The 41,942-nt window shown below is 60.1% G+C and carries 48 protein-coding genes and 1 tRNA gene (1 of these 49 cut by a window edge); 20 read left to right on the top strand and 29 right to left on the bottom strand.

The features are described from left to right. The first annotated feature begins 204 nt into the window (after positions 1-204). Positions 205-435: a hypothetical protein gene (locus ACGVKB_RS02975; RefSeq protein WP_392349786.1), complete on the top strand. Its 231-nt coding sequence runs from the start codon at positions 205-207 to the stop codon at positions 433-435. Positions 436-444: 9 nt separating this feature from the next. Here the strand turns inward: ACGVKB_RS02975 and clpS are convergent, their stop codons facing one another. Continuing rightward, positions 445-741, bottom strand: coding sequence for an ATP-dependent Clp protease adapter ClpS (clpS, locus tag ACGVKB_RS02970; RefSeq protein ID WP_392349785.1), 297 nt, complete (start codon positions 739-741; stop codon positions 445-447). A 71-nt stretch (positions 742-812) separates the two neighbouring features. Between clpS and petN the strand changes: the two genes are divergently transcribed. Further along, on the top strand, positions 813-914 hold the full coding sequence (gene petN / locus ACGVKB_RS02965; RefSeq protein WP_007097877.1) for a cytochrome b6-f complex subunit PetN: 102 nt from the start codon (positions 813-815) through the stop codon (positions 912-914). 276 nt (positions 915-1,190) lie between these two features. After that, positions 1,191-2,342 (top strand): hypothetical protein, encoded by a 1,152-nt coding sequence (locus tag ACGVKB_RS02960; protein ID WP_392349784.1) that lies wholly within the window; start codon positions 1,191-1,193, stop codon positions 2,340-2,342. Here the strand turns inward: ACGVKB_RS02960 and psb29 are convergent. Next, on the bottom strand, positions 2,324-2,977 hold the full coding sequence (gene psb29 / locus ACGVKB_RS02955; RefSeq protein WP_392349783.1) for a photosystem II biogenesis protein Psp29: 654 nt from the start codon (positions 2,975-2,977) through the stop codon (positions 2,324-2,326). The two genes, ACGVKB_RS02960 and psb29, sit on opposite strands and share 19 nt — an antisense overlap. A gap of 76 nt (positions 2,978-3,053) precedes the next feature. Between psb29 and clpP the strand changes: the two genes are divergently transcribed. Both clpP and ACGVKB_RS02945 read left to right on the top strand, forming a co-directional pair. Further along, on the top strand, positions 3,054-3,647 hold the full coding sequence (clpP, locus tag ACGVKB_RS02950) for an ATP-dependent Clp endopeptidase proteolytic subunit ClpP (protein WP_392349782.1): 594 nt from the start codon (positions 3,054-3,056) through the stop codon (positions 3,645-3,647). Continuing rightward, positions 3,644-3,796: a DUF2256 domain-containing protein gene (locus ACGVKB_RS02945; RefSeq protein ID WP_392349781.1), complete on the top strand. Its 153-nt coding sequence runs from the start codon at positions 3,644-3,646 to the stop codon at positions 3,794-3,796. The genes clpP and ACGVKB_RS02945 overlap by 4 nt, the downstream gene beginning before the upstream one ends. Before the next feature lie 610 nt (positions 3,797-4,406). Here ACGVKB_RS02945 and ftsH read toward each other — a convergent pair. Genes ftsH through pyk form a run of 3 tightly spaced genes read right to left on the bottom strand, consistent with a single transcriptional unit; the run spans position 4,407 to position 9,086 of the window. Next, entirely contained in the window at positions 4,407-6,320 is a 1,914-nt protein-coding gene (gene ftsH / locus ACGVKB_RS02940; RefSeq protein ID WP_392349780.1) for an ATP-dependent zinc metalloprotease FtsH, read from the bottom strand. 56 nt (positions 6,321-6,376) lie between these two features. Then, complete coding sequence (locus tag ACGVKB_RS02935; protein ID WP_392349779.1) at positions 6,377-7,606, bottom strand: ABC transporter permease; 1,230 nt, start codon at positions 7,604-7,606, stop codon at positions 6,377-6,379. A gap of 31 nt (positions 7,607-7,637) precedes the next feature. Further along, positions 7,638-9,086: a pyruvate kinase gene (gene pyk / locus ACGVKB_RS02930; RefSeq protein WP_392349778.1), complete on the bottom strand. Its 1,449-nt coding sequence runs from the start codon at positions 9,084-9,086 to the stop codon at positions 7,638-7,640. A 75-nt stretch (positions 9,087-9,161) separates the two neighbouring features. On the opposite strand from pyk, the gene ACGVKB_RS02925 reads away from it, so the two are divergent. Beyond that, positions 9,162-9,491 carry a nucleoside triphosphate pyrophosphohydrolase family protein gene (locus tag ACGVKB_RS02925; protein ID WP_392349792.1) on the top strand — a complete coding sequence of 110 codons (330 nt, stop codon included), beginning with the start codon at positions 9,162-9,164 and terminating at the stop codon, positions 9,489-9,491. 11 nt (positions 9,492-9,502) lie between these two features. Further along, on the top strand, positions 9,503-9,985 hold the full coding sequence (locus tag ACGVKB_RS02920) for a hypothetical protein (protein ID WP_392349777.1): 483 nt from the start codon (positions 9,503-9,505) through the stop codon (positions 9,983-9,985). A 2-nt stretch (positions 9,986-9,987) separates the two neighbouring features. Here ACGVKB_RS02920 and ACGVKB_RS02915 read toward each other — a convergent pair whose 3' ends face one another. Genes ACGVKB_RS02915 through ilvA form a run of 3 tightly spaced genes read right to left on the bottom strand, consistent with a single transcriptional unit; the run spans position 9,988 to position 12,395 of the window. Further along, positions 9,988-10,299 carry a YggT family protein gene (locus ACGVKB_RS02915; protein WP_392349776.1) on the bottom strand — a complete coding sequence of 104 codons (312 nt, stop codon included), beginning with the start codon at positions 10,297-10,299 and terminating at the stop codon, positions 9,988-9,990. 28 nt (positions 10,300-10,327) lie between these two features. Then, positions 10,328-10,825, bottom strand: coding sequence for an SMC-Scp complex subunit ScpB (gene scpB / locus ACGVKB_RS02910; RefSeq protein ID WP_392349775.1), 498 nt, complete (start codon positions 10,823-10,825; stop codon positions 10,328-10,330). Between the two features lie 40 nt (positions 10,826-10,865). Then, complete coding sequence (gene ilvA / locus ACGVKB_RS02905) at positions 10,866-12,395, bottom strand: threonine ammonia-lyase, biosynthetic (protein WP_392349774.1); 1,530 nt, start codon at positions 12,393-12,395, stop codon at positions 10,866-10,868. Positions 12,396-12,475: 80 nt separating this feature from the next. Between ilvA and dxs the strand changes: the two genes are divergently transcribed. From dxs to ACGVKB_RS02890, 3 genes are read left to right on the top strand one after another with little or no spacing between them, the layout of a single operon-like run. Further along, complete coding sequence (gene dxs, locus ACGVKB_RS02900; protein ID WP_392349773.1) at positions 12,476-14,410, top strand: 1-deoxy-D-xylulose-5-phosphate synthase; 1,935 nt, start codon at positions 12,476-12,478, stop codon at positions 14,408-14,410. Then, on the top strand, positions 14,394-15,608 hold the full coding sequence (locus ACGVKB_RS02895) for an FAD-dependent monooxygenase (protein WP_392349791.1): 1,215 nt from the start codon (positions 14,394-14,396) through the stop codon (positions 15,606-15,608). Before dxs ends, ACGVKB_RS02895 begins: the two co-directional genes overlap by 17 nt. A gap of 30 nt (positions 15,609-15,638) precedes the next feature. Then, positions 15,639-15,890 (top strand): hypothetical protein, encoded by a 252-nt coding sequence (locus ACGVKB_RS02890; protein WP_392349771.1) that lies wholly within the window; start codon positions 15,639-15,641, stop codon positions 15,888-15,890. A 120-nt stretch (positions 15,891-16,010) separates the two neighbouring features. Here ACGVKB_RS02890 and psaK read toward each other — a convergent pair whose 3' ends face one another. The 3 genes from psaK to ACGVKB_RS02875 form a co-directional block, all read right to left on the bottom strand. Then, positions 16,011-16,268: a photosystem I reaction center subunit PsaK gene (gene psaK, locus ACGVKB_RS02885; protein ID WP_392349770.1), complete on the bottom strand. Its 258-nt coding sequence runs from the start codon at positions 16,266-16,268 to the stop codon at positions 16,011-16,013. 64 nt (positions 16,269-16,332) lie between these two features. Next, positions 16,333-16,626 (bottom strand): DUF3593 domain-containing protein, encoded by a 294-nt coding sequence (locus tag ACGVKB_RS02880; RefSeq protein ID WP_392349769.1) that lies wholly within the window; start codon positions 16,624-16,626, stop codon positions 16,333-16,335. Between the two features lies 1 nt (position 16,627). Continuing rightward, positions 16,628-16,903, bottom strand: a complete 276-nt coding sequence (locus tag ACGVKB_RS02875) for a DUF2499 domain-containing protein (protein ID WP_392349768.1) — start codon at positions 16,901-16,903, stop codon at positions 16,628-16,630. 60 nt (positions 16,904-16,963) lie between these two features. On the opposite strand from ACGVKB_RS02875, the gene csaB reads away from it, so the two are divergent. Further along, the gene (csaB, locus tag ACGVKB_RS02870) at positions 16,964-18,031 is read left to right on the top strand and encodes a polysaccharide pyruvyl transferase CsaB (protein WP_392349767.1); all 1,068 of its coding nucleotides are present in this window, start codon (positions 16,964-16,966) and stop codon (positions 18,029-18,031) included. Here the strand turns inward: csaB and ACGVKB_RS02865 are convergent. From ACGVKB_RS02865 to ACGVKB_RS02810, 12 genes are all read right to left on the bottom strand, one after another. Then, positions 18,003-18,995: an ABC transporter ATP-binding protein gene (locus ACGVKB_RS02865; protein WP_392349766.1), complete on the bottom strand. Its 993-nt coding sequence runs from the start codon at positions 18,993-18,995 to the stop codon at positions 18,003-18,005. The genes csaB and ACGVKB_RS02865 overlap by 29 nt on opposite strands. After that, positions 18,992-19,813, bottom strand: coding sequence for a carbohydrate ABC transporter permease (locus tag ACGVKB_RS02860; RefSeq protein WP_392349764.1), 822 nt, complete (start codon positions 19,811-19,813; stop codon positions 18,992-18,994). The genes ACGVKB_RS02865 and ACGVKB_RS02860 overlap by 4 nt, the downstream gene beginning before the upstream one ends. Further along, on the bottom strand, positions 19,810-20,676 hold the full coding sequence (locus ACGVKB_RS02855; protein ID WP_392349763.1) for a carbohydrate ABC transporter permease: 867 nt from the start codon (positions 20,674-20,676) through the stop codon (positions 19,810-19,812). The genes ACGVKB_RS02860 and ACGVKB_RS02855 overlap by 4 nt, the downstream gene beginning before the upstream one ends. Further along, positions 20,676-21,938 carry an ABC transporter substrate-binding protein gene (locus ACGVKB_RS02850; RefSeq protein WP_392349762.1) on the bottom strand — a complete coding sequence of 421 codons (1,263 nt, stop codon included), beginning with the start codon at positions 21,936-21,938 and terminating at the stop codon, positions 20,676-20,678. The genes ACGVKB_RS02855 and ACGVKB_RS02850 overlap by 1 nt, the downstream gene beginning before the upstream one ends. Then, positions 21,935-23,431: a glucosylglycerol-phosphate synthase gene (gene ggpS / locus ACGVKB_RS02845; protein WP_392349761.1), complete on the bottom strand. Its 1,497-nt coding sequence runs from the start codon at positions 23,429-23,431 to the stop codon at positions 21,935-21,937. The genes ACGVKB_RS02850 and ggpS overlap by 4 nt, the downstream gene beginning before the upstream one ends. 52 nt (positions 23,432-23,483) lie before the next feature. Further along, complete coding sequence (locus ACGVKB_RS02840; RefSeq protein ID WP_392349760.1) at positions 23,484-24,044, bottom strand: peroxiredoxin; 561 nt, start codon at positions 24,042-24,044, stop codon at positions 23,484-23,486. Positions 24,045-24,055: 11 nt separating this feature from the next. After that, a complete protein-coding gene (rpmB, locus tag ACGVKB_RS02835; RefSeq protein WP_392349759.1) occupies positions 24,056-24,292 on the bottom strand; it encodes a 50S ribosomal protein L28 in 237 nt (78 codons plus the stop codon). A gap of 81 nt (positions 24,293-24,373) precedes the next feature. After that, complete coding sequence (gene htpG / locus ACGVKB_RS02830) at positions 24,374-26,278, bottom strand: molecular chaperone HtpG (protein WP_392349758.1); 1,905 nt, start codon at positions 26,276-26,278, stop codon at positions 24,374-24,376. Positions 26,279-26,399: 121 nt separating this feature from the next. Beyond that, positions 26,400-26,624, bottom strand: coding sequence for an indolepyruvate ferredoxin oxidoreductase subunit alpha (locus ACGVKB_RS02825; protein ID WP_392349757.1), 225 nt, complete (start codon positions 26,622-26,624; stop codon positions 26,400-26,402). 27 nt (positions 26,625-26,651) lie between these two features. After that, positions 26,652-27,833, bottom strand: a complete 1,182-nt coding sequence (locus ACGVKB_RS02820) for an ATP phosphoribosyltransferase regulatory subunit (RefSeq protein ID WP_392349756.1) — start codon at positions 27,831-27,833, stop codon at positions 26,652-26,654. Positions 27,834-27,854: 21 nt separating this feature from the next. Then, positions 27,855-28,742 carry an inositol monophosphatase family protein gene (locus ACGVKB_RS02815; protein ID WP_392349755.1) on the bottom strand — a complete coding sequence of 296 codons (888 nt, stop codon included), beginning with the start codon at positions 28,740-28,742 and terminating at the stop codon, positions 27,855-27,857. Between the two features lie 2 nt (positions 28,743-28,744). Next, a complete protein-coding gene (locus ACGVKB_RS02810; RefSeq protein ID WP_392349754.1) occupies positions 28,745-29,113 on the bottom strand; it encodes a 2Fe-2S iron-sulfur cluster-binding protein in 369 nt (122 codons plus the stop codon). A 53-nt stretch (positions 29,114-29,166) separates the two neighbouring features. On the opposite strand from ACGVKB_RS02810, the gene ACGVKB_RS02805 reads away from it, so the two are divergent. Then, positions 29,167-29,253: transfer RNA gene (locus ACGVKB_RS02805), tRNA-Ser, on the top strand. 111 nt (positions 29,254-29,364) lie between these two features. On the opposite strand, the gene pstB is transcribed toward ACGVKB_RS02805, so the two are convergent. Genes pstB through ACGVKB_RS02790 form a run of 3 tightly spaced genes read right to left on the bottom strand, consistent with a single transcriptional unit; the run spans position 29,365 to position 32,225 of the window. Then, positions 29,365-30,189 carry a phosphate ABC transporter ATP-binding protein PstB gene (pstB, locus tag ACGVKB_RS02800; protein ID WP_392349753.1) on the bottom strand — a complete coding sequence of 275 codons (825 nt, stop codon included), beginning with the start codon at positions 30,187-30,189 and terminating at the stop codon, positions 29,365-29,367. A gap of 39 nt (positions 30,190-30,228) precedes the next feature. Then, a complete protein-coding gene (gene pstA / locus ACGVKB_RS02795; protein ID WP_392349752.1) occupies positions 30,229-31,128 on the bottom strand; it encodes a phosphate ABC transporter permease PstA in 900 nt (299 codons plus the stop codon). A gap of 11 nt (positions 31,129-31,139) precedes the next feature. Further along, a complete protein-coding gene (locus tag ACGVKB_RS02790; RefSeq protein ID WP_392349751.1) occupies positions 31,140-32,225 on the bottom strand; it encodes a PstC family ABC transporter permease in 1,086 nt (361 codons plus the stop codon). Between the two features lie 133 nt (positions 32,226-32,358). Between ACGVKB_RS02790 and dnaK the strand changes: the two genes are divergently transcribed. From dnaK to murQ, 4 genes are read left to right on the top strand one after another with little or no spacing between them, the layout of a single operon-like run. Continuing rightward, positions 32,359-34,353, top strand: a complete 1,995-nt coding sequence (gene dnaK / locus ACGVKB_RS02785; RefSeq protein WP_392349750.1) for a molecular chaperone DnaK — start codon at positions 32,359-32,361, stop codon at positions 34,351-34,353. Next, a complete protein-coding gene (locus tag ACGVKB_RS02780; protein WP_392349748.1) occupies positions 34,337-35,263 on the top strand; it encodes a DnaJ domain-containing protein in 927 nt (308 codons plus the stop codon). The genes dnaK and ACGVKB_RS02780 overlap by 17 nt, the downstream gene beginning before the upstream one ends. A 42-nt stretch (positions 35,264-35,305) precedes the next feature. Further along, complete coding sequence (locus ACGVKB_RS02775; RefSeq protein ID WP_392349747.1) at positions 35,306-35,719, top strand: DUF3110 domain-containing protein; 414 nt, start codon at positions 35,306-35,308, stop codon at positions 35,717-35,719. A 5-nt stretch (positions 35,720-35,724) separates the two neighbouring features. Further along, complete coding sequence (murQ, locus tag ACGVKB_RS02770; RefSeq protein WP_392349746.1) at positions 35,725-36,675, top strand: N-acetylmuramic acid 6-phosphate etherase; 951 nt, start codon at positions 35,725-35,727, stop codon at positions 36,673-36,675. Here the strand turns inward: murQ and mtnP are convergent. Further along, on the bottom strand, positions 36,657-37,565 hold the full coding sequence (gene mtnP / locus ACGVKB_RS02765; protein ID WP_392349745.1) for an S-methyl-5'-thioadenosine phosphorylase: 909 nt from the start codon (positions 37,563-37,565) through the stop codon (positions 36,657-36,659). The genes murQ and mtnP overlap by 19 nt on opposite strands. A 49-nt stretch (positions 37,566-37,614) precedes the next feature. Here mtnP and ACGVKB_RS02760 point away from each other — a divergent pair, with 49 nt between their 5' ends. After that, complete coding sequence (locus ACGVKB_RS02760) at positions 37,615-38,058, top strand: peptidylprolyl isomerase (RefSeq protein WP_392349744.1); 444 nt, start codon at positions 37,615-37,617, stop codon at positions 38,056-38,058. A 7-nt stretch (positions 38,059-38,065) separates the two neighbouring features. Here the strand turns inward: ACGVKB_RS02760 and ribBA are convergent, their stop codons facing one another. Then, complete coding sequence (gene ribBA, locus ACGVKB_RS02755; RefSeq protein ID WP_392349743.1) at positions 38,066-39,712, bottom strand: bifunctional 3,4-dihydroxy-2-butanone-4-phosphate synthase/GTP cyclohydrolase II; 1,647 nt, start codon at positions 39,710-39,712, stop codon at positions 38,066-38,068. Positions 39,713-39,777: 65 nt separating this feature from the next. Between ribBA and argC the strand changes: the two genes are divergently transcribed. Next, on the top strand, positions 39,778-40,860 hold the full coding sequence (argC, locus tag ACGVKB_RS02750) for an N-acetyl-gamma-glutamyl-phosphate reductase (protein ID WP_392349742.1): 1,083 nt from the start codon (positions 39,778-39,780) through the stop codon (positions 40,858-40,860). On the opposite strand, the gene purN is transcribed toward argC, so the two are convergent. Further along, the gene (gene purN / locus ACGVKB_RS02745) at positions 40,851-41,525 is read right to left on the bottom strand and encodes a phosphoribosylglycinamide formyltransferase (protein WP_392349741.1); all 675 of its coding nucleotides are present in this window, start codon (positions 41,523-41,525) and stop codon (positions 40,851-40,853) included. The two genes, argC and purN, sit on opposite strands and share 10 nt — an antisense overlap. A 7-nt stretch (positions 41,526-41,532) precedes the next feature. Between purN and ACGVKB_RS02740 the strand changes: the two genes are divergently transcribed. Together ACGVKB_RS02740 and ACGVKB_RS02735 are read left to right on the top strand one after the other, a co-directional pair. Next, positions 41,533-41,883 carry a DUF1257 domain-containing protein gene (locus tag ACGVKB_RS02740; RefSeq protein WP_392349740.1) on the top strand — a complete coding sequence of 117 codons (351 nt, stop codon included), beginning with the start codon at positions 41,533-41,535 and terminating at the stop codon, positions 41,881-41,883. Between the two features lies 1 nt (position 41,884). Beyond that, on the top strand, positions 41,885-41,942 hold the beginning of the coding sequence (locus ACGVKB_RS02735) for a M61 family metallopeptidase (RefSeq protein ID WP_392349739.1). It continues 1,640 nt past the right edge of the window; the window shows 58 of its 1,698 coding nt (coding positions 1-58); its start codon is at positions 41,885-41,887; its stop codon lies off the right edge, out of view.

The raw sequence follows: 41,942 nt of genomic DNA, 5'->3' as shown, positions 1-41,942 counted from the left end.
GGGCTTCGCCCTCGGACGCGGGAAATCACGGCGGGGGTGATCGTCTGAATGGCCGATTCTTTGGCCAATGATTTAAGCCAAGGAATCAGGCCATCCACGTACGTGCTGTGGGTGATCACGACGCGCCCCACGGGAGTTCCTTCATCAGCAATTGGCAGAACTTAACGGTTTTGGCTATGTGGAAGGCAGTGCTCCGTCGGAGAGATGCTGCGATCCGTCGATGCGTTGAGACAACAGCTCAGTGAACCGCTCACTGATCGCTGCGGACCCCAGGCCCGGATGTTGACCGCTGAAGTGCATGGCGGCTTGGTCTGTGGCCTGGCCATCTGCCCTGGTCGTGTGATGCGCTACGTCTTGGACGACAGGACGCGACGACTGAAGACCGTTGATTTGCTGCGGCTCACGCCGACTGCAGGCAAATCGGCGGCCTGCTGAGCTGCTGGGTCAGTTCACGTCCAGAGGAGCCATGGTCAATCCCTCTGCTGCCAGCTGTTGGTGATACAGCTCAGCCTGTTCGAGGGGACCGCACCAAACCTCCGCGGATCCCTGGCTGTCGATCTGGTTGGCAAGGGACCAGGCTTTGTCCTCGCTCATTCCCGGAATGATGCGGCGCAGACAATCCACCACATGTTGAAAGGTGTTCACGTCGTCATCGAGAACGATCACGCGAGCCTGTGGATAGCCCTGGGTGACGCGCTTGCGCTCCAGCACGGTTGAAGATCCTGGGCTGGAGCTGCTCATGACGGTTAAAGACGGAGGTGGGATCAGCGCGAAACACTAGGTAGGATCTCCGCAATCCCCCCGTCAAGATCATGCTGTTCACGTTTGCCTGGGCATCTCTGGCTGCAATGTTCAGCTTCTCAATCGCCATGGTTGTTTGGGGCCGCAACGGCGACGGCACACTGAACTTCTGATCAGAGCGCTTGGATACGCCTCTTGTCAGCCAAATTCTGGCTGGTTCCGCTGCAGCTCTCCTGGTATTTGTCAGCGTCGCTGTGATTTATCTCTCCACTGTCGAGTGGAGAGATCGGCGTCGCCGAAAGCGCTAAATGACTTGGTCAAGGGGCTGCTCATGGCTTCTGGCCTGGCCTATTTCAACGTCAGGCCTGATCCTGGCTCTTGTTGCCCCTTCGATCGGTCTTTTGATCCGAGCGAATCTTCGGCCTCAACCCTCGGGGCTGGCTGCCTTGGTGGCACGCACCGAGCGCGTGCTAAGTGCTCGCGTACAGGCTTCGGCAGAGGTGCCCGATCTCTGGATTCGCTACCTCGGTCCGTCTGAAGCGAACCGTCGTTGGTCGGTCTTGGATCGCCAGCTCTGGTGGATGGCATTTCCCCATGATGGAGAGCCGGTTCTGGCCTTGCCCACCTCCGGGGACATTGCCCTGTTCTATGCCGATGCCCTGCATGCCGAGGCCGATCGGACTGCTGCGCGACGGTTGGGATCAAGCGCGGACTCTGCAACAACACAGGATTGCCTTGTCGCCCTGACCCGGGGTCCTGCGCTGCTTTGGACGCCGTCCGCCGTTGAGCGCCTCACGGGTCCGTTGGCCCCCTTGTTCAGACAACTGGGCTACGGATGCCTGCACTGGAGGATGCATCGGCAGCAGCTCGAGATTTTGGGTGTGGTCTCTGAAGGGCGTCTTCGCTCGGAGGGCTTCCCATCACCTGGGATGGTGTCGCCACGCTCCTCCTGGATGACACAGCCGTCAGCAACGTCGGAGCCCCCGTTGCTTGAGCTCGAGTTGTTGGAAGCGAGCTGGCTCCTCCAGGGGCTGTTGGATCAGTCTGTGTTGCAACAAGCTCTGGCCCAGAATTACGGGCTCGACTCCGAACGGCTGGATCGACTGCTGAAGCTGCCGCTGCGACTCAGAATTCATCCAAGTGAGCAGCCAGGTGTCCAGGCGTCATTGGAGTTTGACTTTGTCCTGAGCCGTGCGGACGAACGTTTGTTCGAGCCCTCCCTCCAGGCGATTGCCTTGACCCTGAAGGGCTATGGCATGCAAGCGAATCGGGTGCAAGGCTCGACTCTTTGGTCCAAGGAGAGCACGACCGGGTCCCCAGTTTTGGGGGGTTGGCATCGATTCGTGAATGGAGTGTGGCGTTTCAGCCTCGGGGCGGCACCGCGTCGAGACGAGGCAAGGATCCCTGCGCCACCCACGATGTTGCAGCTTCGTCTGAAGCCCAGTCGGTTCAACCAACTGGGTTGGCTTGATTCAACGTGGCTCGAGGGCTTGAAATCTGGGCGAACTGCCGAGTTTCATCTCGCCCCCATCGATCCAGGTGCTGCGTCCACCCAACAGCAACGTCAGTTCAGCGTGCGCGGTCAGCTCGCACTGTTCTGAGCCGACTCGGCATCCCGCTTTTCTCGTTTGCGGCGTTCTGCGGCCAAGGTCTCTTCCATCAGCTCAACCGCTTGCTGCATGCGTTCGCTGTTGGAGCGATAGAGATTCAAGTCCTTCTCGACTTTGGCTTTGGGTAAGCCGAGCTCTTCGGCCACTTGCAGCGCCTGCTGCTGGAGAGCCTCGTTGTCGGGTGTTGTTGCTTCACCCCTAACCGCTTTCAGGATGGTGTCCACACCGATCGCCATCATCCGGGAATAGTGCTGGTCGGCTGGCAAGGCATGGCTTTTCAAAGCCTTGCCAACGCCATCGACGCTGCTGGTGGAGCTTTTGATCTGGTCGACGGTGGTGTTGGCCAGTGCGATCAGAGCCTCACCGTCGAAGCCATTGCTGGTGCAGAGAGCCGGCAGCAGCTTCTGACGTTGTTCTTCGGGTTTGTAACCAGCACTGAAGGTGGTGAACACCGCGTTCAAACCGACCGCAAACAGAGCGTTGGTTTGGAAGGATTTCTGATGGCTCAGCAGATGGAGTTCGACGAGAAGCTCATCCGCCAGGCGTCGGTAAAGGGGAGCGATTACATGCGGGAACGTTTGATGAAACGCCCGCTTGCTGTCCGCGATCGTCTGACGGTCGGCCAACTGCGTGCACGAGAGGGTGGCAGAGACCCTAGCGCTCAGATGGCGCCGTTAAGATTGAAGCAACTGCTGAGTTCAGATGATCCCGATCGTGATCGAGGAGTCCGGCCGGGGTGAAAGGGCCTTTGATATCTATTCGAGGCTGTTGCGCGAACGCATCATCTTCCTGGGTGAAGCTGTTACTAATGATTCTGCGAACAGAATCGTGGCTCAGATGCTTTTCCTGGAAGCGGAGGATCCCGACAAAGACATTTACCTGTACATCAATTCACCCGGTGGATCCGTCTATGACGGGCTCGGAATTTTTGACACCATGCAGCACATCAAGCCAGATGTGCATACGGTTTGTGTCGGGCTTGCCGCCAGCATGGGTGCCTTCCTGTTGTGTGCTGGAACCAAGGGCAAACGCAGCAGCCTTCAGCACTCGAGGATCATGATTCACCAGCCGTTGGGTGGTGCACAGGGCCAGGCCAGTGACATTCGAATTCAAGCCGATGAAATTCTGTTTCTCAAAGATCGGCTGAATCAGGAAATTTCTGATCGCACCGGCCAACCCCTGGATCGCATCAAGCAGGACACCGATCGTGACTTTTTTATGTCGCCATCCGAGGCGGTCAGTTATGGACTGATTGACTCTGTGATCGATAAACGTCCGGTTCATTCAGTCTCTTGACCTCGGATCGACCGTCAAAAATCTGTCCGGTTTGTGAGCGTCCTTTCCAGTGGCGAAAGGCCTGGAGAAACTGCTGGGAGGACGTCGTCTATTGCTCTGAACGGTGTCGGCGTCGCAAGTCGAGCCGTCAGGCCATTCATTCCGATTGAGCTTCTGGGTAATGGTTGGGCCATCACTCCGGTGGACCGTTGTGAATCAGCGCCAGCTGGATCGGAGCGTTGAGATCCTCAAAGTTTTGAGCGCTACCCCCGCTTGTTGCGTGAATGTACCCGTTGCCAATTCAAGGGCGAGGGCCATTGATCATGGACCAAGTCCTTGCACGACGAGCCAAGGTGGCGATGGATCGTCGTGATCGTGTGTCTGAGTGATGCTTGACAATCAATCGTGATCAGATGCCCATTGGTGGTGCATTGCGTGATCTGAACTGATTTTATTGGTATCCGCTGCGTGCTTGATCTGGCTTGTTCGCGTTTCATGGGAGTTCAGAGGCTCCTTCTCTGCGAGCTTGATGAGTTTGGGACTGGCCGATGAGGTGATCTCGATGATCACAATCAAAGATCATTCACGGACTGCTCCAACTCAATGCTTTGCGATGACAAGGCATTGAGTTGGACGTGGCGCGTCAGGACTGTTGTGGAGCCAGTGTGTTGTTTCTGCTCATCAATGACGGCTCCGATGGCGAGAGCTCCGATGGTTGAAGCCCATTAAAAAATCCCCCCGCAACGATTGGATGCGAGGGGAGATGTGAACGGAATGTGTTCAGTTCAGGATCGGTGTGGTGCGATCTTTTTCGGGAACTGCGGTGAATTCAGCGACGACGGCCTTGAACTCATCACCATCCATGGTTTCTTTCTCGATCAGTAATTCAACGAGACGATCCATGGCTTCGCGGTTGGCGGCAACGATGTCCACGGTTTCGCTGTAGCAGCGTTTGACCATGGCCCTCACCTGTTCATCAATCTGCTTGGAGATCGAATCAGAAACATCACTACGGGTCATGAGGTCTCGGCCGAGAAACACTTCCTGACCACCACCTTCAAGGGCGACAGGTCCAAGATCACTCATGCCTAGCCGGGTCACCATGTTCCTGGCCATCGAAGCCACCTGCTGGATGTCGCCACCCGCTCCGGTGGTGACTTCCTGGTGTCCGAATACCACATCCTCAGCGGCACGGCCACCGAGGGCTCCCATGATCCGAGCCTTCAACTGAGCGCGGGTCACCAAGGTCTGCTCTTCGTCAGGAGAGAACCAGGTCAGGCCTTGGGCCTGTCCACGTGGGACAAGGGTGACTTTCTGGACGGGATCGTGATCCTTCACCAGGGTCCCGATCAGGGCATGGCCCACTTCGTGGTACGCGATCAGGCGCTTGCTGCGACCATCGGTGAGGGGACGGCCTTCCATCCCTGCAATGATCCGATCCACCGCATCATCAATTTCAGAGAGCCCAATGGCTTCCTTGCGGCGACGGGCGGTCAGGATGGCTGCCTCATTCATCAGGTTGGCCAGATCAGCACCGGTGAAACCAGGGGTGCGTCGGGCAATGCTGTCGAGGGTGAGTTCACCCTCCAGCTTCTTGTTGCGGCAGTGAACTTCGAGAATTGACAGACGGCCCTTGATGTCAGGGGCGTCCACCGTGACCTGGCGGTCGAAACGGCCGGGACGCATCAGAGCTGAGTCAAGAACATCCGGGCGGTTGGTGGCCGCGATGATGATGATTCCGCTGTTCCCCTCGAAACCGTCCATCTCCGTGAGGAGCTGGTTCAAGGTCTGTTCACGTTCGTCGTTACCGCCGCCGATCCCGGCACCACGCTGACGACCGACGGCGTCAATCTCGTCGATGAAAATCAGGCAGGGGCTGTTTTCCTTCGCTTTTTTGAACAGGTCGCGAACGCGGCTGGCGCCGACACCCACGAACATTTCGACAAATTCAGAACCTGAAAGGGAGAAGAACGGAACACCGGCCTCACCGGCGATGGCCTTCGCCAGGAGGGTTTTACCGGTTCCAGGAGGACCCACCAACAGAAGACCGCGGGGGATCTGAGCACCAACGGAGGTGAAACGCTCGGGCTGCTTCAGGAAGGTGACGACTTCCTCAAGCTCCTGCTTCGCTTCGGCAACGCCAGCGACGTCGTCAAACATCACGCCGGTTTCCGCTTCCATCATGAAGCGAGCTTTGCTCTTGCCGAACTGCATGGCTTGCCCAGGACCACCGGGCATGCCGCTGTTGCGACGTGCCAAGAAAATCAAGGCACCGATCAGCAGGAGTGGGAAGAGCAGGTTGCCCAGCAAGCCGAGGGCAGGCGGTGCAGTCTTCGGGGGATGAATGTCGAAGCTGATCCCTTCGTTCTTGAGGGTGTTGATCAGCTCCGGTGCCAGACCAGGCAGGTCGACACGAATGCGTTGAACTTTGTTGTCGAGGTCAGGATCAGCAGCTTCGACGACTGCGTTCCGGCCGCCGTCGTAGATATCAACGGCTGTGACGCGTCCGGCTTCCACGTAGTCAAGGAAGCGGCCGTAGCTCATGCGGGAGACCGCAGCATTCCGAGGAGCAACGGTTGGACCGTTATTGGCGACTCCGTTGAGTCCGCCATTGCTCACCAACTGCCAACCGATCAGCAGAACCACCCCGATCGGCAGAAGCCACAGAGCAATGAGGCGCCAGCGCTGATTCATGACCTTTGGTGATGATGAACGATTGTAACGGGCTCAGACCGTTCTCCGGGGACGACTTAAAGGCTTCGCAGCGCAACGATCGGATCGAGATGGGCAGCCCGTCGCGCAGGGACCACGCCGAAGAACAGGCCAATGGATCCTGAGAGTCCAACGGTGATGAGCACCGTCGTGGCTCCAATGGTGGCTGGCAGTGGAGTGAGGGCAGCGATGACGGCCACGGTGCCAAGGCCGGTGGCTGTGCCAATGGCACCACCAAGACTGGAGAGCACCAGCGACTCCACCAGAAACTGTTGAAGGACATCGCCACTGCGTGCCCCTAGGGCTTTGCGCAAGCCGATTTCCTGGGTTCGTTCGCTCACGGACACCAACATGATGTTCATGATCCCGATCCCTCCCACCAGGAGAGAGATGCCGCCGATGGCCGCCAGCATCAAGGTGAGTCCCCCGGTGATGGTGCCCACGATGGTGAGCGCATCCTTTTGAGACCGAACGGCGAAATCGTCATCTCGAAGGATGTTGTGGCGTTGCCGCAGCAGGTTGTTGATCTGGAACTTGGCGGCTCCGGTGCTGTCTTTGTCGCGGGCTTCCACACTGATGAAGCTCAGGCTGATGCCATAGGTGGGATCGCGACCCGTGAGCCTGGTCACCATGGTGCTCAATGGGATGTAAGCGTTTTCGTCCTGGTTGCTGCCGAAGACGGCTCCCTTGGGGGCCATCACGCCAATGACGTCGAACGCTTGATCCCGAATCCGTAGCCGTTCTCCGATGGAGTTACCCGTTGGGAACAGTTTTGAGTTCAGATCGGGCCCAATCACAACCACGCTGCGACCGGCATCCAGATCGTTCTGGCTGATGAAGCGTCCTTGGGCAATTTCGAAGCTTCGGACCGGTAGGAAATCCGGCGTGACCCCAGAGATCGAGCTACTCGCCGATCGTGCTCCGGCTTGGACAACCTGGCTGCTCGTGATTTGAGGGGCAACCCGTTTGACACTGGGCACCTGACTGGCGATGGCGTCTGAATCCTCGAGAACCAAGGTTTTCGGAAAGGCCACTCCCCTTCGCCTGGTGTCGTTGTTTCCAGGGACAACGAACAGAACGTTGGCGCCGAGGTTGCTCAGTTGCTCTTCGGCGAGTCCCTGGGCGCCCCGTCCGACACCCACCAGCGTGATCACGGATGCATTGCCGATCACGATGCCGAGCATCGTGAGCAGGCTGCGCAGACGATTGCCCCGCAAGGTGGTCAGTGCCATTCGCACCGTTTCCATGGCGGGGAGACGTCCGCTCATCACAACTCCAAACCTGAGATGAGCAGTCTGGTCAGATCAGCGAGTCATTTTTGGCATCCACGATGCCGACCTTGACCAGGTCGGTGGATCCAGAGACGCCCGTGTGGGTGCCAGCGGTTTGAACCACCAAGTCGCCCTGCTTGAGCAGATCCAGAGCTTTTGCCGTGTCCATCGCGGCAGCGAAGGTTTGGGTGGTGGTGCTCTTCTGTTCCACAACCAGTGGCGTCACTCCCCAGACCAATTGCAGCTTGCAGGCCACGGATTCTTCCGGGGTGATTGCCAGGATCGGCGCTGCCGGGCGGAACTTGCTCACGTTGTGCGCTGTCGCTCCACTCTTGGTCAACGGCACAATCGCGGCGGCATTCAGTTGGCTGGCGATGGTGCTGACGGCACCGCTCAGAGCATTGGGGATCGTGCAGGGCAGATGGCTATCGATCTTGCGCTGGGGATAGTCCTTTTCAATCCGTCGGGCAATGGTGGCCATCGTCTCGACTGCTTCCACCGGGAAATCGCCCACAGCGGTTTCGTTGGACAGCATCACGGCGTCGGTGCCGTCGAGGATGGCGTTCGCGACATCACTCACCTCAGCGCGGGTGGGACGCGGGCTTGATGCCATCGAATCCAGCATCTGTGTTGCGGTGATGATCGGGATGCCGAGGCTGTTGGCCTTCTGAATCAGCTCCTTCTGCAGCAACGGCACTTCTTCAGCGGGCATCTCAACGCCCAGGTCGCCGCGAGCGACCATCACCCCGTCACAGAGGGGAAGAATCGCGTCGATTTGATCAATGGCTTCAAATTTTTCGATCTTCGCCACCACCGGAGTGGTGTGACCGTGGCCGCGAATGAGGTCGCGGATTTCTTCCATGTCCGAGGGGTTGCGCACGAAACTCAATGCCACCCAATCGACCCCCTGGCCGAGTCCGAAGGCGAGGTCGGTTTTGTCCTTGTCGGTCAGGGCCCGGACGGACAGCTGAACATCGGGAAAATTGACGCCCTTGTTGTTGGACAACACCCCCCCGACGGTGACGCTGCAGTGGAGGGTCTGCTGGGGCTTGTCGACCGATTCCACTTTCATTTCGACCCGACCGTCGTCGAGAAGAATTCGGCTTCCTGCGGTCACCTCGTCCGCCAGCTTGTCGTAGGTGACGGTAGCGATCGTCTGTGAGCAGCTCACATCCCTCGATGTGAGTGCGAAGGCATCGCCGTTGGCCAGGGTGATCGGACCATCCGCGAAGCGACCCAGGCGGATCTTCGGTCCCTGGAGGTCCTGGAGGATGCCGATGTGCCGGCCCATCTCCTCCGACACCTTGCGGATGGTGGCAATGCGTGTGGCGTGCTCGCTGTGATCGCCGTGCGAGAAGTTCAGTCGGAAGGTCGTCGCTCCAGCCTGAACAAGCTCTTTGATCCGCTCGGGACTCTCGGTGGCGGGGCCGATGGTGGCCACGATCTTGGTCCGTCGGTTCAGATCGAACAGGGCCATATCGGGGCCGAAAAAACCTTGCGGAAACTACCATCCAGACGTTTTCTAAGCATTCCCAGCGGGAGCTGAATGGCCATGGAGCTCAATGCCTATCAGGAAGCTGCCAGGAAAACGGCTGCTTATCCCGACATCGGTCGCAATCCGATTTATCCCACCCTTGGACTCACCGGAGAAGCCGGGGAAGTCGCCGATAAGGTCAAAAAGGTGTTGCGGGATGGCAATGGTGTGTTCGACCCCGCTAGCCGCGAAGCGATCAAGCTTGAACTGGGCGATGTGCTCTGGTATGTCGCCCAGCTGTCGAGCGAGCTTGGCTATGACCTCGAGCAGGTGGCTGCCGCCAACATCGCCAAACTCGCCAGCCGCGCGTCCCGTGGACAGATCGCGGGAAGTGGTGACCACCGTTGATGTCACCGTTGATGTTCTCCCTCTCGCTGATGCTGCGCCGATTCCTGCCCGTTTGCACGCTCCTGGTGCTGCTGCTCTTCGGTCAAGCCTCTGTTGACGCGCTGGATTTGGCTCTCTCGGAGGTGGTGCTCCAGCCCTGTGGCAATGACGATCCCGGTCGCCAACCGGACTTCAAGCGACCGATGGGGGCGAGTTGCTACGTGCTGATGGGTGAGGTCACGAATGCCGGTCGCCGAACGGTGGTCGACACCGACGTCTACGCGCGGATCCTTGATGCCAGCGGTGAGCCGGTTTTGCAGAACCGCACCCGTGTGGGATCGATTGGTGATATCGAACCGGGCTCACAACCCTTCTCGTTGCGCCTGGCGATCCCAGCGGGCACCCCGGGACCATTTGATGTCCGTAATGCAAAAGCGCGCGGATTCACAACTCCCGTGCGAACCCGCGCGCTTGACGACGACGATTTATTGCCTTTGGAACAGGGAATCAGCTGAACTCAAGCTCCGAGCGACAACACCATGAATTGTGAGCTGGACTGAAGCAAGAGGCCGCGCAGGATATTGAGGGCGAAAAACGCCAAAATGGCAGACAGGTCGAACCCTCCAATCGGAGGAATCACGCCTCGAAACATGTTCAGGTAGGGGTCTGTGATCGACACCACTCCGCTGAGAATGGGGTTGGACAGGTCCACGTTCGGGAACCAGCTCAACAGCACCCGTCCGAACAGCACGAACAGATAGATGTTCACGGCCCAGGCGAGCACACCGAGGATGTAGGCGACACCACTGGTGAGAACTGCTGTTTCCAAGGATGTATCGAGGATGCTTCCTGGAAGTTTATGCAGGTTGCTGGGATTCGGGAGGGGCGAGATCCGGCAGCACAGAAAAGGTGCGATGGAATTTTTCGGACAAGGTGATCCAGTAGGACCGTCCCTCGCTTTGGCGTCGGCGTTCGATGAACTCCTGGGCCAGCAGTTCTTTGATGTGGTCGTAGGCCCCTGATCCCCTGAGGTCGACCAGATCGGACTGGAGGATGCGCTTTTTGAGGGCAATGGTGGCCAAGGTCCGCAGGGTTGCTGTGGACAGATCGACCGGCAGCAGGTCCTGAACGAGGTCTGTCATGCCCTGCTTCAGCTGGAGGCAATAGCGACCACTGGTTTCGTTGATCTCCAGCGCCGAGTCCTGCTGGGCGTACCGGGTGGTGACGACCAGCAGCGCCTGTTCCACCTCTTGACGACTGGCCCTGGACAGCTCAGCGAGTTCACCGATGCTGACCGGCCGTCCCTTCAAGTACAGGATGGCTTCCAGCCGGGTCGCCAGAGATGGGCTGGACATCACACAACCCCCGGGAATGATTCAAGTTACCGCTGATGCCTCAAAGAAACAGCCTGTAGGCAGGGTTGTCGGTTTCTTCCCAGCACGGGTAGCCCAGCTCGTGAAGGAAACGCGTCCACCCAGACATTTCCCCATCAGGGACCAGCACGCCCACCACGATGCGTCCGACATCGGCCCCATGGTTGCGGTAGTGAAAGATGCTGATGCTCCATCCAGCGTGGAGTGCATTGACGAAATTCATCAAGGCACCCGGACGCTCAGGAAATTCAAAGCGGTACAGCAGCTCTCGGCATTCGCCAGCACAGGCTGTGCGTGCAGACGCCGGTAACCGCCCCCCGACCATGTGACGGAGATGCACCTTGGCGAATTCATCGTCGCTGAGGTCCAGGCAGGGAAATCCATCGCTTCTCAGCTGGTCGAGAAGGCTGGTGCGGTCTTGCTGATCCTTCACCTGAACCCCAATGAAGATGTGGGCTCGTTCCCCTTCGGTCATGCGATAGCTGAACTCCGTCAGGCTTCGTCTGGACAGTTGGCTGCAGAGCGTGCGCAGGCTTCCTGGTGATTCGGGGATCTCCACCGACAGCATCGCTTCACGTCCTTCGCCCAGTTCTGACCGTTCGGAGATGAAGCGCAGGCGGTCGAAATTCATGTTGGCGCCGCAGGCCACTGCCACCAGTGTTTGACCGCTCAGGGAGCGCTGGGCCACGTCGTCTTTCATCCCGGCGACGGCCAGGGCACCTGCCGGTTCAAGAATCGAGCGTGTGTCTTCGAAAACGTCCTTGATGGCGGCACAGATCGCATCGGTGTCCACGCGCACCATCCGGTCCACATACCGCTGTGCCAGGGCGAAGGTCTCCTGGCCCACCAGGCGAACCGCAACACCATCGGCGAACAGCCCCACCTGCGGTAGCTCAATCCGCTCCCCAGCCTCGAGGGATTGCGTCATCGCATCGGCATCGGTGGGTTCCACCCCCACGATCTCCACTTCAGGCCAGAGGCTTTTGACGTAGGCGGAGACCCCCCCAATCAATCCACCGCCGCCAACGGCCAGATAGATGACATCGGGAGGCTCTGGGCATTGACGCATCACCTCGAGGCCGATGGTCCCCTGACCGGCGATGACCTCGGGGTCGTCAAAGGGGTGAATGAAGGTGAAGCCTTCTGCATCGCAACGGCGTCGGGCCTCCGCTGAGCATTCGTCGTAGGTCTCGCCATGGAGCACCACCTCGGCACCCAAGGCGCGAACCGCTCTGACCTTGACGTCGGGTGTGGTCGCCGGCATCACGATCACGGCCCGACACCCCAGCCGTGCGGCACTCAAAGCCACACCCTGGGCGTGGTTGCCTGCACTCGAGGCGATCACGCCGCGTTGGAGTTCCTCTTGGTTCAGTTGAACCATGCGGTTGTAAGCACCGCGGAGCTTGAAGGAGAAGACCGGTTGCAGGTCTTCGCGTTTCAACAGAACGCGATTGCTCAGTCGCCGGCTCAGATTGGGGGCTGGATCGAGCGGTGTTTCCACCGCAACGTCGTAGACGCGGGCCCGGAGGATCCGTTGCAGGTAGTCGGTCATCGCGCCATTCTCCCCATCCCACATTGACCTCGGAAGGTGGGGCGGACCTCGTAGATTGCAGGAATCGGAGTGGGTTGTGCATGCATCTCGGAGATCTGACACATCCCAATCAGTTGCATGGTCTCAGCCATGCGGAGCTTGCCGACGTTGCGCGGCAGATCAGAGAACGCCATCTCCAGGTGGTGTCCACCAGTGGTGGGCATCTCGGTCCTGGCCTCGGGGTCGTGGAGCTGACGCTGGCGCTTTACCAAACCCTTGATCTCGATCACGACAGGGTGGTTTGGGACGTGGGCCACCAGGCTTACCCCCACAAACTGATCACCGGTCGCTTCAACACCTTCGACACCCTTCGCCAGAAGGATGGGGTGGCGGGGTACCTCAAGCGCTGCGAGAGCTCGTTCGATCACTTCGGTGCCGGTCACGCCAGTACCTCCATTTCCGCCGCTCTCGGGATGGCTTTGGCCCGCGATAACCGCGGAGAGGATTTCAAGTGCGTCGCGGTCATCGGTGACGGAGCCCTCACCGGCGGCATGGCTCTTGAGGCGATTAACCACGCCGGCCACCTTCCCCAGACCCCTTTGCTGGTTGTCCTGAACGACAACGACATGTCGATCTCACCTCCGGTGGGGGCGTTGTCGTCTCACCTGAACCGCATGCGGCTGAGCCCCCCCATGCAGTTCCTGTCGGGCAGCGTTGAGGAAAGTGTGAAGCACCTGCCCTTCATGGGCGGTGAGATTCCCGCTGAGTTAAACCGCCTCAAGGGCAGCATGCGCCGCTTGGCCGTCCCCAAGGTGGGGGCGGTGTTTGAAGAGCTCGGCCTGACCTACATGGGGCCGGTGGATGGCCACGACATCGGCGAAATGGTGCGGACTTTCCAGGACGCCCACCGTGCAGGCGGTCCTGTTCTGGTGCATGTGGTCACCACCAAAGGCAAGGGGTATCCCTATGCCGAAGCCGATCAGGTCGGTTATCACGCCCAGTCGGCCTTCGACCTCAGCACCGGCAAAGCGATTCCGTCCAAGACTCCGAAGCCACCGAGCTACAGCAAGGTGTTCGGCCAGACCCTGGTCAAGCTCTGCGAGCAGGACAGCCGCGTCGTCGGCATCACCGCCGCGATGGCCACCGGAACCGGTCTCGATCTTCTTCAGAAGGCCGTCCCCGATCAGTACATCGACGTCGGGATTGCCGAGCAGCATGCCGTCACCTTGGCGGCCGGTATGGCCTGTGAAGGTCTCAAGCCGGTCTGCGCGATCTACAGCACCTTCCTTCAACGGGCCTACGACCAGTTGATCCACGACGTCGGCATTCAAAATCTGCCGGTCACCTTCGTGTTGGATCGCGCCGGAATCGTGGGTGCCGATGGTCCGACTCATCAGGGCCAGTACGACATCAGTTACATGCGAGCCATCCCCAATTTCACGGTGATGGCTCCCAAGGACGAAGCCGAGCTGCAGCGGATGCTGGTGACCTGCCTCGATCACAACGGTCCAACAGCCCTGCGCATCCCCCGTGGCTCAGGAGCCGGTGTTCCCTTGATGGAAGAAGGGTGGGAGCCTCTGCAGATCGGCCGCGGCGAAGTGCTGCGGGAAGGGGACGACCTCCTGATCCTTGCCTATGGCTCCATGGTCAACCCCGCCCTGGCGACGGCTGACCTCCTGGCTCAGGCCGGTCAATCCGCCACCGTGGTCAACGCCCGTTTCCTGCGGCCGCTGGATCAAGCTCTGATCCACCCCCTCTGCCGTCGCGTGAAACGGGTCGTCACGATGGAAGAGGGTGCCTTGGCTGGCGGCTTCGGTGCTGCCATCCTCGAGTCCTTGTCCGACCAGGACATCGATGTCTCGATGCTGCGTCTCGGCATTCCAGATCAGCTGGTGGATCACGCCACACCACAGCAAAGCCTTGAATCCCTTGGGTTGACCCCAGCCCAGATGACCGTCCGCATCCGTGAACGTTTCGGCTTTGGTGTCGAGGCTGGCTTTAAGGACTCATCCCGTCTTGGTGTTGCCTCCACCTGAGGCCTCGCATCGCGCCTCAGTCCTGATAGCAGGGGCAGGTCCGGCCGGAGCCCGTCTTGCCCTTCAGTTGGCCCGTCGTGGTCTTGCGGTCACCTTGGTGGAGGCCCTTGCTTCGGCTGATCGACAGGCGTTCTCCAGTGCAGCGATGCCTTTGGCGTCTGCTTTGGAGTTACAGATTCCTCAAAGCTGTTGGGCGTCGCGTTGGACCGGTTGGCAGTTGTTGGACCCGGAGGGGCATCAGCACCAGTGGTGGGCCCATGAGCCCCTGGGCGTGGTGCTCGATTTTGCGGCGTTGCGCTCGCAGTTCTGGTCTCTGGCACGGGCCGCTGGGGTGGAGCTTCTCCTCAACACTCGGGTGGAGCTCAGTCGCCTCGACGCTGATGCTGCTGAGGTTCGACTGGTCGATGCTGATGGTTGTGTCCAACAGCGCCGGGTGCGCTGGCTGATTGATGCCACCGGAGCCCGTCGTGGTCTGTTGAAAGCTGCGGGTGTTGCAGTGGACAGTCCTGACGATCCCCTGCTCTCCGGGACCGGCGCTGAATGGCTGCTTCAATGCGATGACCGACGCGCCGCTCCATGGCTGGATCGGCTCAGCTTTTTTCTGGGTTCCCGCTGGGTTCATCACGGTTATGGCTGGATTTTTCCGATGGATCACTGGCGTCTCAAGGTTGGTGTCTGTCGTCTGCCACCGCGGGGCCAATCCCTGCGGTCAGGTCAGGCCCTTGGTGACGCCCTGAAGACGCTTCTGCGTGCGTGCGGCCTTGAGGATTGCCAAGTGCTGGATCGTCATGGTGGAACTGTGTCCAGCACCATTCGTCGCCAGCAGTCGTTGGGGCGCGATGCACTGATCGCGATTGGGGATGCCGCCAGCACCGCCAATCTGCTCGGAGGAGAAGGGATCCGTCATGCCCTGATCAGTGCCGATTGTTTGGCTGATGCACTGACGTCAAGGGTCGAGCGACCACGGCTCGCGTACGAAACCTCACTCCAAGGTCAGCTCGGTTGGCGCTGGCCCATCTCCGGACGATTGGCGCGACGCACCTGGGGCTTGGCTCCGGAACCGCGCGCTGATCAGCGCATGACCCGACTGATTGATGGCCTCTCCCGCCATGCCACGGCGGAGGACCTCTCGGCGCTGTTGTTCGACTATCGCTTCGAGCGCTATGGAATTCGTCTGCTTCCCTATCTCTTGCGTTAGAAATTGATTGAGGTCGAGTTCAAACCGCTGATGCCCGCTGGTCTTCGATCGGTCCATCCACTGGATCTTTTGGACACCGTTCGACGCTGGCTGCCCGGAGCGTCCCGTTGGCATCGTGATTCAAGGGCCTTGCGTCCTGAGGCCAGTGAAGACTGGCTGCTTGAACCCACCACACGGGACGACGCCGTTCTGTTGTTTCCCCATCTGGACGACGAGACCGCTGTGTTGCACTATCAGCGCCTCAAGTTGCAGCTGCGCGAGCGTGATGGCCGCGGGTTTTAGTCCGCCGTTGGCGGTGGAGAGCGGTTGCTTGCGTCCGTTCTGAGCTCCCACAAAAAAAGCCCGTGCTGATCAAGCAGGGGCTTGTGGTTTCAGCCTTTGTTGTTCGGCTGACTCAGGAGTTCAGAGAACGCCGCGGGCGGCCAGACCCTGAATGGCTCCGATGCCAATGATGTGGCCGAGGCTGGTGGTGGCCAGCAGAGAGGCATGGCTCAAGCCACCGAAGAAGGCAGGGTTGGGCAGCTGTGCACCTTCATTGGGGTGCTTGATGGTGGCTTTACCAATGCCGATGGCGATCACGTTGCACACGATCATCACCAGGGCAACCTTGGGAGACCAGGAGACGGTGGCGGGCGCGATGGCGAAAAGTGGGGTCAGCATTCACGGCATGGAGCGACGCTTCATCATCCGAGCAGAACGATCGTCTGGCTGACGCTCTTAAGAGTTATTCACCCTTTTGTTGCTTTGGTTGTTTCCATAGCCCGGCCACCAACACCGCATTGCCGAGGGTCAGAAAGGCTTCCGCGCCACCGTGCAGGGCATCGATGTCCACCAGTTCAGCATCGCAACAGCGCAGCGCGATGACCGCTGCGACGATTGTGATCGCGACAAACAGCAGGGTGAGGCGGAAGCCCCAAACGGCAAGTTCCGGCAAGGCTTTGCTTTTGTTCAGCCAGTGCAGAAAGAGCAGGTAGGGAAACAGCGAGAGGGCAAACAGGGGTGAGGGATCCAGATTCATTTCAGGCTTCCTGACGGCGAACCATCCGCAGGGCCGCCCAGGCCAGGGCCACATTGCCGAGCAAGGTGCAACTGGCCTGAAGAACCACGAGCCCTCGCAGGCTCTCGCTGTTGTCGAACAGATGCCAGGTGCAGGCCGCCATGGCACTCACCAGGGCCGGGAGCATGGCCCAGGCCAGACCCACTTCGCCTCGCCGCTGGATCAGCACAATCGCCAGGCTCCACTCAAGGACGGATGTGATGTGGATCCACCAGGTGCCGAGCGACAGGGCATGCATGGACTCACTGCAACGATCGAAACCCCTTGATAATGGCTGCACCGTTCAGCGGATGAAGGTGTGACAGCAACCGGTGGCGGCCGCGTTCTTCTCTGTGGGTATTACGGCGAACACAACCTCGGAGATGATGCGCTGCTTCAGGTTCTCCTGCAGCAGCTCGGCCCCAACGTTCGTCCACTGATTACAGCCCACGATCAGGCCGCGGTGCAGGCGCAGGCCCCCGGGGCCCGTTGTGTGGATCGTCGCTCGCTGTTTCAGGTGCTTTGGGCGATCAACCGTGTGGACACCGTGGTGTTCGGCGGCGGAAGCCTGTTGCAGGACAGCACCAGTTTCAACAGCCTCGTGTACTACCTGGCGCTTCTGGTGATCGCCCGTTGCCGTGGTCGTCAGGTGCTGCTTTGGGGGCAAGGTCTTGGCCCGCTGCGACGTCCGCTGAGTCGTTGGCTGGTGCATGCTTTTCTGCCCCTTTGCACGGCTGCCAGCTGGCGGGATCAAGCGTCGTTGGAGCTTGCTCAGCGTTGGGCGCCGGCTCTGCCGATGTCCATGGCCCCAGACCCTGTCTGGCAGATGCCCAGGCAACCATGGATCGGTGGTGAATCGATCGTTGTCAGCTGGCGACCGACCCCCCTGTTGAACCGTGCGCGCTGGATCAGTTTGGTGCGTGCTCTGGATCAACTCGCGTCCGAGTTAGAGGCTCCGGTGGTCTGGTTGGCCTTTCACCACCACCAGGATGCTGACCTGTTGCCATGGCTGGATCGCGATGGCATCACCCCATCCTCCTTGCGCCGCCGCAGTCGCGTGGTGGTGCCGGAGTCGCTGGAGGTTGTGACGACCACGGTTCAGACGGCTCGTCTGGTGTTGCCGATGCGCCTCCATGCTCTGATCCTGGCGCGTCTGGCCGGGTGTCCCATGGCCGCCCTCAGCTATGACCCCAAGGTGGAGGCAGCGGCTGCCATGTCCGGTGTGCCCTGCACCGATCTGAGGGCCTGGTTCAGTACGGAGGGCCTGCTGGCGCAATGGCGCGGCAGTGTGGATCAACCCGCGGATGAGGCCGAGTTGGCTCGGTTGCAGGTCCAGGCATCCGAGCACGGCCAGGTGTTCAGTCGGATGGGATCCGTTGCCCGCTGATGCCGTCAAAACGGTTTTCCAGCCTTGGATCCCAGCTGATGTTCGCGTTGTCTTCCAGTGCGGTCTCCCCGGAACACACCATCTGCAGCGTTCCGCGAGGGGTTTCCAGTAACAGATGCTGGCTGGCTCCATGCCACTCGCGGTGGATCAGCCGGCAGGGCAGTCCGGCGGGGTCAAACCGCAGATGTTCCGGGCGGATGCCCACGACGACGCGGCTGTCTACTTGATGGCTGTCTTCTTTCAGCAGATTCATCGGTGGCCGTCCGATGAATTGCGCGACGAAGCTGGTTTGTGGTGCGTTGTAGAGCTGCTCGGGTGTCCCGATCTGTTCAATTCGTCCAGCGCGAAGAATGGCGATGCGATCGGCGAGGGCCATGGCCTCCTGTTGGTCATGGGTGACGTAGACGACCGGCTGGGGTCCACCCAGGATCAGGCGGCGTAAATCCGGTCGCAGCTCATCGCGCAATTGAGCATCGAGGTTGCTCATGGGCTCATCGAGCAGATACACCAATGGATCGCGCAGGAGAGCCCGGGCCAACGCAACCCGTTGGCGCTGGCCTCCAGAGAGTTGCGCTGGCCGTTGGTCCGCTTGATCCGCCAGTCGCACCACCTCAAGCATTTGATTCACCCGTTGGCGTTGATCAGCGGCGGATGCACCACGGATCTGCAGCCCCAAGCTCAGGTTCCGCCGCACACTCAGATGCGGGAACAGGGCATAGCTCTGGAACACCATGCCGATGCGTCGGCGATGCGCAGGAATCTGGCTTTGCGGTTTGCCAGCGATCAAGACCTCGCCCTGATCCGGTTGATCGAGACCGGCGATCAGTCGGAGCGCTGTGCTTTTGCCGCAGCCGCTCGGCCCCAACAAGGCCACGCATTCCCCTTCGCCAACGTCAAGATTGAGGTCCTTGAGAATCCAGGTGTCGCCAAAACGACGGCCGATGTTGGAGAGGGTCAGCATCATCCTTTGACAGCTCCCTGGGTCAGGCCAGACACGATCTGCCGTTGGAACAACAGCACAAGCACAAGCAGCGGGATGGATCCAAGCACTGTGGCGGCGGCATAGGCGCCGTAGGGCACGGCATAGATCGATGATCCGGCGATCCGGGCCATGGCAACGGGCAGCGTGAGCAGATCCGAACGGCTGATCCAGGTCAGTGCGATTGGGTATTCATTCCAGGCGAATAAAAAAACCAGCACCGCCGTGCTGGCCGAGGCCGGGGTGATTAGTGGAATCAGGATCCAGCGCAGACGCTGAAGCACCGTCATCCCCTCCATGCGTGCTGCATCCTCGAGATCATGGGGCAGCCCTTCGAAGGCTGCGGTGAGCAGCAACAACGCCAATGGCATCGATAACGCGGCATAGGGGATGGTGATCAACAGCAGGTTGTTGCCCCAGCCGAGCTGTCGTGCCAGCTCGAGCAGTGCCAGGAACAGCAACACGTAGGGAAACAACGCGGCCGCTCCGATGAGCAGGCGTACGGATCGTCGCAACCGGTCCGGAAGTTTGGCGAGGCCATAGGCCCCAGGGATGGCCAGGCTCAGGGTCAGCAGTGTGGTTCCGCCAGCCACCAGCGTGCTGTTCAGGAGGTAACGCCAGAACGGTGGATCCCCTTGCAGGAGCTCTCGGTAGTGGCTCAGCGTCCAGCGATCGGACCAATGGAGTGTTGTGCTGACGAGCGCATCACTTCGGGTCAGGGAGGTGAGCAGTTGCCACAGCATCGGTGCAACCGACCAGAGGATCAAGGCGACGATCCAAGGCCACAACAGACGTTGTTTCATGACGCGCTCCCTCGCCAGTGCAGAACGCTGCGGAGGCCGAGTGCTGTCAATCCGACAGCAGTTGTCAGCAGGATGAACCCACCCAGCATCACCGTGGCGCTGTATCCAAAGTCGAGGAAGCGCATGGCGTTCAGATAGGCATACAGCGCAATGCTTTCGGTGCTGCCCGCCGGCCCTCCACCGGTGAGCACCTGGATCAGATCGAAGACACCGAAGGCTTGGGCCAGTCGAAACAACAGGCTCAGCAGGATGTAGGGCTGCAGTAACGGGAGGGTGACCCGGCGCAGCGCTTGGCTGGAGTTGCCCCCCTCTAGGCGGAAGGCCTCGTAGAGATCGCTTGGGATGGTCTGCAATCCGGCGAGCAGGATCAAGGCAATGAAGGGCGTTGTTTTCCAGACGTCGGCCAGAACCGTGGCCAACCAAGTCCATTGGGGCGAGGCCAAGAGGTTGAGGGGCTGACCGCCGAGGGCGGCGCTGATTTGATCCAGTGGGCCGTAGGGGGTGTTGAAAATCCAGCGCCAACCCAAGGCCATCACGGTGGTTGGCAGGGCCCAGGGCAGCAGGGTCAAGGCGCGTACACCACCTCTCCAACGCCAGCGTTGATCCAGCAGCAGAGCGATTGCCAGGGCGAGAATCAATTCCACACCCACCGAGACCAAGGCGAAACGGCTGGTTTGAATCACGTCCTGCCAGAAGCGCTCATCCAGGGCCAGGCGGAGCCAGTTCGCCCCCCCATTGGGGACGGGGATCAGTCCGGTGAGAACGGAATCAGCATGGAAACTGAGCCAGCCATATCGAATCAGAGGCCAGCCGTAAATCACCAGCAGCAGGACCAGGGCCGGAGTGGCAAGCAGCAGTGGCATCAGGCACCTCCCGCCGATTGGAGGATCGTGCTGGTTGAGGTCTGGGCCCGTTTCAATGCCTCTTCGCTCGATTGGTTGCCGGTCAGCACACCACTGAGTTGGCGTTGGAGCACATCGCTGATCTGGGCATAGAGGGGAGTCGGTGGTCGCGGGGTGGCCAGCTCCAGGGCTTGGGCCAGTTGCGGGAGCTGGGGAGCAACGGCGAGGAGCTCTGGGTCGCGGTAGAGCGCCTCAACGGTGGGGGTGTATCCCTGGGCGATGAACCGTTGTTTCTGGGCTTCTGCCTCGGTCAGATAACGGATGGCTTCCACCGTTGCATCCGGGTGTCGGGCTCCTTTCAACATCGACAGCCCCCAGCTGCCGAGGGTGGCCACGGGTGTCTGGCCCGGTTCAGCCACCATCGTCGTGATTCCGATCCGACCACGGACGGCACTGTCGGGTTTTTGAAGTTCGGCCCAGGCATAGGGCCAGTTCCTCATCAGAGCAGCATCCCCAGCCTTGAAGGCCTGCAGGCTTTCCGTTTCCGCATAATTGGTCACGGCCCTCGGGCTGGCGCCAGTGCGGATCAGCGTTTCCATCCAGTCGACGGCACGCTGCACGTTGGCGGATGTCAGTGCAGGTTGGCCGTCGCTCCCCAGCCAACGCCCGCCGAAACCACGAAAGATTTCGAGCGCATCACAGCTCAGACCCTCGTACTGGCGTCCTTGCCAGACAAAGCCTGTTTTCACGGCGTTGTCGGCGATTAATTGTCGACTGATCCCCAGAAGTTCATTCGGGGTTTGGGGAGGGGCCTCCATGAGGTCGGTCCGCCAATAGAGCAGGCCGACATCGGCATTGAAGGGCCAGCGGAAGAGATGGTCCTGATAGCGATTGCCCTGGCGTGCCCCTCGGATCAGGGTCTGTTCGTCCTCGGCGCTGAAAAAGCCGTCGAGGGGCTCAAGCCAGCCGGCGGCGGCATATTTGGGGAGCCAGGTGACGTCGATCAACAGGGCGTCATAGGGGGGGGCACCGAGGATCAGGCTGCTGATCGCTAGATCGGACATGGCCTCGGTGTCCCGCGGGCCACTGCTGACATTGAGCTCAATCCTGCCGCGGTGTTGCTCGTTGAACTGCCGAACGAGAGGCGCCGTCGACTCCGCAAAGGGAGCTGGCATCAGCAGGGTGACCTGCTCGACAGCGTGGGCGGCAGACCAGGCCAGAGTCGCCACGGTGAGCAGTGGCAGGCTCAGCAGGGACCACCACCACCTCAGGCGGCGTCTCATGCCGAGGCTGGTTCCGGAAACCCGGTCAGTTGCTCTTCAGCCCAGTCCTTCACCGTGTAGGCCTCGACAGCATTGGTCATCCGCAGCATCCGATCCCGTTGCTCTTCAGGATCCATGGCCAGCGCTTGTTCAATCGCCTCGTCCATGCGGCGATTGGAGTAGGGGTTGGTCAGCACGGCACCATCCAGAACCACGGATGCGCCCGTGAATTCCGACAGCACCAGAACCCCGCCACGGTTGCGTCGTGCGGCGGCATATTCCTTGGCCACTAGGTTGAGACCATCACGAAGGGGCGTGATCCAGCAGACGTCGGCCTGGCAGAACCAGGCGATCATTTCTTCGTAGGGAATCCGCCGTGTGGAGAAGCGAATCGGCACCCAGTCGATTTGGCTAAACCGTCCATTGATGCGGCCGGCCATTTCTTCGATGGAACGCTGGGTGTCCTCGTAGATCTTCATGCCGCTGGCCGCGGCCACGCACGCAAGCATCAGCACGACCTCACCGTGTAGATCCTGCCGACGTTCCAGCAGGCGTTCAAAGGCCAGAAGCAGCTCTTCATTGCCTTTGGTGTAATCAACACGACTGGCGGAAAGAATGAGTTTCCTCCCTTTTTTGGTGTCTTGAACAATCAATTCACCATGGCTTTCCACATCAGGACTCCAGGAGAGTTCCTGAATGACATCCGGTGAGGTTCCCACCGGTGAACTCAGTAGTTGCACCCGGCGCCCGTTGTGTTCCATCCATTCGGTGACGCTGGATTCCGACAGGGCCGTCCCCACGGTGATGAATTTGGGGTCGACCGGCTTTTTCGGGCCGCGGCGTGCTCCGATCAGGGTGTTGGCTGCCCGCGCGAAATTCTCGGTGTAGCGGGGAATGTGGAAGCCAACGACGTCGCAACAGAGCAGGCTTTCCAGGATCTGTTCCCGCCAGGGGAGGATGGCCAGAACATCGTTTCCGGGGAAGGGGGTGTGGTGAAAGAAAGCGATCTTCAGATCGGGTCGCTGCTCTCGGATGTATCCAGGAGTGAGCCAAAGGTTGTAGTCATGAACCCAAACCGTTGCCCCCTCTGCGGCTTCGCGGCAGGCCGCATCAGCAAAGCGACGGTTCACATCTTCAAAGATGGCCCAATCGGCATTGTTGACATTGAAATAGGTCGGGAATGTATGGAGAATCGGCCAGAAACATTCCTTTGAGGTGATGTGATAAAAACTTGATATCTGTTCGTCGTTGAGTGGAATTCTTCGCAGGGTGAACGGAGCCGGTTCATCCATTGCGATGGTTTCATCATCGGCGTGATCAAGCTGTTCAACTCGCCGCCATGCAATCCATGTTCCGTTCTCACTGGAGCGGAACAGATTTCTCAGGGTTGGAATAATTCCGTTCGGGCTTTTCTGATCAATCCAGATCCGTTTCCCTTGTTCGTCTTTGCCTTCGTCAAATGGTGTGCGGTGGTACAGGATGATGAATTTGCTTTGTCCTTCTCCCGCCACCATCAAGTCACCCTGCCTGCAATGTCACCCACCCTTCACGACTGAGCAGGATTTGTCAAACCGCTGTGTTGTTGCGCTGGTTGATCAGCTCATCCAGCACTTCCTGGGCATGACCACTGGGACGAACAGCCACCCAACGTTGCCGCAGTTTGCCCTGGGGATCGATCAGAAACGTGTGTCGGAGTGAATACGGTGCCATCCAGGAGCCATAGGCTTTGCTGACAACCCCGTCCGGATCGGAGAGCAAGGGGAAATCAAGGCCTTCACTCGAACAGAATGACGCGTGATCGTCAACGCTGTCGGCGCTGATCCCGACCACCGCTGCATCGAGCTCCTGGTAGCGATTCAGCAGTTTTGCGAATCCGCGAGCTTCAATCGTGCAGCCACCGGTGAAATCCCGTGGGTAGAAATAGAGAGCCAGCCATTGCCCGCGGAAATCGCTCAGGGTCCAACGCTCTTTGTTTGGAGTTTGCTGGCTTGAGCCTTCTAGGTCAAAGTCAGGAACATCGGTCCCAGTTTCCAAAACAACACCCCCGAGGGCCTTGGCCCGCGGGGGTGAGATGGAGAGCGCGGCAAGAAGCAGTCCGGATTGAAGGATCAGATCACGCCGGCGCAAGGGACCAATCGTCAGAGTTTGGCCAGGTTAACGCCGAGGGACTTGGCGTAGGCGCCGAGGCCTTTTTTCTGGATGGTCTTCAGGGCACGCGTTGTGACGCGGATGTTCACCCAGCGTTTGCCTTCGGCCCACCAGAGGCGTCGCTGCTGCAGGTTGGCCTGTTGCAGCTTCTTGGTTCGGATGTGGGAATGGCTCACGGCCATGCCGTTGTTGGCGCGAGTACCGGTGAGCTGACACACCCGAGACATGACGACGTCCTTCTGAGTTGAGGTTGTTTGGAGCTGAGCAAACAGTTCCAAACAACGATCTTATCAAAGCGAACGACAAGTTCAGATCGAACGTTGCATCAACTCCCCCATCAGTTGTGCACTGCGTGTTTGGAATCCAGCCAGTTCGTTGGGTTCCATACCTCCAACACCCAGGCGAGCCATGTCGTACAGGTGCCGAGCCAGCTCCTGGGAGAGGGTCTGGGTCGGAGAGGCTTCTCCGCTGCCCACAAGGACCCCGCCGGACTGCAGCTTGAGCAGACCTTCCACGAGGGGATGGCGGCGGTTGACCAGCAGAACGTGGTGATCGGGCAGGCCGGGCAACCGTTGTTCCATCAGCGCGCCCATGTCGTTAAGGCGACGCATCTGTTCTGGCAACAGAATCATCGCCGGGGGGGCTGAATCGGTCTTCAGTGCCTGCACCTGCACGGTCACTTTGTCATTGGCCAGGGCCTCCTTGATCAGGGAGCGCAGCGTTTCGGACTGGGTGTTTCCGTCCTGGTCTGCCAGCTCGCTCTGTTCGTCTTTGAGGCTGTCATCCAGTTCGGCATCGACCCGCTGGAAGGTGATGTCGTCGTGGCGATGCTCAAGCCAGGGGATGAACTGGGTGTCGATCACCGTTTCGAGTTTCAGCACCTCGGCCCCCTGGCTGGTCCAGAGGTTGAGGGCTCCAGCCTGGGCAACGTCATCGGTGCTGTAAAGCACCCGTTGTTTGCTGTCGTCCTTCAGTCGACTGCGATACCCCTCCAGGGTTGTGTAGGCCTTGCCTTGGGCTGCAACGGGGTCGGGGTTCTCTCCGTCGCCCGCCTCCGCCGTGGTGCCGAACAAGATCAGCTCTGAGATCTGATCGGCGAATTTCTCGTCTTCCATCGCGCCGATCTTCACGAACGGAGCCAGGGATTCCCAGGCCTCGGCGTAGGCCGTTGGGTCGTCTGTTTTCAAGGCCCGCAGTCGATCGGCCACTTTCTTGGCCACGAAGTTGCCAATGGAGCGCACCCTGCGGTCAGTCTGCAGCGCACTGCGGCTCACATTGAGGGGAATGTCAGGGGAGTCGATGACCCCCCGAAGCGGAAGCAGGTAACGGGGCACGACCTCCTTGATCGAATCGCTGACGAACACCTGGTTGCAGTACAGCTTGATTTCGCCCTTTTCCCAGTCAGCACGGCCGGTCTGCTTGGGGAAGAACAGGATGCCCTGGAGGTTGTAGGGGTAGTCAGTGTTGAGGTGGACCCAAAGCAGGGGGTCCCCCTGGAAGGGGTAGAGGTAGTTGTAGAGGTCGATGTAGTCCTGATCGCTCAGGTCTCTGGCGCTCTTCCGCCAGGGGGCCTCCATTTTGTTGATGGTTTCGCCTTCCAGCTGCACGGGCACAGCCATGAAGTCGCAGTAGGTGTTGATCAGGGTTCTGATCCGTGCTGGCTCGAGGTACTCGAGTTCCTCCTCCATCAGATGCAGGATCACATCGGTCCCGGCTTCGTCACGCTCGGCGGCGTTGAGCGTGAAGTTCGGCGAACCGTCGCAGTCCCAGCGGACGGCTTCACTGTCCGGTCGGGCGGATCGGGTCACCAGTTCCACCCGTTCAGCCACCATGAAACTGGAGTAGAAGCCCAGGCCAAAGTGGCCGATGATGGCGTCGTCTTCCTGTTTGTATTTCTCGAGAAAATCCTCTGCACTCGAGAACGCCACCTGATTGATGTAGCGCTTCACTTCATCGGCATTCATGCCAATGCCGTTGTCGCTGATGGTCAGGGTCTTGGCCTCGCGATCGACGCGAATGCTGATCAGGCCGTCGGCACCTTCACTGCAATCCCCTGCCATGGCTGCCATGCGCCGCTTGCTGATGGCATCGACACCGTTGCTGACCAGTTCTCTGAGGAAAACCTCATGGCCGGAGTAAACGGCCTTCTTGATGATCGGAAAAATATTTTCGGTGTGGATCTGAATCTGACCCTGTTCTTCCAACACCGACATGGCCCAGCGATAAAAAACGAACCCTAGGGATCAGATGCTCTGACCCTCAACCACTGGATGAGTCGGGGTCTCCGTACCCGTGGGCCTGGACCACTGTGTTCAAACCAAGGCGCCGCCGGACTCAGCCTGCTTTTTGGAGTTCAGGGCGTTCCTCGGCCAGGATCGCTCCCTCGACGGGACAGACCTGAAGGCAGATTCCGCAGTCGATGCAGGTGTCGAAATTGATCCAGTAGAAATCGGTACCCTTCTTGTTTTTGCCGTTGCCCTGATCGATGCAAGCCACGGGGCAGGCGTCGACGCAATCGGCAATGCCTTCGCACACATCAGTAACGATGGTGTGAGCCATGGCGATCAGTCCGCGAATGGCCGGATCTTAGAGATCAAGCCAATCGAGCTGCAGTGACGCGCCATCGGTGTCGGCATGACGTTCAGCATCGCTGCGTTGGTCAAAGCTGTCCAATCCGATCAATGCCCGGCGCCCTTGCTGGTGCCAGTGCTGCTGACGCAGCAGTGCCGCCTCGAGGGAGCTCTGTGGGCCGTAGGCAACAAAAATGGTCGGATCCTGGGTCTCCGGAGGCGCCTCTTCGCTGAGTAGCTCCCGAATCGGATCAATGGCCAGGCTGAAGCCGGCGCCGGCGGCCCTGGGTCCTGTGGCTCCACAGCGCCGCACCAGATCGTCGTAACGACCTCCCCGGGCGATCACGACCGGAGCGGAGTGACCGGCACAGACCAACTGAAAGACCAGGCCTGTGTACAGCTCGTAGTGCGGTTGAAAGGTTGGATCCAGCTGAAGCGTCACGTCGAGCTCCTGGGCCAGTGGTCCGAGCTGCTCGCTGAGTCGGGCCAAGGAATCGAAGACCGGTTGAGGTCCGTACAGGGCCTTGAGTTTGTCCAACATCTGGCTGGGGTTCCCGCGGCTGTCCAGCACATCCAGCAGCCTGGACTTGTCCTCTGCTGAGATCTCCAGGGTCTCCAGTGTCAGGCGATCAAACTGAATCAAGGCCGAGCGCACCTGCTGGCGTTGGCCAGGATCGATCGCCTCGAGCAGCAGATCCATGAGCTGGGTGTGCCCGAGCAGCAGTCGCGGCTGATGGCTGGCGCGCAAGTCGAGGGTTGCGATCGAGCGCAGCAGCAGAGAGAGCAGCTCCATCTCCGCTGCGATGTCGGGAACCCCGAACAGCTCGACACCACTCTGAAGATTTTCTTCTATGCAGAGCCCTCCCTCATCGGCCACTCGGCTCTGGAAGACGGTTCCTGAGGCCCAGAGGCGCAAGGGGCGAGGACGGGAGGCAAGCCTCGTACAGGCAGCCCTGGCAATGGATGCCGTCATTTCTGGCCGCAACCCAAGGGGTTCGTCGGCGACCAGTCGCACCACATCACCACTGGCGATGGCACCGCCCGCCTGCAGGGTGTCGAGGCGTTCCACCCGTGGTGGTGAAACCTCGTCATAACCCCACTGGCGGTAGACCGCGGCCAGTTTTTCGCTCAGCAGTCGATTGTTTTCGACCTGCCTGGGATTGAGATCCCTGGCACCAGCTGCTGGTTGCAGCGCCATCTGCGGGGTTTCAGACTCGACTCAGGATCCCATGGCCGTGATCTCGGGGGCACCGAAATCCTCACCGCGTAGCGGTTGGACCTGAGCCAGTTCCCGAATCATCAGAGCGTGAAGGGCGGGGTTGGCCGCAACCACTCGGCCGCTGGTGAGATCAAAAGGCTCGTCGCGATAGCCACTGATGCGTCCGCCAGCCAGGTCGACCAGGGCGACGCCCGCTGCCAGATCCCAGGGCGAGAGTCCTCGCTCCCAGTAGCCGTCCTGGCGGCCAGCGGCCACGAAGGCCAAATCAACCGCTGCGGCTCCCCCTCGTCGGACCCCATGGGTGCGGTGGGTGAACCAGCAGAACTCGGCGTAGTTGTTGTCGAGGCGGGTGTGGCGGTCATAGGCAAAGCCGGTGACCAGCAGGGCATCTCCGAGGCTGTTGCAGCTGGTTGTGCTGATGGGAGTGTCATTGCAAAACACCCCGATGCCGGGAGCACCCCAGAAGGTCTCCCCAAGAAAGGGAACGCAGATGGCCCCGAGGATCGGCTGCTGTTGGAAGGTCAGTCCAATCGAGGTGGCAAAAAACGGGTAGCCGTGGGCGAAATTCGTCGTTCCATCCAGTGGATCGATGCACCAGCGCAATCCGTTCTGCTCCCCAGCGCTGCCACTTTCCTCGGCCAGGATTGCGATCTCGGGAGTGTCCTGTTGGAGCGCGTCGAGAACGATGGCCTCGGCGGCGAGATCGGCATTGGTGACCAGGTCTCCTGCGCGACCCTTGCTTTCGATGCTGGCAATGCGGCCGTAATGCCGCATCAGTTCCTTTCCGCCGCGTTCCGCACACCTGCGTGCGAGATCAGCGAGCGTTTGGATGTGAGTGGCGCTGAGCTTGGCGTGCTCAGCAGCCTGCTGGGTCAGGGATGGCGACATCGTCACTCTTCGTCCAGGGGAAGTCCGGAGCGCACGGAGCCGCGACCGAAGTGGCGGCCGAATTGCAGCTCGTAGACCTCGTCCTCATCTTGGGTTTCGGCCTCAAGCGGGCCGATCGCCCGAGCCACACAAAGGAGGCCATAGCCCCGGTCACGCAGTTCGCGGGAGAGTCCCATGGCCTCCCGTTGATCGAGGCTGCCGTGTTGAACACGAACGGCACAGCTGGTGCAGCAGCCGTTCCTGCAAGAGAACGGAAGTGGATCACCCTGCTGTTCGAAGCTCTGCAGGATGTAGTCCCCCTCTGGCACGTCATGGCTGATCGTGCGGTTCGCCTGTCGCCAGTGAATGGTGACTCTGTGGCTCGTGCCCATGGGGTCAGGCGGAAACGCCCTGCTACATTGGCATCTGCCCCACGTCAGCCGCTGGAGAGGTGGCCGAGTGGTCGAAGGCGCAGCACTGGAAATGCTGTATAGGGGCAACTCTATCGAGGGTTCGAATCCCTCCCTCTCCGCTTCCCCGGTCCTCAGGACCGGTTTTTTTTTGCCTGTTCGCAGGCATCAAAAAAGGGCATCACTGCCCTTGTTGATCGGTGAATTGATTGGACGAATCAGGGCATTGGAACTCAGCCAAAGCGACCGGAAACGTAGTCCTGGGTCGCCTGTTGCTGGGGGTCGTTGAAGATTTTTTCCGTTTCGTTGAATTCAACGAGATACCCGACTTTTCCACTTCCATTCTCAACGGCTTCGGCATTGAAGAACGCCGTCATGTCGCTGACGCGCACAGCTTGTTGCATGTTGTGGGTCACGATCACGATCGTGTAGCTCTTCTTGAGTTCATGCATCGTCTCCTCAATTCTCAAGGTCGAAATTGGGTCCAGGGCAGAACAGGGTTCATCCATCAGGATGACGTCGGGTTGAATGGCAATGGTTCGTGCAATGCAAAGGCGTTGTTGCTGGCCGCCTGAGAGGGAGTAGCCGCTTTCGTTGAGTTTGTCTTTGCATTCATCCCAGACGGCAGCCTGTCGCAGGGAGCGTTCCACTAGCTCATCCATATTGCCGCTGTAGCCATTGATCCTGGCTCCAAAGGCAATATTTTCGTAGATGCTTTTTGGAAAGGGATTCGGTTGTTGAAACACCATTCCGATGCGGCGCCGCACTTCCACGGGGTCGACGGATGCTCCATAAAGATCAGCTCCATCAAAGAGAACACGCCCCTTCAGTGAACAACCTTCGATCAGGTCATTCATTCGATTGATCGACCGAAGCACGGTTGATTTACCGCAGCCGGATGGTCCGATGAATGCGGTGACCTTGCCTTTGGGGATATCGCAATAGACATTCCTGACGGCTTCAAAGGCCCCATAGCTGATCGTCACGTTCTGCAGAGACAGCGTGGTGTCGACCGGCTGCGTTGCCGTTGCGTTGGGTGCTGGGGAGGAGCTGGTCATGGCATCGGTTGAGGGCTAGCGGGATGGAGTCAGGTCAGGTCATCTTGCGGCGAGGCGCGCTAGCCAGCGCGATAGGAGGTTCAAGCCAAGAATCAACACAACCAGGACAAACGATGCGGCCCATGCAAGCTCGTTGTGTGGGTTGGATGGCATCAACGAGAAGTTGTAAATCAGGACCGACATACTTGCGATCGGGCTGAAAATGCCATCCCATTCGAAATAGGTGAATAACGCTGTAAATAACAGTGGTGCCGTTTCTCCAGCTGCTCTGGCTACAGCCAAAACAATCCCTGTTGCAATTGGCGTCAGCGCTGCCGGCAGGGTGACCCGCGTCACAGTGACAAACCGGGAGGCACCAACACCCATCGATGCTCGCCGGAGATCATCCGGAACGAGCTTCAATCCTTCGTCGGTTGTTTTGATCACCGTCGGCACCATCAGGATGGACAGTGCCATGCCTCCGGCCATGGCACTGAAATTGCTGCCAAACAGGACTTTGGTGTACACCACGGTGCTGTAGATGAAAACACCGGCAATAATTGAAGGGACACCGGACAGCACATTGGTTCCGAAGCGGATGAACTTTGAGAAGGCGCCGCTTCTCGAATATTCAGCCAGATAGATCCCACCCCCCACTCCAACGGGGACCGCGATGCCCATGGCGATCAGGGTTACGACGAAGGTTCCGAAGATCGCATTGCGGATGCCCCCTCCATCGGACGGAGGGGGCTCCGGGAGCAGTGAAAAGAGTGTGACGCTGAGGTTCTCAAACCCTTTGATCACCACATACCCCAGAACCAGAAGCAGGGGGGCAACGCAAATCAAAGCGAACAGACTTGCCAGGATGGTCAGCATCCTGTTGGCGATATTGCGTGGCGACTGAGGTCTGTAATTCAGTCCCCTTCTAGCTGTGATCAGTTTCGGAGTCGTTGTTGTCATGATGGCTCCGATCAGTATTTGAGGCTGAGCCGCTTGACCAACCACTGGGCAATGATGTTGACCATCAACGTCAGCAGTATCAGTACAAATGCTGCGTACATCAGTGATGACACCTGCGATCCATCGGCCTCTCCAAATTGATTGGCCAACATGGCGGCAATCGTGTTGCCGGGGGCGAGAAGAGACAGGCTGAAGTTGTTTGAGTTGCCAATGATCATCGTGACGGCCATGGTCTCGCCCATGGCACGACCGAGCGCCAACATCACGCCGCCCACAATTCCAGAGATGGCAGCTGGCAGGATCACATTGATAATGGCTCCCCAGCGGGTTGTTCCGATCCCATAGGCCGCTTGTCTGAGTTTTTCAGGCACTTGATTCAACGAATCACGTGCAATGGCTGTGATGATTGGCAAAATCATCACAATCAGAATGAGGACCGCCGGAATCATTCCGCGTCCTTTGGGGATGGTGCCAAAAATGGTTAACCAGTGCAGATTGATGCTCTGGCCAAACAGATTGAGGTCCAGGCAACCGAGGTTCGGAGCTACCACGTCAAAGCCCGGAAGCTGCAGCGTCCACGATCCGAGATGGATCAGCCCATCCCAGGCGATCGGAACCGGCGCACACTCCTTGCTGTACAGCAGTTCCAGCGCGGGGCGAATGAAGGGTTCCATCACGAGAATCGCCCACAGCCCAAGCACCACCGATGGGATGGCAGCGAGGAGCTCCACCATCAAGCCGATGGTGTTTCGAATCCGCAGTGGAATGATGTTTTCGGTGATGAAAATCGCTGTGCCGACGCCCAGGGGAACGGCGACGAGCAGGGCCAGGAATGACGTGAGCAACGTGCCGTAGATCGCGGCACCTGCGCCGTATTCATCGTCGACCGGGTTCCAGTTGGATGTGGTCAGAAACGACAGCCCGTAACGACCCATCGATTCCAACGCTCCCCAAAACACCACCAGGAGAATGGACAGCAACACAACAGCCACCACTGAGGCGAGGGTGATGGCCAGCTGTTGAAAGCCTTGATCCACCAGCCGTTCCGATGGCGGACGTCGTCGGAGAAGATATGGATCGTCCGATCGAGGGGACATTCTCCCTGTGGAGAGGCGTCTTAACCGTAGAGACCCGTCGATTCACATCCTTAAGAGGAGTTTATCCACGGGTGATGTGAGCTACCGAGGGGATGGATCTCCTCGGTAGCTTGGGTTTGCAAAGCATGCGGTTATGAGCCGGATCGTCGGGATCGACCTGGGGACCACCAATTCCGTTGTTGCTGTGCTCGAGGCCGGCCGGCCCCATGTCATCGCCAACACAGAAGGCGGACGGACGACCCCTTCGGTGGTGGGGTACACCAAGGATCAGGAGTTGGTGGTTGGCCAACTCGCCCGGCGCCAGCTGGTTCTGAGTCCACGGAATACGTTTTCCAACCTCAAACGCTTCGTGGGTCGCGATTGGGACGAACTCGAGGACAGCAGCCTCGCGGTTCCCTACACCGTGCGTGCCAATGACCAGGGCCAAATTCGCATCCCCTGCCCGATCACCGAGCGGGAATATGCCCCGGAAGAGTTGGTGGCCAGCATCATCCGCAAGTTGGTTGACGATGCATCCACGTACCTCGGAGAACCGGTTGAAGCAGCGGTGATCACCGTTCCGGCTTACTTCAATGATGCCCAGCGCCAGGCCACACGCGATGCCGGTCGTCTGGCCGGCATCTCCGTCGAACGCATTCTCAACGAACCCACCGCGGCGGCCCTGGCCTATGGCTTTGATCGCAGTGCCGTCCGCCGGGTGCTGGTGTTCGACCTCGGTGGTGGAACCTTTGATGTATCGCTGCTGCGCATCGCCAACGGTGTGTTTGATGTCAAAGCCACCAACGGCGACACGCAACTGGGAGGCAATGACTTTGACCAACGCATCGTTGATTGGCTGGCCACGGCATTCGAGCAGGAGCACAGCGTTGACCTGCGTCGCGATCGACAGGCACTGCAGCGGCTGACCGAAGCCGCTGAAAAGGCCAAACAAGAGCTTTCAGGGGTGTTGAGCACACCGATTTCCCTTCCTTTCATCGCAACGGGGGAGGACGGACCCCTGCACATCGAAACCACCCTCGATCGCGCCACGTTTGAAGGTCTCTGTCCAGATCTGCTTGATCGGTTGTTATCTCCGGTTCAGGCAGCACTGCGCGATTCCGGACTCGCACCGGATGACATTGACGATGTGGTGCTCGTGGGAGGGGCAACCCGGATGCCGATGGTCCAGCAACTCGTGCGAACGCTGGTTCCGATTGATCCTTGCCAGTCGGTCAACCCCGATGAAGTTGTGGCGGTGGGGGCTGCGGTGCAGGCCGGAATCCTGACGGGAGAGCTGCGCGATCTTCTGCTCAATGACGTCACGCCCCTGTCGCTCGGTCTGGAGACCGTCGGTGGACTGATGAAGGTGTTGATTCCCCGCAATACCCCGATTCCGGTGCGTCAGTCCGATGTCTTCAGCACGTCGGAAGCCAACCAGTCCTCGGTTGAGATTCACGTCTGGCAAGGGGAGCGCCAGATGGCGTCAGACAACAAGTCCCTCGGCCGCTTTCGGCTGTCCGGCATTCCTCCGGCACCCCGGGGTGTTCCTCAGGTCCAGGTTGCCTTCGATATCGATGCCAATGGCTTGCTTCAAGTCAGTGCCACGGATCGCACGACCGGTCGGAAACAGTCGGTGTCGATTCAGGGAGGCTCCAATCTCAATGAACAGGAGGTTCAGGCCCTGATCGCTGAAGCGGAAGCACGATCCGACGAGGATCGACGTCGCCGGGCCGTGATCGAACGTCGTAACCGAGCTCAGACCCTCGTGGCGCAGGCTGAACGGCGGTTGCGCGATGCCGCGCTGGAACTCGGCCCCTATGGCGCAGAACGTCAGCAACGGGCCGTCGAGATGGCCCTGCGTGATGTGCAGGATTGTTTGGCCCAGGATGATCTGCAGGAGCTCGACCTCATGGTCAGCGGCCTGGAGGAAGCCATGTTCGGTTTGAACCGGCGCCTGGCCGCAGAACGGCAGGGCGACGGCAGCCCGTTTCAGGGCATCCGCAGCACGATTGGCTCGCTCAAAGATGAACTCTTCGCCGATGACGATTGGGACGATGATCCCTGGGGAACGCCACCGCGGCCCCGTGCCGGCAGCCGTGGCATGAGCCGTCGCGATTCGGATCCCTGGGACGATGACTTCTATCGCTGATCCCGATTACTGGTCGTTGCTCGGCCTGGATCCGGACTGCGATTCGGATCAGCTGAAGCGTGCCTTCCGGAGGGAGGCGCGTCGTTGGCATCCCGACCTCAATGGCAATGACCCCGTTGCGGAGGAACGCTTCAAACTGGTCAATGAGGCCTATGCCGTCCTCAGTGACCCGCGTCGTCGGGCCGATTGGGAGAGGGGGCAACGGAGCACGACCAGCCTGGATCCCTTTGCAGAGGGATTTCCCGACTTCGAGCAGTACCTCGATGTTGTCCTGGGCGTCGTATCGCCGCGTCCACGCGAGCCCCAGGACATCCCCCGTGGTTCAGATCCGGTTGACCAGCCTGCTGCCGAGCGGTCCGCTGCTGATCGGCCGGTGGCCGCACCGCCGCCACCGCCGCCGGTGCGGGCCGTCGAGGACCTCGAGTCCGAAGTGGTGCTCACCCCTGATCAGGCCCTCGAGGGGACCACGGTGGAGGTTTCGCTCCCCGATGGTCTGGTGATTGAACTTGAGACCCCACCGCTGGCCGGTGATGGCTGGCGGTTGCGTCTCGAGGGTGTCGCTCCGGGTGGCCGTGACCACTTCCTGCATCTGCGGGTTGTCACCGATGACGGTCTGCGCATCGATGGCCTGCGGGTCCATTACCGGCTGGAATTGTTTCCACCCGATGCTGCCCTGGGCTGTGCGGTGGAGGTTCCGACACTGGATGGCCCCGTCACCCTGCAGGTGCCTCCGGGCTCCTCCACCGGACGCCTCCTGCGTCTGCGAGGTCGGGGGTTGGAGTTCGAGGGACGTCTGGGCGATCAGTTGGTGGAGATCGTCGTTGTGATTCCCGCCGATCTCGGTGATGCGGAACGTGCCCTTTACCGACGACTCCAGGAACTGGCTCTGGAGGACGGCGCGGTGATCTGAACCGCACAACAGTGAGAGACTCCACGTCTCTGTCGGTGGTGAATGCAGGTCCACGTTCTTCTCTTTGATGCCGGCAGCGATGCCGAGGGCATTCACTCGTTGGAGATGTCAGGCAAAACAGTGGTCCTGCTGTTTGAGAATCCCGACGATGCTGAGCGTTACGCGGGATTGCTGGAAGCCCAGGACTTTCCGGTGCCGACCGTTGAAGCGCTGGATCGTGAGGAGATCGAGGCGTTTTGCCAGCAATCCGGGTACGAAGCCCGGTTCATCCAGGCCGGTTTTGTCCCTGAAAGTGATGAGGAACGACTGTTTATGGCACCGCCGGAGTCCAACCGTGATGTGACCACGTGGAAGGAGGACGGTGACGTGGCCCCGGTTCAGGACGCGGTTCAGGACACCGCGTCTGATTCCGCTGAGCTGGATGCGTTGCGTCGACGCCTCGAGGGTCTGCTCTGAACGCCATGGCTGGATTTGATCCTGATCGACAACCCTCGGCTGATCGCGGCCATTTGCTGACGGAGCAGTCCAACCCCCGCAGTCGGGATTTAGATCAGCTGCCGACGGCGGATTTGGTGGCGTTGTTCGTCAGTGAGGATCTGCGTCCTCAACAGGCCGTTGCCGGTGCGTCAGCGCAACTCACGGAAGCCGTGACGGCGATTACGGCACGGCTGCGCGACGGGGGAAGGCTGTTTTACCTCGGAGCTGGAACGTCCGGTCGTTTGGGGGTCTTGGATGCTGCGGAATGTCCACCGACGTTCTGCAGTGATCCAGAGATGGTGCAGGGTCTGCTCGCGGGCGGGGCCCCCGCCCTGCTGCGCAGTTCCGAAGGCCTGGAAGATCTGGACGAAGCTGGCCGAGCTGACCTCGAAGCCAAAGGCTTTGGCTCTGCCGACTGTCTGATCGGCATTGCGGCTGGTGGCACAACGCCCTACGTCAGAGGGGCGTTGCACCATGCCCGCAGCATCGGAGCCCTCGCCATCGCGATGGCCTGTGTCCCGACGGATCAAGCGCCGTTGCCCTGTGACATTGACATCCGCCTGTTGACGGGTCCCGAACTCCTCACAGGCTCGACCCGCCTCAAGGCTGGAACCGCCACCAAGATGGCGCTCAACATCATTTCAACCTCCGTGATGGTCGGCCTGGGGAAGGTGTACGGCAATCGGATGGTGGATGTCTCCGCCAGCAACAGCAAGCTGGTAGATCGATCCCTGCGGATTCTTCGTGATCTGGCTGGTTTGGATCGTGACCGTGCTCTGGTGGTTCTCGAGCAGAGCGGCGGCTCCGTCAAACTGGCGTTGCTGATGGCGTCGGCGAATCTGAATCGAGCGGACGCCGAGTCCTGCCTCGAGCAGCATCAACATCAGTTACGGGCCGCTCTGGAGAGCTGCGGTTGTCAGCTGGCGTCTCCCTGAGACCAGGCCCCCCAGTACGGGCTCGTCAGCAGGTCCAGGCGTTGACGGGTCTCCGCAGGCACGGCGTCTTTTGGTGTGATCAGTGCCGAGGCCAAGGCACTGTGGGCCGCTGATTCCGGACGTTCCGTCTTCAGACGGCCCATCAGTCCATGGAGGATGGGTTCAGTGGCAGCGGCATTGGCCTGGAGATTTCCGATCACCATCTCCACGCTGACGGCGTCGTGGTCGGGGTGCCAGCAGTCGTAGTCGGTGACCATGCTCAGTGAGGCGTAGGCCAGTTCCGCTTCACGGGCCAGCCTGGCTTCGGTGTGATTGGTCATGCCGATCACGGAGCAGTTCCAGCTGCGGTACAGCTCGCTTTCCGCGCGTGTGGAAAAGGCCGGACCTTCCATGCAGAGGTAGGTCCCACCTCGATGCAGACGGTGACCGTCCGGGATCGCGGCGTCCGCGGATTCTGCGACAAGACGGCTCAATACCGGGCAAAACGGGTCGGCGAGACTCACATGGGCCACGCAGCCATCACCGAAAAAACTGTGCGGTCGCTCTTGGGTTCGATCGATGAATTGATCCGGTACCACCATGTCCCGCGGGCGCAGGTCTTCCCGCAGCGATCCCACGGCGGACACCGAGACCAACCACCGCACGCCAAGCTGCCGCATCGCCCAGATGTTGGCTCTGTAGGGCACCTCCTTGGGCAGGAGATGGTGGTGCTGGCCGTGGCGGGCCAAAAACACGGTGTCCATGCCATTGAGGGTTCCCACCCGCAGCAGGTCCGAGGGGCGGCCGAATGGGGTATCGAGTTGGTGTTCTGAGACGTTGTCCAGTCCTCGGATGGCATAAAGACCACTGCCTCCGATGACACCGACCCGTGCGCTCTGGAGTTCGCGCATGTCCTGTATCCGTTCCTCTGTACTTACACTCCAATTTTGCTCGCGTCCCATGACCAAGGCCTTGATGGACACCGAGGCAGGCCTGATTGAGCTCGAGCTGTTCGAGGCCGACGCGCCCAACACCGTGGCCAATTTCGTCAAGCTTGCCAAGGAAGGCTTCTACGACGGCCTCGCCTTTCACCGCGTCATCCCAGGGTTCATGGCCCAAGGCGGTTGTCCCAACAGCCGTGATGGTGCCCGTGGCATGGCGGGAACAGGTGGCCCCGGTTACCAGATCGATTGCGAGATCAACAGCCAAAAGCACCAATCCGGCACCCTGGCGATGGCCCATGCCGGTCGCAACACCGGTGGCTCGCAGTTCTACATCTGCCATGAAGCCCAGCCCCACCTCGATGGCGTTCACACCGTGTTTGGCCTCACCGGAAACATGGATGTTGTGCTGAAGCTGGCCAACGGTTCCCGGATCAACAAGGTCACCATTCAGGACAGCTGAACTCCCCCTAGGACCAATTCACAAGGGAGGGGCTTGCGCTGAGCAGCTCCCTCTCTTGGGTGGGGTCTTTGAGTTGAGCCAGGCTGCGCTCCTGTCGGTCGAGGGTCTGCGTTGGGTGCAGTGCCATCTGTTCAGAGGGTGTGCGCATCAAGCCGATCCTCTGGACCTCCTGCCACGCGGCGAGTTCCCTCAGCAGGGGTTCCAGATTGATCTCTGCCGGTGTCAGTTTCCAGACGAATTGGGGCCGTTCCCAAAGTGCAAGAACTCGGGGTGCATGGAGGGCCTCCAAGTGAATCCCATGGTGTTGAGCTGCGTTTTCGACCTGGCGCCTCCACTGGGGTAAGGCGTTGCTGGTCGCTTCGACGGACAGCGCCAGCACGCAACAGGGTGTGGCATCGCTGAAGAGGTGACCGAGCTTGTCTCGCTTGGCGGCCAGGTAGTCGGCGTTGTGATCCCCGGCGTTGATTTCCAGCGGGACGCGTTCCACCACCTGAAGCCCATATCCGCCCAGACCGGCAATCTTGCGCGGATTGTTGGTCAGCAGACGCAGGCGATGAATGCCCAGATCCGTCAGGATCTGGGCCCCGACGCCGTAGTTGCGGAGATCAGCGGGGAAGCCCAGCTTTTCATTGGCTTCCACGGTGTCCAGACCCCCATCCTGGAGGCTGTAAGCCTTGAGCTTGTTGATCAGGCCAATCCCCCGGCCCTCCTGGCGGAGATAGACCACCACCCCCTGGCCTTCCTGTTCGATGCGGCCCAGGGCCGCCTCCAGCTGCGGGCGACAGTCGCAGCGCAAGGAGCCAAACGCATCGCCGGTGAGGCATTCCGAGTGCATCCGCACCAGGACCGGCTCCTGCAGGGCCGAAGGGTCGCCCTTGACCAGGGCGACATGCTCGGAGCCGTCCAGGGCATTGCGATAACCGATCGCTTGGAACTGTCCGAACTGGCTCGGAAGTTCGGCGTGCGCCTGACGTTCGATGAAGCGTTCGTTCTCCAGCCGGTAGCGGATCAGATCCGCGATGCTGATCAACATCAAGCCCCATTGATCGGCATACCGCCTCAATTCGGGCAGGCGTGCCATCGATCCATCCGTGTTTTGGATCTCACAGATCACACCGGCCGGCGTCAGTCCCGCGAGTTGGGAGAGGTCAACGGCGGCTTCGGTATGACCCGCCCGTTTCAGCACCCCACCTTTCCGGGCTCTGAGGGGAAAAATGTGGCCGGGCCGTCGCAGTTCAGCGGGTCGTGTGGCCGGATTGAGCGCCACCTGGATCGTCCGGGCGCGATCTTCCGCGGAAATCCCTGTGCTGACACCGTGTTCCAGGCCGGCATCGATGCTGACGGTGAAGGCCGTTTCATTGGCATCGGTGTTGCGATCCACCATCAGCGGTAGATCCAGTTCATCCAGACGTTCTCCCTCCATCGCCAGGCAGATCAGCCCCCGTGCCTCGGTGGCCATGAAATTGATGGCCTCCGGCGTCGCGAACTGAGCGGCGCAGATCAGATCTCCTTCGTTTTCCCGCTGCTCGTCATCGACCACCACAACGCAGGCACCGTTGCGGATCGCTGCCAGGGCATCGGGGATGGAGTCGAAGCGGATGCGTTCGGCGGTGCTGGTTGTCAGGGGTCCAGACGCGAAGGTGTGTCTTGTCATTATCGATACCTAGTAATTTCAGCTGACGCCTGAGCAAGCTCATGCAAAGCAGCTCCTCGCCTTCCATGAGCCAATTGGTCACACCCACGGCCTCCCGGGTTGCCGTGATCGGTGCCTCTGGATATGGCGGGCTTCAGACCTTGCGTCTCCTGTTGGGCCACCCTGGTCTGACGGCGACCTTCCTGGGAGGGGAACGCAGCGCCGGCCAGCGTTGGAGTTCGATTTGTCCGTTTTTGCCCCTCCCCGATGACCCCTTGGTGGAGTCGGCGGATCCCGACCGCATCGCGGACGCGGCTGATTTCGCGGTGCTGAGCCTTCCCAATGGCGTGGCGGCCCGCCTCGCCCCTCAGTTGATTGAACGGGGGGTTCGTGTCGTCGACCTCTCTGCCGATTTCCGCTATCGCTCCCTCGAGCAATGGAGCAAGGTGTACGCACAGGAGGCCCAGGCCCTGAATCGCAGGGATGCCGAGCTTTGCCGGACCGCTGTCTACGGCTTGCCCGAGTGGCAGGGGCCTGCCATTGCAGAGGCCTCTCTGGTGGCCGCCCCCGGATGCTTCCCCACGGCCAGCCTGCTCCCTCTGCTGCCGTTTCTGAAGCAGGGACTCATCGAAACGGATGGGATCATCATTGACGCCAAAACCGGAACCTCCGGTGGTGGACGGGTGCCGAAGGAAGCGATGTTGCTCGCCGAAGCCTCCGAGTCGATTGCTCCCTATGGCGTGGTCGGTCACCGCCACACCTCGGAGATAGAGCAGATGGCGACGGAGGTTGCGGGACAGTCGGTGCAGCTGCAGTTCACACCGCATCTCGTGCCGATGGTGCGTGGTTTGCTCTCCACGGTCTATGCCCGCCTACGGGATCCAGGGTTGACCGCTGACGACTGCACCACGGTGCTCAACGCGGTTTACAGACACCACCCCTGCGTCTCCGTTCTGCCGGTCGGGACCTACCCAGCCACGAAGTGGGCACGTCACACCAACAGGGCCCAGCTCTCGGTCCAAGTCGACACGCGCACCGGTCAACTGGTGCTGATGAGCGCCATCGACAACCTGATCAAGGGTCAGGCCGGCCAGGGTGTTCAGTGCCTGAACCTGATGGCTGGGTTGAAACCGGAGACCGGTCTGCCCCTGCAGTCGTTTTACCCCTGAGTCCAGCGGGATGCCGCCAGCTGCACCGCGTGGGGAAGCAGGCGATGTTCCTGGCGGTGAATGCGTTCGGCCAGGCTGGCGTGGTCATCGGTGTCCAGCACTGGAACGGCTGCCTGGGCAAGGATCGGGCCTGCATCCAGTTCTTCGCTCACCAAGTGAACGGTGCAGCCGCTGATGCAGACCCCGGCCTTTAACGCTTGTCCGATGGCATCCAGCCCCCGGAAGCTCGGAAGCAGCGATGGGTGGATGTTGAGCAAACGATCGGCGAAGGCATGGATCAGCACGGGGGTCACAATGCGCATCCACCCCGCCATCACCACCGCATCCACGGATGCGGCCTGAAAGGTTCGGACCAGTTCCTGATCCAGCTCTTCTCGGATCGTCCAGCGTCTGTGGTCAACAACCTTGTGGGGAATTTGAAGCCGTTCGGCGCGTGCCACAGCGCCGCAGCCGGGGTTGTTCACAATCAGCAGAACGAGTTCGGCATGCAGCGTTCCGGCTTCGATCGCCGTCGCGAGGGCTTCGAAGTTGCTGCCATTGCCCGAGGCCATGACACCGAGGCGCAGCGGCGGTTGCGACGGAGCTGATGAGTCGTTCTGCAGCGGGGGCTGCAGCAAGGCTTGGTCAGCGGCTTGATGATCGCTAGGGTCTGAAAAAGCGGGCATCGGGTTTATGTCCCATCTCTCCATCCTGCCGACCGTCTTCACCCGCCTGGACCTGCTTGAAGCAGCCCTGCTGGATGAAGGCTTCCAGGTCAGCCGTCAGTCGGAGCTAACGGTGTTCGACGGCGCTCCGTGCCCTGTTGATCTTTTGGCCGAACGTCCCGAGCACCGCCCCTTGGGCTGGAGATCCTCTGGATCCGGTTCGATCTCCATGGTTGGTGATCTCCAACGCATCAGCCTGCAACCGGGCCTCGCCTCCCGCTTGCAAAAGGTGACCCGGCGTTATGCGCTTTTGAACGCGATGGAGCAAGTGACGTCGAGCGACTTCCAGACCGCTCAGGTCACCGTTGATCAGATCTGACTTGTCTGAGTTCGTTCAAGTTCAACTCGATCTGCGCCAATCGCAGTCCCAGAGCATCG

Origin of the sequence: Parasynechococcus sp. (genome assembly GCF_042954325.1) — a bacterium.
Taxonomy (GTDB): domain Bacteria; phylum Cyanobacteriota; class Cyanobacteriia; order PCC-6307; family Cyanobiaceae; genus Parasynechococcus.
The sequence above is the reverse complement of the archived record's forward strand: the minus strand, read 5'-3'. Positions and strand labels throughout refer to the sequence as shown.

What these genes read in the sequence shown, in the direction of transcription:
- ACGVKB_RS02975 (WP_392349786.1), top strand. Translation starts at nt 205, where the DNA reads ATGCTGCGATCCGTCGATGCGTTGAGACAACAGCTCAGTGAACCGCTC.
- clpS (WP_392349785.1), bottom strand. Translation starts at nt 741, where the DNA reads ATGAGCAGCTCCAGCCCAGGATCTTCAACCGTGCTGGAGCGCAAGCGC.
- petN (WP_007097877.1), top strand. Translation starts at nt 813, where the DNA reads ATGCTGTTCACGTTTGCCTGGGCATCTCTGGCTGCAATGTTCAGCTTC.
- clpP (WP_392349782.1), top strand. Translation starts at nt 3,054, where the DNA reads ATGATCCCGATCGTGATCGAGGAGTCCGGCCGGGGTGAAAGGGCCTTT.
- ftsH (WP_392349780.1), bottom strand. Translation starts at nt 6,320, where the DNA reads ATGAATCAGCGCTGGCGCCTCATTGCTCTGTGGCTTCTGCCGATCGGG.
- ACGVKB_RS02935 (WP_392349779.1), bottom strand. Translation starts at nt 7,606, where the DNA reads ATGAGCGGACGTCTCCCCGCCATGGAAACGGTGCGAATGGCACTGACC.
- pyk (WP_392349778.1), bottom strand. Translation starts at nt 9,086, where the DNA reads ATGGCCCTGTTCGATCTGAACCGACGGACCAAGATCGTGGCCACCATC.
- ACGVKB_RS02925 (WP_392349792.1), top strand. Translation starts at nt 9,162, where the DNA reads ATGGAGCTCAATGCCTATCAGGAAGCTGCCAGGAAAACGGCTGCTTAT.
- ACGVKB_RS02920 (WP_392349777.1), top strand. Translation starts at nt 9,503, where the DNA reads ATGTTCTCCCTCTCGCTGATGCTGCGCCGATTCCTGCCCGTTTGCACG.
- scpB (WP_392349775.1), bottom strand. Translation starts at nt 10,825, where the DNA reads ATGTCCAGCCCATCTCTGGCGACCCGGCTGGAAGCCATCCTGTACTTG.
- ilvA (WP_392349774.1), bottom strand. Translation starts at nt 12,395, where the DNA reads ATGACCGACTACCTGCAACGGATCCTCCGGGCCCGCGTCTACGACGTT.
- dxs (WP_392349773.1), top strand. Translation starts at nt 12,476, where the DNA reads ATGCATCTCGGAGATCTGACACATCCCAATCAGTTGCATGGTCTCAGC.
- ACGVKB_RS02890 (WP_392349771.1), top strand. Translation starts at nt 15,639, where the DNA reads ATGCCCGCTGGTCTTCGATCGGTCCATCCACTGGATCTTTTGGACACC.
- psaK (WP_392349770.1), bottom strand. Translation starts at nt 16,268, where the DNA reads ATGCTGACCCCACTTTTCGCCATCGCGCCCGCCACCGTCTCCTGGTCT.
- ACGVKB_RS02880 (WP_392349769.1), bottom strand. Translation starts at nt 16,626, where the DNA reads ATGAATCTGGATCCCTCACCCCTGTTTGCCCTCTCGCTGTTTCCCTAC.
- ACGVKB_RS02875 (WP_392349768.1), bottom strand. Translation starts at nt 16,903, where the DNA reads ATGCATGCCCTGTCGCTCGGCACCTGGTGGATCCACATCACATCCGTC.
- ACGVKB_RS02865 (WP_392349766.1), bottom strand. Translation starts at nt 18,995, where the DNA reads ATGATGCTGACCCTCTCCAACATCGGCCGTCGTTTTGGCGACACCTGG.
- ACGVKB_RS02860 (WP_392349764.1), bottom strand. Translation starts at nt 19,813, where the DNA reads ATGAAACAACGTCTGTTGTGGCCTTGGATCGTCGCCTTGATCCTCTGG.
- ACGVKB_RS02855 (WP_392349763.1), bottom strand. Translation starts at nt 20,676, where the DNA reads ATGCCACTGCTGCTTGCCACTCCGGCCCTGGTCCTGCTGCTGGTGATT.
- ACGVKB_RS02850 (WP_392349762.1), bottom strand. Translation starts at nt 21,938, where the DNA reads ATGAGACGCCGCCTGAGGTGGTGGTGGTCCCTGCTGAGCCTGCCACTG.
- ggpS (WP_392349761.1), bottom strand. Translation starts at nt 23,431, where the DNA reads ATGGTGGCGGGAGAAGGACAAAGCAAATTCATCATCCTGTACCACCGC.
- rpmB (WP_392349759.1), bottom strand. Translation starts at nt 24,292, where the DNA reads ATGTCTCGGGTGTGTCAGCTCACCGGTACTCGCGCCAACAACGGCATG.
- htpG (WP_392349758.1), bottom strand. Translation starts at nt 26,278, where the DNA reads ATGTCGGTGTTGGAAGAACAGGGTCAGATTCAGATCCACACCGAAAAT.
- ACGVKB_RS02825 (WP_392349757.1), bottom strand. Translation starts at nt 26,624, where the DNA reads ATGGCTCACACCATCGTTACTGATGTGTGCGAAGGCATTGCCGATTGC.
- ACGVKB_RS02820 (WP_392349756.1), bottom strand. Translation starts at nt 27,833, where the DNA reads ATGGCGCTGCAACCAGCAGCTGGTGCCAGGGATCTCAATCCCAGGCAG.
- ACGVKB_RS02815 (WP_392349755.1), bottom strand. Translation starts at nt 28,742, where the DNA reads ATGTCGCCATCCCTGACCCAGCAGGCTGCTGAGCACGCCAAGCTCAGC.
- ACGVKB_RS02810 (WP_392349754.1), bottom strand. Translation starts at nt 29,113, where the DNA reads ATGGGCACGAGCCACAGAGTCACCATTCACTGGCGACAGGCGAACCGC.
- pstB (WP_392349753.1), bottom strand. Translation starts at nt 30,189, where the DNA reads ATGACCAGCTCCTCCCCAGCACCCAACGCAACGGCAACGCAGCCGGTC.
- pstA (WP_392349752.1), bottom strand. Translation starts at nt 31,128, where the DNA reads ATGACAACAACGACTCCGAAACTGATCACAGCTAGAAGGGGACTGAAT.
- ACGVKB_RS02790 (WP_392349751.1), bottom strand. Translation starts at nt 32,225, where the DNA reads ATGTCCCCTCGATCGGACGATCCATATCTTCTCCGACGACGTCCGCCA.
- dnaK (WP_392349750.1), top strand. Translation starts at nt 32,359, where the DNA reads ATGAGCCGGATCGTCGGGATCGACCTGGGGACCACCAATTCCGTTGTT.
- ACGVKB_RS02780 (WP_392349748.1), top strand. Translation starts at nt 34,337, where the DNA reads ATGACTTCTATCGCTGATCCCGATTACTGGTCGTTGCTCGGCCTGGAT.
- ACGVKB_RS02775 (WP_392349747.1), top strand. Translation starts at nt 35,306, where the DNA reads ATGCAGGTCCACGTTCTTCTCTTTGATGCCGGCAGCGATGCCGAGGGC.
- murQ (WP_392349746.1), top strand. Translation starts at nt 35,725, where the DNA reads ATGGCTGGATTTGATCCTGATCGACAACCCTCGGCTGATCGCGGCCAT.
- mtnP (WP_392349745.1), bottom strand. Translation starts at nt 37,565, where the DNA reads ATGCGCGAACTCCAGAGCGCACGGGTCGGTGTCATCGGAGGCAGTGGT.
- ACGVKB_RS02760 (WP_392349744.1), top strand. Translation starts at nt 37,615, where the DNA reads ATGACCAAGGCCTTGATGGACACCGAGGCAGGCCTGATTGAGCTCGAG.
- ribBA (WP_392349743.1), bottom strand. Translation starts at nt 39,712, where the DNA reads ATGACAAGACACACCTTCGCGTCTGGACCCCTGACAACCAGCACCGCC.
- argC (WP_392349742.1), top strand. Translation starts at nt 39,778, where the DNA reads ATGAGCCAATTGGTCACACCCACGGCCTCCCGGGTTGCCGTGATCGGT.
- purN (WP_392349741.1), bottom strand. Translation starts at nt 41,525, where the DNA reads ATGCCCGCTTTTTCAGACCCTAGCGATCATCAAGCCGCTGACCAAGCC.
- ACGVKB_RS02740 (WP_392349740.1), top strand. Translation starts at nt 41,533, where the DNA reads ATGTCCCATCTCTCCATCCTGCCGACCGTCTTCACCCGCCTGGACCTG.